The sequence below is a fragment of the Paraburkholderia mimosarum LMG 23256 = NBRC 106338 genome (genome assembly GCF_000739815.1).
In the GTDB taxonomy this organism is placed as follows: Bacteria; Pseudomonadota; Gammaproteobacteria; order Burkholderiales; family Burkholderiaceae; genus Paraburkholderia; species Paraburkholderia mimosarum.
In genome coordinates this window covers 1-57,671 of the sequence record NZ_BBJJ01000016.1, presented here as the reverse complement: position 1 = coordinate 57,671, position 57,671 = coordinate 1, and the positions used below count along the sequence as shown (strand labels likewise).

Genomic DNA, 57,671 nt, shown 5'->3' with positions numbered 1-57,671 from the left:
TGGAGCGATGGGGCCGAACTGCCTTTTCTCGGCAAGCCCATTGCGGTGAAGCTTGGCGCTTCTTTGCTTGCGTTTGATGAAGCAACTCGTGTGCTTGCGTTGCCATTGCCGCCGCATGCCGAGGCGCAGCAGATCAAGGACCGCGTGACTGGGTGGCTGCAGGGCGAAGCGACGCGGATCTTTGGCGAGCGGCTCGTGGTGTATGCAGAGAAGCTTGGCGTTTCGTTCCGGTCTTATGCGCTTTCTTCGGCAGCTACGCGGTGGGGCAGCTGTTCAAGCGAAGGCAGGATTCGCTTGAACTGGCGGTTGATTCATTTTCCGCTTTCGGTTGTGGACTATGTGGTGGCGCACGAGCTCGCGCATCTCAGGGAGATGAATCATAGTCCGCGGTTCTGGCGGACTGTGGAGTCGATCTTTCCGGAGTTTCGGGAGGCGCGGAAACAGCTTAAGCAGTGTCCGGTGGAGATGTAGGCGGAGGTGTGAGGGGGCAATAGGTAGTGTCACGACTCACCGAAAGCTGGCTGTTATTTCAACGCGGCACATCGACGGCTCCCTGGATTCCGGCTAGCGCGTCTGCGAAGGCGGCGTGCGTAGAACTGCCTTGAATACCAGGCCCGCGAATTGCAAGTTCGTAGTCAAGTATCTGCGCCACATGCGACCCGGCTCTTGAATGACACGATATAGCCATTCGAGGCCGCTACGCTGCATCCAAACTGGCGCCCGGCGTACTTTCCCAGCGACGACGTCAAAAGTGCCGCCCACGCCCATCACGAAATCCACGCCAAGCTGATCGCGCCAGCGATTGATGAAGTTCTCCTTCTTTGGCGATGTGATCGCGACAAACAAAAGCCGCGCCCCCGACGCCTGGATCTTCTCAACGATCGCATGTTCATCGTCCCAGAAGTAGCCGTGGTGATAGCCCGCTACGATCAGGCGGTGATAGCGCTGCGCAACGATCTCGGCGGTCGCCTGCACAACCTCGGGCGTGGCGCCGAGGAGGAAGACCGGAAGGCCGCGTTCTGCTGCCATGGCGAGCAGGTCGTCAAAAAGATCCACGCCGGCGACCCGTTCCGGTACTTCAACGCCGAGCAAGCGCGCGGCCCAGACTACACCCATGCCGTCAATATTGATGATGTCGCACGCACGAATCGACGCCGCAAGGACGACATCGTGTTGCATGTGTACAACCTTCGCTACGTTGACAACGACGTGTTGAGTGAACCGTCTGGCCTCGACGCGGTTCTTGACCAGCTCAACAGTCTCGCGTCCGGTCGCCACGTCCATCGGACAGGAAAAGAGCTCTATTCTTTTCATTGCGCGTCTCGCCCGCGCCGCGCAACGTCGGCGCTGTAAAGACTCAGTGCGTAGAAGGCCCACGCCTGAGTCCATCTCATGTAATCCACCGTATTGGAAAAATAGCGGCCCCTTTGATAGACGAAGCGTCCCTTGTTTCGCAGATAGAGACGTTCGATCGAACGATGGATGACCCGCCGCGCAAGCTCATGATCTTCGTCCGTTCCTCCGACGCGCAGTAGCGTAATAAGAGCTTGCGCAACCGAATGCATGTCGAGCGGATACATCCGGTTGGCGTAGTACTTCACGTCGCCGGTCGCCTCAAAAAATGCCTGCCGATAGAACCCAATGCCTCGATCCACGACCTGATCGAACTCGCGCGTGTTCAATGCACCCTGCAGAGCGGAAAGTGCCTCCAGGTTATAGCCCGTATGGAATCCGTCGACGAACGCGTGGTGACTGCGCTCCCCGTACCGCCACGCGCCGTCCGCGGCCTGCGCACGGGCCGAATGACGCGCTGCGAGCAACGCCTGCTCGCATGCGGCAACATCGCCCTCAAGACTGGCCGTCGATGCGACAATCGCAGCTGACCAAAGATTGGCGTTGTGAACCATCGCACCCTCACCGGGCACATAGCGGTAGAACGCCGTGTCTTGCTGAACCGTGTACAGCGTTTGCAGAAATTTTCCCGCGTCTACAGCACTGTCGATAAACCGGTGCTCGCCAGTGGCACGCCACAGCGCGAGAAGCGCTCGCACGACATAGCAAGTCGTAATAGCATTCGGCTTGCCGAGCGGTACGTCGAACGCTCGCGCGGCCCAGTGGAAGTGGTAGCCCCACGAGCTGTACGGCCATTCCTGTCGATCAGCCCGCCGGGACAACAACCAATCGCCCAACCTGACTGCCTCGTCGAGATCGCGACCGCTCGTAGTCTGCTGGAAGCGTTCGATCAATCCGAGAACCATCAATGCAATTCCCTTTGGATTCCGCTCTTTTCTGATTCCGCAGAGTGGCCTGAAATTGACCGGACTACGTCTATGCAACTGCTGCCAGGCAATCATCGCAAACCGAAAGCGCTTGCCTCCGAGTGACGCAAACACGGCGCTGTTTAGCGCGTCGTAGGGATCGTAACCGCGGTAGTCCTCACTTCTGATTCCATGCAGGAGCACGTCACAGATCGCCCTAACCTGATCCGCTTCCTCCTCATAGGTTATTTTGCTGCCCGCTACAATCGGTCGATCGCGGCAGATACTTCTTTCTTCTTTCGGTTCAAAACGATCACTCATGCTTTGCGTGTTCCAAAAATTCAACCTGGCGCTTGCGAATTGATACAGGACCATAGAACAAGGTTTGCACTTCCGCGTCGGATGGCTCTCTTTGCCAGCCGGCCTTATACAAACCTATTTTCAAATAGGCATTCTGGTCGCCTGGATAGGCATTGGCGATCTTCTCGGAACCAAAAACAAGCTCATCGTTCTTCCATAGCTGAGTTAGCGACTGTTTTCCGGAGTCGTCCGGGATATAACGAAGGGTCCAGTGGACCCACTTCCCCCTGTCATCATCGGCGCAGCATATTTTTTCTCTGGCGGTTATCTTCTGCACCTGCATTCCGCCACGCGTCGATACGTAATAGCTTGTCCCGAGCAAAGCCAGTGCAACCGTCGGCCCACCCTGCCTCGCCGATTGGTGAATCTGAGAAATGATCACCATTTGCTTCGCATCGAACTCGAAACCTCGCGGAATGTAGGTACTCCAGCGCACGAGATAATCGGAGCGCTGCGCGAACGTCGCTGGCTCGCGGAACAGCACTTCGGCCCGCGGCGTGCCATTAGCAACATTCGTGAAGCTTTCGTGACGCGCGATCGTCGCTCTCAAGACCTGCCGCGGCGCATCGTCCGGATCGGGCACGGTCTCGATGTCGCCGGGATTCGCTTGAGGCGACACCGCGCCGCTCAATCCGTCGCGCCAGTCGACTTCAGCCATTTGTCTCCATTTAGAGTCGTCTGTCGGCGGCGTGGCGCTCACGAAGCCCGGCATCGCCAGCGCGCACGCGAATAGCGTCCTTCCGCACAGACTAAAGCGCGATAAACAAAACGACGTAAAATTCATGTGTAGTTCAAACTAAATTCACCGATCATTCAAGGCGATCGCAGTTCTCGATAGCAAGAAATGTACTGCGCGCACACGCTTTTGAACGAGTAACGCGCGAGGCCGTACTGGCGCCCCGCCTCACCCATCCGCCAAGCCGCCCCTGGGTCGTCGTGAACCCGCTCCAGCGCTTCGGCAAGTTTCGCTGCATTACCCGTTTCAACCAGATATCCCGTCTCCCCTTCCTTGACAAGATCGAGGAATCCACCCGTCCTTGTTCCGACGACCGCAAGACCGCAAAGCATCGCTTCGAGCGTCGATAGGCCGAACGACTCGCCGTGGCTAGGCAGGCAGAACGCCCGCGCATTACGGTAGAAGTCCATCAGACCGTCGCCGGTCAGCCAGCCTGCAAACGAAACGCAGTCCACGATGTCAAGCTGCTGCGCCAGGTCTACCCACCGATCCTTTTCACCTGCCCCCGCGAGTTTCACATGGATGTGCCGCTGCTTCTTCTTGAGGATGGCGATAGCGGCAAACATGTCACGCAACCCCTTCTCCTCGACGAAACGACCAGAGAACGCAACGTATGGCTGTAAATGACGCGCGTCAATCGCTCTCGCCGGCCCTTGCAATGCAACCTGCTCCGCATTGCGCGCGCAATTGCCGATCACACGAACACTCGCTCCCTTTCTGAATTGGCGGATGTCCGTGGCCATTTCTGTCGATACACCAATGGCGTCATCGGACGACTCTATAAACTCCCGCAGAGCTGCCTTGAACCATCCGTTCGACCGCTCAATGCATTCGGTCAGGTTGTTCGAGTGCCAGTGAAATATCACCTTTCGTCGCAGCATGCGCGTGGCCCGAAATAGCATCAGGTTTCTCAGCGCCGAACCGCGCGCAGACACGTGAAAGTGGATGACGTCAACATCATTCCACACACGCAGAAAAAATCGCGGCAGATCCAACAGAAGGAACAACAGTCTGTCCTTTGTCGTCTTAAAGCCACGGGTCTCGAAGAATGCGACCCGAATCGAGTTCTCTTCGAACATCGTCTTCGCTGCCCGCAACTCCTCGAGCACGGAGGCGACACCGCCTCGCTGCCCGTATCCCGGACCAACATGCAGTACGCAAATTGCTTTGGTCATGACACGCGCTCCGTTTTCTTTCGTTCATCGCTTTCTGCAACCGACCCGCACTCCACGTCGGACCATCGCCGGACGAGGTCCGAGATCATGGCGAGAAAAGGTGCGACGATTGCGGAAGTCAGCACATGACCAGCGGAGCAGGCGATCAGAACCAGCAAGACGAAGAAATATCTTCCGTAATGCGCGATAGGTCCGTCGCCGGACCGTACGTACAACCCGAGAAGATCCCGCACGTACAAGCAGAAGACAGGAATTCCCATTATTAGCGCAAGATCTGGCCCGTCTATTTCAATGAGGTATCGAACAGCTGGGTAACCGCCCGTGAGCAGAGGCAGGAAGTCTCGACTGGCGAGCTCATCCCATACGTTCGAGAACTTCATGTTACGGCCAGACATAATCACCGTCGCAATTCTGCCGCTGCCCGCATGATCGTTTTGATAGCTGAAATACTGAATGCTGAGATCGACCGCTTGGCGCACGGACGGCACGATAAAATAGACTGAGACCGCCGCCACTAGCATCAGCGCGACAACGAGGGCGAGCCGGGCCGTTGCCTTGACGACACCGTATCGCGAGTAGGAATATGCCGCGATGACACTAAAACCAGCAGCCAGCGCGCCCTTCGTACCGAGCAGGAACGCCGCCGCGATCAGTGTCGCGACCAACCCGACCCGCCCTGAACTCCAGCCATGCCGGAGAACTTGTAGGTAGGCCATGGCCAGCCCTGAGAGCAGCAATGCCGACGCTTCGTTCTGCGCGTAGATGATGCCTTTGTAGCCCGCGCGGATGTGGGTCTCGCCCCGATAGCTGCGAAACATATCGATCGAGAACACAGCGCCTGCGAGTATCGCGACGCCGTACACCAACAGGGTCAGGCGCATCAGGGCTTCGACCTTTTCCAGCTGCGTGTCCTTAAGTTCAGAGAATGCCGCGACATAGACGAAGAGGGAAAAGACCTTGGCAATTGCAATAACTTGCTCAATGAATTCCCCACTGGTCATTCCGTCGAGCGCCAGCGAGGCGAACGACATGACGACCGTCACCAACGCGAGGAGGCAAATGCGCCAGCTGGAGAGCCGTATCCGACCGCTGAGCAACATCGCGGCAACCAGACCAGCGACCATCGCGCCTCGTACGTAGAGCGAATAGCGCGCGCCCATGTCACCACCGACCTGCCCTTTCAGCGTGTATGCCGAAAGGAAGTCAGCAAGCGGCGACAGCGCGATACCGACCACAAGGACGAGCCAGATCATCGATCTCGATGAACTGTCCCATGTACCCGTACGTGATTCGCGAATCTGGATTGCCGAGGCACTCATCGCGTGCAGTCCTGCTTCTTGCCACCACTGCCGATCGACTCGGCGGCGCGAATCGTGGCCGCGACACTCCAGCGCGCGATGAGCCGCCCAACGCGGATGGGCTCCAGCAAGCAATCGCGCCATCGTACTCTCGATGGGGTAAGTTGGCTGCGCTCGCCTTCGAGGTCGCTCGCTATGGATTCGAACGCCTCCCACACCACGTAAGGCCGCAGTTCCTTGATGCGCATGGCACCGTCGTCACGATGCCACGGCCAATCGTCGAGCAGCGCCCGCACTGGCCCCTCCGTATGAGCCAGTGCGAGCATGGCGCCATGCGGGGAAATCCAGTAGCCGACCGCACCCGATGTCCATTGCTTAAACGGAGTACCGATGCGCATGCCGTCGATTTGACGGGAGCGTTTCAGCGGCTCGTAGAGATACTCTCGTGCCTCGCGCGAGCGGCTAAGCTTCGATTGGCCCAACAGCACGACGTCAGCCATGTCTGCGAGCATGTCTTCGCGCCAATTCAGCACCTTCGTGAAGAACGCAGGATCCATCAGGGCGTCATCTTCGAGCACGATTGTGCTCCTGCCGCCACTCGCGATGTCCTGCCAAAGCCGTCGATGACTGAGGAAACATGCCACCTCGCCGCAGCTCAGCGATCTGCCATAGCGTGCGCGCGCCGCGGCGTCATCGTAGAGACGCGCGAGTTCGCCGTTCCCGAAACATCGTGCGTCGATCGCGTCAATAAAGGAAAAATGCGCGCCATGCGTCGACATCGCTTCCGCGATGCGCTCTCGTCGCCCCGAGCGCTTCAACGAAACAATCATGACCGGAAATCTCGCTGACATTCATGCCCTCAGCAATTGAGTGAAATGCGCCCGCATACGGGGCGACCCCACGATGACCATGACGAACACCGCGAGGATCACCGCCTCGGCGGTTAGAAACGCCCACCCGGCGCCGCGCGCACCGAAGCGAGGAATCAGCGCGAATGACAATCCGATGTTGAGCACGCCCGCGAGCAGCATGACGACCGACCTTAACTTACCGTTCGCGAATGGAACCAGCACCTGGAGGCCGAGCAGATAGGCGAGATTGCCGAAAATGGTCGCGATGCAAAGCAGCGTCAACACAGGCGCCGCCGCGCCGAAGTCGGGCCCGAGAAGCACGCTAGTCACGTAATGAGAGAGCGCAGTGACAGCAAGCACGCCCACGCCCGTGATGGCGAGTGTCGCGACAGCACCAAGCGCCGTGAGCCTGGCCGCCGACATAGGCCTGTCGAGCATTAGCGCCGACACACGCGGATACAGCACCGAATTGATCTGGGCAGGCACCATGTTTCCCACCGTTTTGAGGCGATCAGCGGCCGCGTAGAGTCCCACCTGGTAAGGATCGCCTAGCGCACCGAGAAGCACGGTATTGGTCACTCCGAACAGACTGACCGAAATCGTCGACAAGAACATATCGACACCCTCTCTCAGGCGACGCGCCGCCGAGCGCCAGGCTCGTCCCGGACGACCCAGAAGCCCGAGCCTTTGTACCATCAGCAGCGAGAAGAGCCCCGTCATGCACGGGGCAAATGCCTGGATCGCTGCAGCGAGCGCGATGTCATCAGCTGATTTGACAAACGCGAAGATCAGCGGCAGCGTCGCGAAGCGGCCCGCCAGCGATACGACCGCAAACAGGGAGAAGCGCTCCAGTCCCTGCAAAACCCAATTGAGCGTGAACACATTGCTGACGACGGCAATCCACGACACCAGTACGACAGGTATTGCCGTGGCGGCGTGTCTATCGAAGCGCATCGCGACACCCAAAGCGAGCAGGGAAACAAGACAAAGCAGCGCCTTCGCAAAAATGACTGACCAGATCAGATCGTTGACGGCATCCTTATCGCCGCGACGTTCGACGATCGCGCGCGGCCCGCTGAGGTTGAAGCCCCAATCCGTCCAGAGCACGCCATAGACGGCGATAGCAGACGCATAACCCAGGATGCCGAAATTCGACGGCCCAAGAATGCGCGTGAGATACGGGAACGTCGCCAGCGGCACGAGGTAATTGCCGACCTGCCAAGCGATCATCGCGAACAGGTTACGGCCAAGCCGCGGCGCTCGCGCCGCACTCCCCGTTTCACCAGGAACTCGTCGCGAGCATACGAATTTATCCACTTGCGGCTCGACTGAGCGATGGAGTAACAAATGCTTCGCTCACGCGAGCACCCCGCGCGTATCAATCACCACCTTCGTCTGCAACCGAATCGGATCGACTTGCTTGAATTGCGCGTGATCAACAAGAATAACGATCACATCGGCTTCAGCCATCGCGGTACGTAGATCGCAAAGCCCGATACGTCCTTCCAGGTCTGGCGGAAGTTTTTGAATATTCGGCTCAACAGCAACAACTTGCGCCGGGAACCGGTCGGCCAGTTCGTTCGCAATCTCAACCGCAGGGCTCTCACGCAAATCATCGATGTTCGCCTTGAATGCGAGACCGAGACACGCAATCAACGGCTCCCTGAAGCGCTTCGCTGCTCGCTCCACACGCTCGACAACCCAATTTGGTTTGTCATCGTTCACCGTACGCGCCGCACGAATGAGTCGAGCCTGCTCTGGCGCCGAGTCCACGATGAACCACGGGTCAACGGCGATGCAATGCCCGCCCACGCCCGGCCCCGGCTGGAGGATATCCACGCGTGGATGCCGGTTTGCCAGCTTGATCAATTCCCACACGTTGATCTCCAGCCGGTCACAAATCAGCGAAAGCTCATTGGCAAATGCAATATTCACGTCGCGGAACGAGTTCTCGGTCAGCTTGCACATCTCAGCCGTTCGAGCGTCCGTGATGATGCACTCGCCACGCACAAATACCTGGTAGAGTTCGCGCGCCGCCTCGCTGCAGCGCGCTGTCATGCCGCCAATCACACGATCGTTTTCGACCAGTTCGCGAATCACGTGCCCGGGCAATACGCGCTCGGGACAATGGGCAACGCGCACGTCGGACGCATCTCCCATTTGCTGCGGAAAAGTGAGGTCCGGTCGCATCTCCGCCATCCACTCGGACATTCTCGCAGTAGCACCAACGGGTGAAGTCGATTCGAGCACCACCAGGTCGCCCTTTTTCAATACCGGCGCCACGGCGCGGCTCGCCGCTTCGATGTATGAAAGGTCCGGTTTGTGGCCATCCGCAAATGGCGTCGGAACTGCGATAAGAAATGCATCGGCAGGTTCCGGGTTCGTCGTTGCACGCAGATAACCCTGCGATACCGCTGCGTGAACGAGCATGTCGAGTTCCGGCTCGACAATATGAATGGCGCCGCGGTTGATCGTATCGACGGCGTGCTGGTTCACGTCAACGCCAATGACCTTCTTGCGGCGCGCGGCGAACGCGGCCGCCGTGGGAAGTCCGATATAGCCCAGTCCAACAACCGAAATCGTTTCGAAGTTCATAGTAGCCAAGCCCTTATTCTCCTTGTCCCCGACCCGCGCGAACTGCGGTGCCCCACCAGTCATTCAGCGCAGCCGTAATGCGCTCGCACGCGTGTCCATCCCCATACGGGTTTTTGCCGCGGCTCATCGCCCCGTAAGCCTTGTCGTCCTCCAGCAAGCGCGCCACGCCCTGCACGATCGCGCTGACTTCCGTCCCAACGAGCCGCACCACCCCCGCATCAACGGCTTCCTGCCGCTCGGTCGTATCGCGCATGACGAGCACGGGCTTTTGAAGCGAGGGCGCCTCTTCCTGAATGCCGCCCGAGTCCGTCAGGATCAAATGAGCGCGATCCATGAGGCTTACGAACGGCAGATAGTCGAGTGGCTCGATCAAATGCACGTTCGCAATGCCGGTGAGCAGGCGATTGACAGGTTCACGCACGCTCGGGTTGAGATGAACGGGATAGACGATGTCCACCTCCGGCCATGCCCCTGCAACTTGCGCGAGCGCCGTGCAGATGCGTTCGAAGCCGTCACCGAAACTCTCTCTGCGGTGGCCCGTGACCAGAACGAGCCGGCGCTTCGGGTCGAGCCTCGGAAGCACGCGTTGTGCTTGCTCACGCAGCGTTGCCTCCGCGGCCAGTCGGCCTCGCACGTGCAGCAGCGCATCGACAACGGTGTTGCCTGTGACAGCAATCGACTTGGCGGAAACACCTTCACGCAGGAGGTTTTCCCTGGCGACTTCGGTGGGTGCCAGATGCAGCGAAGCCAGGACGCCGGTCAGCCTCCGGTTCGCTTCTTCTGGCCAAGGCGAGAGCAGGTTGCCAGTCCGCAATCCGGCTTCAATATGAGCGATCGGCGTGCGGTTGTAGTACGCGGCCAGGGTTGCCGCCATCGTCGTGGTCGTATCGCCATGCACGAGCACCAGATCGGGTTGCTCTTGTGAAAGCACGCCGCGCATACCCGCCAGGATGGTCGATGTGACGTCGTAGAGATCCTGACCGCGCTTCATGATGTTCAGGTCGAAGTCAGGTCGAATCGAGAACAGGCTGAGCACCTGGTCCAACATCTCGCGATGCTGCCCGGTGACGCATACCCGACACCGTACGCCCGGCTCGCGTTGCAGGCGCTTGACCAGAGGCGCCATCTTGATCGCTTCCGGCCGGGTTCCAAACGTTAGTAGTACAGTTTTTTCCATCGACACAACCTTAGGCAGTTCGCGCCCGCGTGGGACTTCGGACCTCAATCGGGCTTCTTGCTGTAGTTCGAATACGCGCCGTAGGAAGCGCCACGCTCCGGTACATCCGTGAGCAGCAGGCCATCGATCTCGACACCGGCGCTCGTGAGTTGGCGCGTACATTCGCGCAATTCGGCGGCGGAATGGCGTCCATGGCGCACGACCATCAGAGTGGCGCCTGCGTGCTTACCGATCAGAACGGCGTCCGTGACCGCGAGCACGGGCGGTGAGTCGATAATCACCACGTCGTAACTCAACGCCAACGCCTTCAGCACTTCTCCAAGCCGCTCCCGCGTGAGGAGTTCGGCCGGGCGGTCAGGTATGGAGCCCGACGTAATGACATCGAGATTCGGTAGCACTTCGCGGTGGATAGCATCTCTCTGTTCACAACCAGTCAAGAGATCCGAGAACCCCCGCTTGCGTGCAATCGAGAAGTAGAAGTGAACATCGCCGCGCCGCATATCGGCGTCGATCAGCAGAATGCGCTTGCCCGTAGCCGCCAGAACCGTTGCCAGATTCACGGACACAAACGACTTGCCGACGCCCGGCCGCGGCCCCGTGAGCATCACAATGTTGTTTTCAGGTTTCAGCACGCCAAACTGCATTGCCGTACGCAGACTGCGCATCCCCTCCACCGCTACATCATCGGGATACACAGCCGCAAGAACGGCAGGCCTAGTGGGGTTGCGGCGCACAGATTGACGCAGCGCCAATTCCTTGTCGCTGTGTGAAATGATTGCGTGTACCGGAAGATCGACTGCGCGCTCTATTTCCGATGGGGTCTCGAGCCCGCGGTTGAACATGCGGCGCGCGAGCGCAATCCCACATCCAATTAACAGCCCGGATACCAAGGCCAGCGGCAGTACCAGACTTTTCCGCGGCCTCACCGGCTCCTCCGGCACGACTGCATAGTCGACCGTGCGGACGTTGCCGAGCTGCCCCGCCTTCAACACGCGCAACTGCTGGGTACTATCGAGCAATTTCATATAAAGGTCGGTGTTGACCTTCACGTCGCGCATGAGCCGCAGTGCCTGCTGCTGCGTCTCGGGCAACGCTGCTACCTGCTTCTCGTATTGATCTTGTTGATCTTCTAGCTCGGCAATGCGCGCATCTACCGCCGCAACACTGGAATGCGACGCCGTGAAGCGCTGCACGAGATCTGCACGTTGTTGCTGGAGTTCGGTGAGGCGAGTCTTTGAATCGACAACCGATTGCAGCAGCAGCTTGCCCTGGGCATCGAGATCGATCGCCCCAGACTTCGCGCGAAATGCGTTATAGCGGGCTTCAGCCTGGTCGAGGGCGGCGCGCAGCTGGGGCAACTGCTCGCCGAGAAAATCGAGCATCTGTTGCGCTTGCGCCGACTTGCGATCGACGTTGCGCTGTACATAAAGGCTCGCGACCATATTGACAATAGCCGTCACGCGCTCCGCGTCCGGGCCATCCAGCTTCATGCCGATGATTCCCGACTGTTTCGTCTTCTCCGCGATATCAAGCTTCTTCTGCAACTCGGCAACGGTCAGTTGAGTCGACAAACGCTTCAGGTCGAAGCGCGTTCCGGCATGTGCCAGCAAAGACGTCACCTCGAGCGTGACGGGTCCGTATTGCGTCCTTGCGCTCGCGACCGCACCGACACGCCCGTGGAGGACAACGTCGCCGGATGGGTCTTTCAGTTCATATCGCTCTGCGTCAATTGCCGTCAGTTCAAACTTCTTCTGATACAGCTCTCGCGGGACGTCGAACCGGGTCACGCCAATACGCTCTCCGCCCCACGCGTAGCGCTTCATTCCGAGCAATGGCGAAAGCAGTTTGTCGCTGTCTTGAGCACGATAGCGCGCAACAGGCGCACCGATCAGCGGGAAATAGTGGGGCCGCGCGTCGATATCGACATGAAGCCGGTCGACCGTTTCGGCCATCGCGGTGCGCGAGCGAATCAGTTCGATCTCCGCGTCGGCGGTGGCCTTCGATTGGAACAGCGACGCAAGATCGCCCAGTTTGTCGTTGATCGAACCCGCGCCCGAGTCGTCGTCCACCTGGATCATCGCGTCAGCGCGATAAACAGGTGCTCCGAGAAAGGCATAAGCCGCTCCGAGGGCGAACACGATCGCCATGACGATGCCAATCAGGGTGAGGTTCTCGCGAAGCACCGCAATGAGCTCCGAGAGGTCGATTTCATCATCATCCGCGGCGTTGGCATGCGGATCGTTCTTAAGAAGAGTCATGATTCAATGGATCTTGCTGTCCTGCAGGACGCGGCGCCAATGCGCGACGCCGTGTTCGATCTGTGCCACGGCCAGATCGAACGTTGCGCGATGTCGACCGTACGGATCGACGACGTCCACGCCCTCTACTTCGATCAGACGGAACACCTTGCCGCGCGCGAATGGCCAGTTGCGTTCGATCTGTTCGCGTTGCCCCTTCGTCATCGTGAGGATCAGATCGGCGCCACGAACCTGCGCATCGGTGAGTTGCGATGCCATGTGTGCTTCCAGAGGCACGCCACGTTCGCGTGCCAATTCCACGATGGTGGGATCGGCGCTTTCACCCACCAGCGCGCGCGTTCCCGCCGAACTGAAGGCGATGCCGGGCAACGAACGCGCGAGCATCGCGCACGCCAACGGACTGCGACAGATGTTGCCCTCGCAAACGACCAGAACGCTCTCGATCATTTCGCCACCAGCCCGGCGGTCAAACCGGCATTGATTGCGGGAATCAGCAACGTCAGCACGCGGTTGAAGCGGACAAGGCCGTTGCCATCGACGTACACGACGTCCTTCGGCTGCAGGTCGAACTCCTTTGCCACGAGCATGGCCACGGGCGAACGTCCGTCGAGGTGGAAGACTTCCGGCTTGCCGTTCAGCGCACCGCGGATCACGAACATTTGCGCAGCGTCCGCTGTCGACGAATTCACACTGCCCGCCTGCGCGATGGCGTCCGCGAGCGTGATACGACCTGTGCGGCGTGGAATCGCAGCAATCGGCTTGCTGACTTCGCCCATTACGTAGACGTCGTTTTCGTCGCGGGCGACGACGCGCAGCATGTCCCCGGGCTTGAGGTACAGCCGCGACGGACTCAAGCCGCTCGCCACCATTTGCGTCAGGTTGATACGGTGAGATGTGTTCCCACGCACGAGTACGAGGTCGCTTTGATCGGCTGTCTCAGCGAATCCGCCAGCGCGCGAAATCGCTTCGTACAGCGACATAGGTACGTCATTCACCGCGACCACACCGGGGCTGCGCACCTCGCCGTCTACGTACACCTCGTGGGCGCGGTACGAGGCCATACGCACGGTGACCTGCGGCTTGACGAAATAGCGCGCAAGCGACGCCGTCAGCAAACGTTGAATTTCCTCTGTGCGAAGTCCCGCAACGTGCATCGTGCCGGCGTAGGGAAACGTGAGATTGCCGGACTGGTCGACGACGAAGCCGGAAAACGGATCGCCGGGGCGCGTGGACGCCTGCGACTGCGTCGGGCCCATGGCCGCCGCCAGTTCCGGGTGATCCCAAACGACGATCTGCAACACGTCGCCAGCGCCGACCGCATACGGTTGCGGAGCCGCCGAAAGCAGTTCGGCCTGCTGCTGCTGCTGTCTCAGGCGCGCCTCCTGGAAGCGCTTCACCGTCTCGACATTGAGTTCGGTAACAGGCACTTCGGGTGTAGCGGAGGTCGCATTGGCGACTAGCGCACCGCTCCCCACCCCGGCGACACCTCCGCCGCCGCCCATCGACTCATCGGCCTCGGTCCTGGTATCGGGCCCGCTCGGCGCCTCCGTCAGGGTGGCAGCGTTCGACAGAGACATGCGCATGCCAGGCGCGATCGCGCAACCACCGAGCGCGGCACAAAGCGCAATAGCCGCACTTGCACCCGCAATGCGCCCGGCGACGTCGCGCGGCGTCCGGCGCCCGGCATGAGCAAACGGTTTCATCGATCGTTTCACCACTTCTACGTTCCAGCAAATCAATAGGCGTTTCGGTGCACTAGTCCCTTGAAGACCGTTGCGAAGACAATTCGCATATCGAGCCAGAAGGACCAGTTGCTGAGGTAATACAAGTCGTGTTCGACGCGTCCCCGCATCTTCTCGATGCGATCGGTCTCGCCGCGGAAGCCGTTAACCTGTGCCCAGCCGGTGATGCCCGGCTTGATGCGATAGCGGTGGATATAGCCATCCACGATGTTTTGATAGAGCGCGTCATGCTCGATCGCGTGCGGCCGCGGCCCGACGACCGACATTTCGCCGCGCAGCACATTGAAAAACTGTGGCAACTCGTCGAGGCTCGTGCGGCGCAGGAAAGCTCCCACGCGTGTGATGCGCGGGTCGTTACGCGTTGCCTGCTCGACGACGCCACGCGCCGCGGCGTGCAAGCGCATGCTGCGAAACTTGTAGATGTTGAAGACCTTGCCGTTCGCGCCCTTGCGTCGCTGCGTGAAGAGCGCTGGTCCTGGCGATGAGAGCTTCACGGCAATCGCGATGATCAGGAGCAGCGGCATGAGCACCGTCACGGCGGCCAGCGCAAACACGCGATCGAAAATGTCCTTCGCGACAAGGGCATCCGACGACAGCGGCGAACCGACGAGGTTGATAGCAGACGTGCCGTCGAGATCGATCACTTCGCCTTCGAACAGCGCGAGCCCGCTCACGTCAGGAATGAAGCGGATGTTCAGGAGGTCGTTGCGAAAAAGCTCGATGAAGTCGAGAATCGTCTTCTCTTCCGAGACTGGCAAAGCCAGCCAGATTTCTTCCACGTGATGCCGCCGCACGAAGCCGGCGAACCCTTCGCGATCGCGAAATGCCGGCACGATGCCCGGCGCCACGCCGGTCGCAGGACCGGTGTCGAAGATCGTCGCGACGAGATACGTCGAGTCCTTTGCCGCTTCAACCTTGCGCAGCAGGTGACGGCAGTGCGCCCCGCTGCCGACGATTGCCACGGCGCGCGTGCGTGCGGCTCGCTCCACGCGTCGCACGCTGCGGGCGCGCTCGACAAAACGGCAAACTACGAGGCCGAGTCCGGAGAAGAGCGCCCATCGCGCAACCCAATCGCCGGACGGCCGGTAAGGCTCGAGGGAAGCGATAGCGAACAGTAGCGCCGCTGCGAGCGCAATGATCCACGCGAGCGTGGGAACACAAACGCAATGCCAGAATGAATGCCGGTGCGCGACCCGATACAGACCGAACGCCGGAAAAAGAAACACGGACCCGAGCAGCGCAAACGCCACGAGTGCACTGTCATAACCGGGTTGACTGCCGCTCGCCTCGAAGCGCGAGGCGAAAGAAGCGCCAAACGCGATCACGGCGATATCGAGCAAACGAGAGGACAGGTTGCCGCGACGTCGCGACGTTCCTTCACAGGCTTGACAAGGCAGGCGCATGAAATCTTCCACGAATGAATAGTTGGCCGCGTCGCCACCGACACGGCTCTTCAAGACAGCCGCAGACCAGCCATCACTGCTTACCGCAAGTTCATCCGGGAACGTTCCAGCCACGCCCTGAATCCACAATCAGAAAGAGATGAATCAAGAGAGAATCGATACGTTGTCTGCACGTCACGCCATTTCCCAGTGAAGTCGAAGACGTTCGCACGTACGACGAGGATGCGAATCCGGGAGAATCGCGATGAATACCCCGGATACTGAATTGCACGCGCGGGGCTGAATCGCCAGGTCGCGGCCTGGCTAATGACCAGGAATGGAAGTCTCAACTGACAGACGCGTCGCGTATATAGGAAGAGTCTGAAACGCTCTCCTGCGATGCGGGCAATGCATCTCGATATCAGGTCTGCAGTCAATCGGACCCAGACAATCCCGGGATCACCCATCCATAAATCAGTAATGCGAAATAAATAAATCCTGGCGGATCAGCAGCCTCGCACAAGCTATAGATGCTCAGATTTGAGCTTGAACAGGATATGTGAATTCACTGCCGCCCGTTATTCTTCTTTTCATTTTTGGGCGGAGTGTCAATTCAATTTAAAGTTTTATCCAGTTCTCGAAACGGGCGTATGAATACGCCGAGGCCGTCGCGAGAAGAAATCTCACTTCTTCTTCTGAATAAACTCGATCTTGTACCCATCCGGATCGGTCACGAACGCGATCACCGTGGTCCCATGCTTCATCGGGCCGGCTTCGCGCACCACCGTGCCGCCTTGCTCCTTGATCTTCGCGCAGGCCGCATACGCATCTTCCACCTCGACGGCCAGATGCCCGAACCCGGTGCCGAGATCATAAGAAGCCGTGTCCCAGTTGTGCGTCAACTCGATCACGGTGCCGTCGCGCTCGTCCGTGTACCCGACGAAGGCCAGCGTGAACTTGCCATCGGGATAGTCTTCGCGGCGCAGCAGTTTCATGCCGAGCAGTTCGGTGTAGAACTTGATCGAGCGATCGAGGTCGCCGACCCGGATCATCGTGTGTAGCAGGCGCATCGTGAACTCCGTTTTGCCGTCGTCAAAAGCCGGACTGTACCAAAAACCCACCGCCCCTGCCGGCGCCGGCAAGATGTGCCGATTTGCTCTAGCATGAACGCCATTCCCGAATTTGCCAGGGCAAGTTCGCTGACGGGATGTAAGCAAAGAACGTAAGGAACGAGGGGTGAACATGCGGATTCTGGTAGTCGGTGCGGGTGCGACGGGCGGCTATTTCGGTGGCCGGCTCGCTGCCGCAGGGCGCGACGTGACGTTTCTGGTGCGCGAGGCGCGCGCCGCGCAATTGCGCGAATCCGGCCTCGTGATCCGCAGTCCGGCTGGCGATCTCACCCTGCGCGACATCAAGACGGTCACCCGCAAAGCGCTAGAGGCGCAAGGCGGCCAACCGTTCGATCTCGTCCTGCTGAGCTGCAAGGCTTACGACCTCGACAACGCAATCGATTCGTTCGCCGCAGCCGTCGGTCCGAACACGCTGATCCTGCCGCTGCTCAACGGCATGCGCCATCTGGAGGCGCTGCAGGCGCGCTTCGGCACGCAGGCGGTGCTGGGCGGCGTCTGCCTGATTGCGTCCACGCTCAATGACAAGCGCGAAATCGTGCATCTCAACGACGTGCAGGCCATCACCTTCGGCGAGCTCGGTGGCGGTGTCTCAGCGCGCGTGCAAGCCGTGGCGGACGAGTTCGGCAACGCCGGTTTCCACGCGAAGGCGAGCGACAAGATTCTTCAGGAGATGTGGGAGAAGTGGGTGTTCCTCGCGTCGCTTGCGGGCAGCACCTGTCTTTTCCGGGCGCCCGTTGGCGTCATTCTGGCCACACCCGACGGCGCCGCAACCGTCGAGCGTCTGTTCGCCGAATGCCGCGCGATTGCCGCCGGGCACGGCCACGCCGTGCGCGACAGCTTCCTCGAGCGCTCGCGCGCCATGCTGTTCGCCGAGGGTTCGCCGCTCACCGCTTCGATGTTGCGCGACGTGCAGAACGGTTCGCGCATCGAGGCCGATCATGTGCTCGGCGACCTGATCCGGCGCGGCGGCACGGCGCGGCAAACGTCGAACGACCTTTCGGTGCTGCGCATCGTCTATAGCCAGCTCAAGGCCTATGAAGCACAACGCAGCGAGGCAGCCTGAGCGAGCGGCAACGCACCGGCAACGCGGCGCGGCACGTCAGGCGCCGCTTGCCTCGTCCAGCGCCTGAGCGAGGCGCACGTACTCGTCCACCGGCACTTCCTCCGCGCGGCGGGCGAGATCGAAACCGAGCGCGTCGAAATCGAGGCGATCGCGATAGTCGCCGAGCGTATTGCGCAGCATCTTGCGCCGCTGCGAGAAGGCGGCCGTCACGAGTTCGCCGAGCAGGGCTTCGTTGAGCTTCGGCAGTTCGTGCGGCGCGTACGGAATCATGCGCACGATCGCCGAATCCACCTTCGGCGGCGGCTGGAACGATTCGGGCGGCACGTCCAGCATCTTGTCCATCACGTAGCGATACTGAAGCATCACCGAAAGGCGGCCGAACGCCTTGCTGCCCGGCTCTGCCACCATCCGCTCGACCACCTCGTTCTGCAGCATGAAGTGCTGGTCGATCACGCGATCGGCGAACGTGGCGAGATGAAACAGCAGCGGGCTCGAAATGTTGTACGGCAAGTTGCCGACGATGCGCAGCGATGGCTTCTCGCCAGGCGCCGCGAGCGAGCCGAAGTCGAACGCGAGCGCGTCGCCCGCGTGCAACTCGAGGAGCGGGCCGAACTTTTTAGTGAGGCGCGCGATCAGGTCGCGGTCCAGTTCGACCGCGTGCAACGGCGACTCTGGCGTGGCGAGGCGTTCGATGAGCGGCTCGGTGAGGGCGCCGAGGCCCGGCCCGATCTCGACCATGCGCTCACCGCGCTGCGGGCGAATGACGTCGACGATCGAGTCGATCACGCCCGTGTCGACGAGGAAGTTCTGGCCGAAGCGCTTGCGCGCAAAGTGGCCCTGGTGCTGTCTGCTGCTGTTGGACATCTTCTCTGGAATCAATCAGATGGCGCGCCGGTGGCGGGCCATCGAAACGGCTGTGTCGAGGGCGGCGATCAGGCTGCCGGCGTCCGCGCGGCCCGTGCCGGCGAGGTCGAGCGCGGTGCCGTGATCGACCGAGGTGCGCACGATCGGCAAGCCGAGCGTGACGTTGATGCCCTCGCCGAACGTCGCGTATTTCAGGACCGGCAGGCCCTGGTCGTGGTACATCGCCAGCACGCAGTCTGCGTCCTTGAGGTAGCGCGGCTGGAACAGCGTGTCGGCGGGATACGGGCCGCGAGCGTCAATGCCCTCGGCGGCGGCGGCCGTCAGCGCCGGCGAAATCGTGTCGATTTCCTCGCGCCCCAGGTAGCCGTTCTCGCCCGCGTGCGGGTTCAGGCCGGTCACGAGGATGCGCGGCAGCGGCACACCGAAATGGTGCCGCAGATCATGGTCGATGATGCGCAGCGTTTCGACGAGCCCGTCGACGGTCAGCGCCGCCGATACGTCCTTGAGCGGCAAATGCGTGGTGGCGAGCGCCACGCGCAACGGCCGGGCTCCCGTGCCCGCCAGCATCATGACCACTCGCGGCGTGTGGGTGCGTTCGGCCAGGTATTCGGTGTGGCCGGTGAACGGCACGCCGGCGTCGTTGATGGTGCTCTTTTGCAGCGGCGCGGTGACGATCGCGTCGAACTCGCCGGACACCGCGCCGTCAATGGCGCGGTCGAGCAGTGCGAGCACATAACGGCCGTTAGCGGCGTCGAGCTTGCCCGGCTTCGCGGGCGCCGCCAGCCCGACATGCTCGACCTGCACGGGCTGACTGGCCAGCACGGCGGCCCAGTCGACGTTAGCGGCTTGCGCGCGGGTCTCGATGAGCGCGCTGTCGCCGAGCACGACGAACTGCGCATCGGGCCAGTGCACCGAGGCGCCCGCCAGCGCGGCGGCGGTCAGCTCGGGGCCGACGCCCGCCGGTTCGCCGGTGGTGATGGCAATGCGGATCGGGCCCGCCCTCCGCGGAGCCGGCGACGACGTTGCGGAGGTGTTCATGGCTCGAATCCTTTCCAAAGCGATCAGTTGTGCGGCGGCGTCATGCCCGCGATCTTGTAATCGACGTAGGCACTGTCACGCAACTGGCGCAGCCAGTCGGCGTAGGCCTGCTCGGCCTTGCGCTGGCCGATGGCCTGGCGTGCGAGATCCATCTGCTGGGCGATCGAGCCTTCGGCGTCGCGGCGGCCCAGCACCTGGATCAGGTGGTAGCCATACTCGGTGCGCACGGGCTCGCTGAGCTGATTGTCCTGCAGCGTGTTCATCGCGCGCTCGAATTCGGGCACGGTTTCGCCCGGGCTGATCCAGCCAAGGTCGCCGCCCTGCGAGGCGGAGCCGTCCTGAGAATAGGTGCGCGCGAACTTGGCGAAGTCGCCGCCCGCCCCGATCTCCTGGCGGATTTCGAGCAGCTTCTGACGCGCCTGCGGCTCGGACATGCCGTCGCCCACGCGCAGCAGAATGTGGCGCACGTGTGTTTGCACGAGCTTGGGTGCGTCGGCGGCCGTGCCTTGGCCCTGGCGGCGCTCGACGAGCCGCACGATTTCGAAGCCGTCGTTGGTGCGAATCACCGAGGGATTCACTTCGCCCGGTCGCAGCGTGGAAGCTGCGGTCACGAACTCGGGCGGCAGCTTCGATTGCGGCTGGAAGCCCATGTCACCGCCCTTGCCTGCGTCGCTCGCCTGCGAGTTCGACTTGGCAAGGCTCTCGAACTTGCTGCCCGACTGCGCCTCCTTGAGCAGCGCGTTGGCCTTCGCCTGCGCGGCTTCGATGTCGGTCTCAGAAGCGTTCAGCGGCGCCTTGATGAAGATGTGCTGGAAATGCAGGTCGCTCGTCTGGCCTGCGTTCGGCCCGCGCTGGCTCGCGATGTAGTTCGCGACTTCGGCGTCGGAAACCGTGATCCGGCTGTCCACTTCCTTCTCGCGCAGCTTCGAGAGCGTGAGTTCCGTGCGCGCGTCGCGCATGAACGTGCTCCACGGCACCCCGGCCGCCTCGATGCGCGTGCGGTAGGTGGCGAGGTCCATGCCGTTCGCCTGGGCGAGGCGCTCGAGCGTGCGTTGCACGGCGGCGTCGTCGACGATGATGCCGTCTTCCTTCGCCTTCTGGAGCTGGATGCGCTCCAGCACCATCTGGTTGAGCACCTGCGAGCGCAACTGGTCGATGGGCGGGATCGGCGCGTTTTGCTGCTGCAAACGGTGCGAGATGAGTTCGACGCGGCCGTCGAGTTCGCGCTGCGTGATCACGCCGTCATTGACCACTGCGGCGATCGTGTCCACTGCCTGGCCATTGCCGGCCGGGAGACCTTGAGCTTGCGCCGACACGGCAGGCAACACGCCTGCGACGGCGAAGAGACTCGCAGCGTACGCTGCCAGGCGAAGCTTTTTCATGATTCCCACAGATACTCCAATGTTGGCGGGCCCGCTCAGCCCGTCTCTATGCAACCGACACCGCGTTGCCCCGAGGCGCCTCGCGCAAGCCATGCGCTCCGGGTCACGCGTTATTGATAATCAGTGAAGCGCGACGGCGACGGCGCCACACCCGGCAGTTGCGTGTACCCCGGCACTGCGGACCGGAACGCCGCCACGAGTCCGTTGTCGACGTTCGACAGCCCCTTGAGCGTGAGCTGCGCGAGAAAGCGCGTTGACGAACTCGGGCTGCCCGACGTATTGACCCCGTTCGCGTAACGCTGCAGGCCGACACCGAGAACCCAGCAGTCGGCGTCGTACTGCATGCCGACCAGGCCGTCGACGATCCGATGACCGTCCAGATCGTAGTTGAAGCGGCCCACGGCGTACACCCGATGCGAGAACGGCCATTGAGCCGAGATCAGGATCTGGTTGATCGGCGTGTTTTCGAGCGTCGTGTTGGCGCGCGTGTAGCGATACGCCACGTTCAGCACGCGGCTCGGTCCCGGGCTGTACCCGAACCCGATGCTCGCCTTGGTGAACGCGTTGTTGTCGGCATTATATTGGAACGCCGTTTCCGAAGCGAAACCGCCCCCGATTTTCAGCGATGCGCCCGCGATCAGATCCGAATGCGTCGCCTGCGCGTTAGTCTCGCCGGGAATGAGCGTGACGCGCTGGTCCTGGAAGAAATACTGCTGCGCCAGCACGAAGCGCGCGCGCTCGTCGCCCGAGGCCGGGTCGATGAAGCGCGTGGTGATCGCGGCCGTGATGCGGTTCGCGTCGGCGATGCGGTCGTTACCGACGAAGGTGTTCGGCGTGAAAATTTCCGCGAGCCCGAAGTCCGACTCGGCGGTATCGAAAAGGGGCGCGAACTGCTGGTTGTGGTACGGCGTGTACACGTAGTACAGGCGGGGTTCCAGCGTCTGGATGTAATCCTGGCCGAACAGGTGCACCGAGCGGTCGAACACGAGCCCCGTGTCGAAGCTGAACGTGGGGATCGATTCGGTGAAGCTCTTCGGCGTGCCGACGGGCGAACCGAAGGTCGTGCCCGGCGCGCCGATGTTGCTCAGGTTGTACGACGCGAAGTGCCATTGCACCTTCGGCGTGACGAAATAACCCGGCCCCATCAAGGAGTACGACAGGTACGGATTGAAGACGACGCGGTCGCCTTCGGTCGCGTTGGCTTCCGTGATGCGGAAGCGCGAATAGTCGGCTTCCATGCCGTAGTCGAAGCCGCCGACGTTGTACTTCGCGTACTTCACGTTCAACTGCGGCTCTCGGCCGTATGGCGGCGTCGACGACTCGACCGTCTGCCAGTGCTGCCAGCGACCCAGCACCGACCACGGCCCGTTGTTGTACGTGAGGCCGGCTTCCTGCTGATAGAGCGTCTGCGTGCCGTTCAGGAACTGGTTGGCCGGAGACGACAGGTCGGACGAGTAGGTATTGTCCGAGACCTTGTTGTAGTAGACGTAACCGCCGAACCCGTTGCCGAAGTTCTGGTTGTGCTGGATGAACAGCGCGTAGCGGTTCGTCTTCGTGATCGCGTCGTCCGGCAGGAACGTTCCCGTGATCGAGCCCGAGTAGTTCGTCGAGAGATACCGGTAATTGCCCTGCAGGAACACGCCCCGCTTCGAGATGATCTCGGGCGTGAACGTCAAGTCGCGGTTCGGCGCGATGTTGAAATAGTACGGCAACGAAATTTCGTAGCCGTTCGTCGAGCTGATCGAGAACGTCGGCGGCAACAGGCCGCTGCGCCGCTCGCCCGAAAGCGGGAACGACAGCCACGGGCTCGCGAAGATCGGCACGTTCTGGAAGAACAGCACGCCGTTGTGCGCCACGCCTTCGTCGCTGCCCGTGTCGAAGTCGAATTCGCTGCCCTTGATGTACCAGGCCGGATTGGTCGAACACTGGCACGCGGTGTAGGTGCCGTTCGTGAGCACCGAGCGTTCGCTGTCCAGCAGATCGGCGCGCGCGGCGCTGCCCGAGCCGCCCGTGAGCGTGAAATGGTATTTCGGCGCGGGCATGAAGCCCTCGTTCGCCTCGACCTTCAGATGCGCCTCGGGCCCCACGAACGTCGTGCCCTTTTGCGACACCACGACATTGCCATACGCGTTGGCCATGTCGGTGTCCTGGTCGTAGTGAAGAGCGTCGCCTTTCACCACGTTCGAGCCCTGGCGCAGCTCCGCGGCGCCTCGCACGGCGAGGTCGGTGTCCACGGTGCCGGTGGTCGAATCGCCGAGCACGAAAGTCGCCGGGCGCTGACCCGGCGCGTTGATGTGGTCCTCGAGTTGCGGCGCGAGCCGCAGGCTCCACGGGCCGTCCAGCTGCTGCGGCTGAGCGGCGTCGCCCGTGAGCTGGGCGTGCGCGAGCGCAGGCACCAGACCCGGTACGGCCATGAGTGCCGCGATGAGCCGCCGCTTGCCCGGCACGCCGTCGTCACTGAGGGAGATCGTCTGGAAAAACTGTCTGGGCGGCATGTATGGTTTTGGCGAATCGGCCCGGCCGCCGCCCACTCCGTCATGGCGGCCCGCCTGCGCACCGCCCTTCCGATGAACCGGATCGAGGCCGGACTGCACACAATCAATTACATTTCATCGAACGATGGACCGGCGATGAATGCGGCGAACCTACCGTCATGCGGGCTTTGGCGCGAGTCGCGTCAAAAAAGTCGTGGGGTATTATATGGCAAGACGTTGATCCACTGATTTTGCCTCTGGCTTTCATGACCTTTTCTGCCGCGCATTCCCCCGCCGCTTCCCCAGCCGACAGCCGCCGCGATCTGCTCGCCGCCTGGCTCGGCAGCCACGCCGAACGCTACGCCCTCGACCTCGCGACGCTAGCGCCCGCCTCCGCCGACGCGAGCTTTCGCCGCTACTTCCGCCTCGCGAGCGCGGGTACGCATGGCGAGACGCTAATCGCGGTCGACGCCCCGCCCCCCGAAAAATGCCGCGAATTCGCCCAGATCGCGCAGTTGCTCGAAGCAGCGGGCGTGCATGTGCCGCGCGTGCTCGAAGCGGATTTCGACGCGGGCTTGATGCTCGTGACCGATCTCGGCACCGCGCCCTACCTGAAAACGCTGCAGGAAGCCGGCCCCGGCCCGCGCTCGCGCGAACTGATGCGCGACGCGATCGACGCGCTGATCCGCTGGCAGCTGAGTTCGCGCGCGGGCGTGCTGCCGGACTTCGACGAAGCCTTCATGCGCCGCGAGATGGAGCTGATGCCCGAGTGGTATCTCGAGCGCCATCTGGGCCGCAAGGTCGACGAGGCCACGCGCGGCGTGCTCGATCGCACCTTCGCGCTGCTCGTGACGAGCGCGCGCACCCAGCCGCAGACCTTCATGCTGCGCGACTTCATGCCCCGCAACCTGATGATCGCCACGCCCAACCCCGGCGTGCTCGACTTCCAGGACGCCGTGTACGGCCCGATCACTTACGACGTCGTCTCGCTGCTGCGTGACGCGTTCCTGAGCTGGGACGAGGAGTTCGAGCTTGATTGCTTCGCGCACTACTGGGAGCGCGCGAAGAAAGCGGGACTGCCCGTCGACCAGGACTTCGGCGAGTTCTACCGCCAGCTCGAATGGATGGGCCTGCAGCGCCACATCAAGGTGCTCGGCCTCTTTTGCCGCATCCACTATCGCGACGGCAAACCGCATTACATGAACGACCTGCCGCGCTTTCTCGCCTACGCGAGCAAGGTCGCGCACCGCTACCGCCCGCTGGCTCCATTCGCGCGCCTCATCGACGACCTGCAGGGCAGCGCCGTCGAAGTCGCTTACACCTTCTGAAACGGGCCGCCATGACCCAATCGAATCACGCGCCGGCGACGGCGGCCCGCGGTCGCACCGCGATGATCTTCGCCGCCGGGCGCGGCGAGCGCATGCGTCCGCTCACCGACACCTGCCCGAAGCCGCTCCTCGAAGTGGGCGGCAAGCCGCTCATCGTGTGGCAGATCGAGCGGCTCGCGGCGGCGGGCTACACGCGCATCGTCATCAATCATGCGTGGCTTGGCGCGCAGATCGAAGCCGCGCTCGGCGACGGCTCGCGCTTTGGCGTGGCGCTCTTCTACTCGCCTGAAAGCGACGCGCTCGAAACCGCGGGCGGCATTGCGCAGGCGCTCCCGCTCATCGCGCCAGACGGCGCGGCCGAGGTCTTCCTCGCGGTGAGCGGCGACGTCTATAGCGAGTACGATTTCGCGCGGCTCGCGGCGCGCACCGAGGCGCTCGCCGCGCGCGAAGCGCCAGGCATGCATCTCGTAATGGTGCCGAACCCGGCGTTCCATCCGAACGGCGACTTCGCGCTGGGCTCAGACGGCCACCTCGCGCTCGAAGGCGCGCCGCGCTATACGTTCGGCAATTTCGGCCTTTACGACACGCGCATGTTCCGCGATCTCGCGCCGGGCACGAAGCGCGCGCTCACACCGTACTATCGCGAGGCGATCGCCCAGGGTCGCGCGAGCGGCGAACTGTACGAGGGCGTATGGGAGAACGTCGGCACGCCCGCGCAACTCGAAGCGCTCGACACCGCGCTGCGCGCCAACGCCCGGCAGGGCTGAAGCACGCCGTGCGCAACGCAAAAGCGCCGGCGCGCGGCTCGCTTCAGTGCCCGCCCGCTGCCGGCGCTTCGATCTGTCCTTCCGGTGCCTGGGGCGCCTCGCTCGCCTTCTGCTGCTGCAGCGCCCACATCTGCGCATAATGCCCGCCCGCGGCGAGCAGTTGCGCATGCGTGCCGCGCTCCACGATGCGCCCATGATCCATCACGATGATCTGCTGCGCGTGCACCACGGTCGAGAGCCGGTGCGCGATGACGAGCGTCGTGCGCTCGCGCGCGATCAGATCGAGCTCGTGCTGGATGGCGCGCTCGGAGCGCGAGTCGAGCGCCGACGTCGCCTCGTCGAACAAAAGGATCGGCGGATTCTTGAGCAGCGTGCGCGCGATCGCCACGCGCTGTTTCTCGCCGCCCGAGAGCTTGAGGCCGCGCTCGCCCACGGGCGTGTCGTAGCCCCTGGGCAGGCTTTCGATGAACGCGTGAATGTGCGCCGCGCGCGCGGCCGCGATCACCTCTTCGCGGCTCGCCGTGGGGCGGCCATAAGCGATGTTGTAGTAGATCGAATCGTTGAACAGCACCGTGTCCTGCGGCACGATGCCGATCGAGGCGCGCAGCGAATCCTGCGTGACGTCGCGAATATCCTGACCATCGATCGTGATTGCGCCACCCGTCGTGCGATCGAGATCGTAGAAACGGAACATCAGCCGCGCGAGCGTGGACTTGCCCGAGCCGCTGTGCCCCACCACGGCCGTGGTCGTGCCCGCCGCAATCGTGAAGCTCAGGTCGTGCAGGATCTGGCGTGAAGGCTCGTACGCGAAGTTCACGCGCGAAAAGCGCACCTCGCCGCCGCGCACCGCGAGCGGCAGCGCGCCGGGCGCGTCGGGCACTTCGCGCTCGACGGTGAGCAGCGTGAACATGCGGTCCATGTCCGTGAGGCTCTGCTTCAGTTCACGATAGACGACGCCGAGAAAATTCAGCGGAATGTAAAGCTGAAGCATGAACGTGTTGATGAGCACGAGGTCGCCAAGAGTCAGCCGTCCCGCCATCACGCCCTGCGTGGCGCGCCAGAGTATGAACACGAGCCCCGTGCCGATGATCGCCTGCTGCCCGAAGTTGAGCGCCGAGAGCGACTGCTGCGACTTGATCGCGGCCTTCCTGTAGCGGCGCAGGTTCTCGTCGTAGCGCGTCGTTTCCCACTCTTCGTTGCCGAAATACTTCACGGTCTCGTAGTTGATGAGCGAATCGATCGCGCGCGAGTTGGCGCGCGAATCGAGCTCGTTCATCGTGCGGCGGAAATGCGTGCGCCACTCGGTCACCTTCACCGTGAAGACGATGTACGCAACCAGTGCGACGAGCGTGACGATCGCGTAATACGCCTCGTACTTGACCACGAAAAAGCCGAGCACGAGGCCCACTTCGACGAGCGTCGGCAGGATGCTGTAGAGCGAGTACGAAATGAGCTGCGTGATGCCGCGCGTGCCGCGCTCGATGTCGCGCGACATGCCGCCCGTCTGCCGTTCGAGATGAAAGCGCAGCGACAGCGAATGCAGATGGCGGAAGACCTTAAGCGCGAGCTGGCGCACGGCGCTCTCGGTCACCTTCGAAAAAAGGATTTCGCGCAGTTCGGTGAAGAGCGATGTCGAGAGGCGCACCACGGCGTATGCCACGACGAGCAGCCCGACGCCGCCCGCGAGCACGATGCCCGGGGCGTGCTCCGCGCGCCCGAGCGCTTCGAGATGACGCACCGAGGCGAGGCCATCGACGATGTGCTTCATCACGATCGGCACGCCGAGGTTGGCCACCTTCGCGCCGATCAGACAGCAGAGCGCGAACGCCACGCGCCATTTGTACGCGGTCAGGTAAGGCAGCAGGGAAACGATCGTCTGCCAGTCGTTGCGCGGCCCGGTGGCGGGCAGCGCGGGTTCGTTGGAAGCGGGAAAGCGGCGCATGGCGGGGCGGCGATATGAGTGTGCGAAATTCGGTGGGATTGCGGCGGGAAGCGCGGCGGAAAGTGCGGTGCGAAGTGTGGTGAGAAGTGTGGGTAGAAGCGCGGTGAGAATGCGCTGCGAACGCCGCGCGAATGCGTAGTGCGAAGGCCGGTTCGAAGACCGGAGCCGGGCGCGGCGCAAGCGGCACGACGAGTCCTGTGGGGCAATCGGCGACGGGTTTCGCGAGGGTGGAAGGTACTTATCGACCCGCCCGCCGCGCCTCATGCTTTCCCGTACAATTCCTGATCGACGTATTGTCGCAGAAGGCGGCGCGCCCCGCTGGACGCGCTCATGCCTGCCCAACAGCGCATGTCAGCACCAGGGCCAGCGCCGCTGCGCCGCCCGCCGTTCGATCCCTTTTCATGGAAGCCCGATGACCGATTCGTTCCCGCTCCCCCAAAAATCGCCCGCGCTGCGCGTCGTGCCGCAACCCTCGGATGCGAACGTCCACGGCGACGTCTTCGGCGGCTGGATCATGGCGCAGGTCGACATTGCCGGCTCGATTCCGGCGAGCCGCCGCGCCAACGGGCGCGTCGCGACCGTCGCGGTGAACTCGTTCGTGTTCAAGCAACCGGTGTTCGTGGGCGATCTGCTGAGCTTCTACGCCGAAATCGTCAAGACGGGCAACACCTCCGTGACCGTTGAGGTCGAGGTGTACGCCCAGCGCATGCGCCTCCAGGAGGAAGTCGTCAAGGTCACCGAAGCAACGCTCACTTACGTGGCGACCGGCGCGGACCGCCGTCCGCGCCCACTGCCCGCAATTGAATAACACAACTGCGAACGCAACCACGAACGCAACCGCGAACGCCCGGCGCGTGCGCCGGGCTCAAACCGTCCACGCAAGCCCGGGCGCTTCCTCGTAAGCGGCGCTCGCGCGCAGCAGCGCCGCCGCCTCGTCGCCGGGCAGCGGCGGCGCGAAGAAGTACCCTTGCAGTTCGTCGCACGCGCGCTCGCGCAGGAAGGCGAACTGCGCCGACGTCTCCACCCCTTCCGCGATCACCTGCAATTGCAACTCGTGCGCGAGCGCGATGATGGCCGCCGTGATCGTTTCGTCGTCGCTGCTCGTGCCGATGTCGGCGACGAACGAGCGGTCGATCTTGAGCCGGTCCACGGGCAGACGCTTCAGGTAGCTCAGGCTCGAATAACCGGTGCCGAAGTCGTCGATGGCGATGCCGATGCCAAGCGCGTGCAGCTCGTTGAGCATCGACACGGCTTCCTCGGCGTTGCGCATGAGCGTGCTCTCGGTCAGTTCGATTTCGAGCCAGCAGGCTTCGAGCCCGGTTTCCTGGAGCACATCCTTCACGAGTTGCGCAATGTCGCGCTGGTGGAAGGTCCTCGCCGAGAAGTTCACGGAAACGCGCACGGGCGGCAGCCCCGCGAGTTGCCACTCGCGATTCTGCCGGCACGCCTCGCGCAGCACCCAGTCGGAGAGCGGGCCGATGAGGCCGCTTTCCTCGGCCACCGGAATGAACTGCGCAGGCGAAACGAGCCCCACCTCGGGATCGCGCCAGCGCACGAGCGCCTCCATGCCGATAATGCGCCCGCCCTCGATCTCCACCTGGGGCTGGTAGTGCAGCAGGAACTCGCCGTCGCGCAGCGCGCGACGCAGTCGCCTTTCGAGATTCAGGCGCGCGCCCACGTTCGCATTCATCTCCGGCTGGAAGAACTGGAACGTATTGCGGCCCATGTCCTTCGCGCGGTACATCGCGACGTCGGCCTTCTTGAGCAGCGTCTCCGCGTCGCTGCCGTCCTGCGGGTACACGCTCGCGCCCATGCTGCAGCCCACGTAAAGCTCGGTGCCGTCGATCCATACCGGCTCCGAGATCAGCGCGCGCGCCCGCTCCATCCAGCCGATCAGCGCCTTCTCGTCGATGGCGTCGGTGAGCACGATCACGAACTCGTCGCCACCGTGGCGCGCGACCGTCTCGGTCGTGCGCGTGCAGCGCTGGAGCCGCTCGGCCACTACGCCCAGCAGCCGGTCGCCCACGCTGTGGCCCAGGCTGTCGTTGACGTTCTTGAAGCCGTCGAGATCGATGAACACCACGGCCACGCCGGTGTCGTGCCGCTGCGCCGCGAGCAGCGCATGCTGAAGCCGGTCGCGCAGCAGATTGCGGTTGGGCAGCAGCGTGAGGCTGTCGTAGTTCGCCTGGTATTCGAGTTGCTCCTGGTAGCGAATCAGCTCGGTCACGTCGTTGATGATGCCGATGTGGTGCGTGATGCGCCCATCGAGATCGGGCACCGGCGCGATCAGCAACTGGTTCCAGAAGAGCGCGCCGTCCTTGCGGTAATTGCGCAGCACGGCGCTCACCTCGCGGTTCGAGAGCAGCGCCTTGCGGATCGCGATGAGGCCGTCCTGCTCGCGGTCGTCGCGCTGCAGGAAGCGGCAGTCCTGGCCGATCACCTCGCTGGGATCGAAGCCCGTGATGCGGCCGAACGCCGGATTCGCGTACTCGATCAGGTTGCTGCCGCCCGGCCCCGGCGCGGTGATGAGAATCGCGTTGGTGCACGCGTCGAGCGCGCGGCTTTGCAGGCGCAGCGCGAGGTCGGCGCGCTTGCTTTCGGTCGTGTCCGTGTAGGAGCCGAGCACGCCGATCACGCGGCCGTCGCCGTCGAGCATCGGCAGCTTGCTCGTGAGCGTCGTGCGGTGCAGCCCGTCGATCGTGAGGTCGTCCTCGTAGTTGATGCGCGGCAGGCCGGAGTCGATCACCTCGCGGTCCTGTTCGCGCATCGCGTCGGCATAGGCGCGCCACGGCAGGTCGTCGTCGGACTTGCCGATGATCTGCTCGGGGTACGCGAGACCTGCGTCGCGCGCGAAAGTCATGTTGCAGCCGAGATAGCGCGACTCGGCATCCTTCCAGAAGATGCGCTGCGGAATGTTATCGATCACCGTCTCGAGCATCTGGTTCGAGCGCTGCGCTTCCGCTTCCGCCTTGATCTGCTCGGTCACGTCGTCGGCGAGCACGAACACGGCGTCGCGGCCGAGGAAAGTGAGCGAGTGATGCGAAATGTCCACACTGACGAGCGAGCCGTCGCGCCGGCGGTGGTGCCAGATGCCGGCCATCGTGCGCAGGTTCCGCGTGAGCGTGTCCGAGCGGGCAAGGTGCTGCTCGAGTCGCGCGACTTCCTCGGGCGGACGGATGTCGCGGATCGTCATCGCGAGGAACTCTTCCTCGCTGTAGCCGTACTGCTGGATCGCGGCCGTGTTCACGGCGAGAAAACGCATCGTCTCGCGGTCGAACACATACATGGGCACCGGGTGGGCGTCGAACAGCCCCTGGAAGCGCTCGCTGCGCAGGCGCATGCCGCTCACCGCGCGCAGCTTCTCGCGGGCGGCGCTCTCGCGCGCGCCGAACGTGTAGATGAGCAGCGTCGCCCCCGCGAGCATCGTCACGATCAGGAGCACGAGGGCGCGGCCACCCGAACGCGCCGAATCGGCGAGCGCGGCAGCAAGCGCCTGGTCCTGCGTGCGTTGCAGCGCCGCGAGGCGCATGTCGAGCCGGTCGACGAGGGAATCGAAGCGGAGGTATTCGCCGGAGAGCCAGGCGGCAGTGGCGGGCGACACGCCCTCCGCGGTGGGCGCGGCGGTTGCGGGCAGGAGCGTCTTGGCGTTTGGCGTCGCGGGCGTCTGGACGGTGCTTGCCGCGATGCCGGTCGTGACGTTCCCACCGGTGCTTGCCGCGGCATGCGCGGCAAGCGGCGCGGCTGCTGGCGAATCCGGCGTGACGGCGCTCGCCGCCTCCGGGGCCGCGGCGTGCAGCGGCAGTATCGCGCCGGTCACGATATGCCCGTCCGCGCGCGCATTCGGTACGCTCGGCGAGTGAGCCGCCGGTGCCGCGACGCCGTTGCGGGCAAGCGCCTCGCGCGCGGCAAGCTGCGCCGCGGGCGCGCGCGCCGCATTGGGTGGCGTTGCCGCGCCGGCCTGCTGGCCGGTCGCGCCGCCTGCCGCGGGATCATCCAATGGCGCCGCGCTCGCCCCCGCCACGGCCTGTCCGCGCTCGTCGGCCACGCGCTGCCCGGCGCGCGCGAGCGTCTCATCGATCTCCCTCGCAATGGCGGCGGCATCGGCCGCCGTCGCATCGAAGCGGGCTGCGAGGTTGGCATCGCCGGCCAGCTCAGCCCGCAGTACGCGGCCGGTTTCATCGAGCAGGGCGGCACGCGCCTCGCGTGCGCCGGCGGACTCGGCCTGCCCCTGCACCGCGAGACGGCTCAGCGCGCTCAAGCCGCTGCCGAACGCGTCGCGATAGCGGTCGAGGTCGTGGCGGATCGTCGCCGCCTGGCCGGCGCGCAGATCGATCTCGCGCTGACCGTCGATCTGCGTCCACGCGACAAAGGCGTTTGCGCCGACGGCCGCCGCAACGACGGCGAGATTGATAAGTTGGCGCTTCGAAAAGAGAAAGTTCATGAATGCCGAGCGTCGTTCGCGCCCGCGCCGTGGACGCGGGATGATGGGTCACGACTGCGCGCGACCGGTCGGCGCCTGACGCGCCAACCCGAAATAACGGCACGCCTCGGCTTGTCTTGAGGGAAAAATCGCTGAAAGCGGCGAAAAAAAAGCCCGGCGGCGCGCGCGAGGCGGCCTCCGCCAGCGGAATCAGGATAACGATCGAGCGGGAAAAATCAGCAGGTAAGCATCAACGCGGCACCGCCAGCCCGAACTCTCGCATGGCCGGCAGGAAGTCGTGGTTGCCCTCCGGTTTGCGCGCGAGCTTGGCAAGCACATAACGCTGGAACGGGGCGAGTTGCGCCCAGTCTTCGAGGCCGGGTGGCCGCAGATTGGCGAGCTCCGCCTGCAGCGCAATGCCGGCCGGCACCGCACTCACGTCGCGCCAGGCCGGCGCTTCGTCGGGCGCGAACCATTCGGGTTCGACGTTGGCATGCGTGCGGATCATCTCGAACAGCGCGTGATCGAAATTGGGCTCGATCTGCGTGTCCTCGTCCACGGGAAAACACGCCAGCAGCCGGCGGTCCTCGTAGGGCAGCAACTGCCATTGCGCGAGGGAAATGCGCAGACCAAAACGATCCAGGTTGAAGCGCACGCACATCGGAATAAAGGTGAGATTTTCCGACGAGTCGACCTCGAACCGGAAGAGCAGCGGAGCTTCGTTCAATGCCATGACGGTATCCTCGCGAGGCGGGCGTGGGCGCGACAAGCGCGGGCGGCCCGCTTGAGGTATTTTAGAACCTTCCGCGCGCGGCGCAGGGCCGCCATCCACCGGCAGCGCTGCGGTACCGCGCCGCCGCTGCATAAGGACTGATGGAGTTCCCGCTTGGCCACACCGCCCCGTTCCCCCGCTCTCACGCCGACCCTGGCGGCGCCACCCCTCGAATCCGAAGGCCAGCCCGGCGCCATCGAGCTGCGTGTGCACCGTCACCGCAGCGGCACGGTAGAAACGCATGTCGACCACGTGGGCCAGGAATGGCCCGTCGCGCTCGTCTTCAACGGCATTTCGCATGCGGTCATGATGTGCACGCCGCGCGACCTCGAAGCGTTCGCAGTGGGCTTTGCGATCTCGGAAGGCATCGTCGGGCGCAATGCCGACATCCAGGACATCGAGGTCTACTGGCACGCAGAGCCTTCGGTCGACCTGCCGCATGCCGAAGTCCATCTCACGGTGGTCCAGCAGGCGTTCGTCGCGCTGAAGGAAAAGCGCCGCGCGCTCGCCGGTCGTAGCGGCTGCGGCGTATGCGGCATCGAGAGCATCGATCTGCTCGATCTCGAACCGGAGCAGGTGCCCGACACCGGCTTCGTTGCGCGGCTCGCGCCCGACGCCATCGCGCGCGCCGCCCGGGAGCTGCCGCAGCACCAGGCGCTCACGAAGCTCACGGGCGGCCTGCACGCGGCCGCGTGGTGCGACGAAAACGGCACGATCCTGCGCGCCTTCGAGGACGTGGGCCGCCACAACGCGCTCGACAAGCTCATCGGTCAGCTCGTGATCGAGCGCGCCGACACGCAGCAGGGCTTCGTCTTCCTCTCCAGCCGCGCAAGCTACGAGCTCGTGCGTAAGGCCGCGCGCGTGGGCATTCCGATGGTCGCGACGATCTCGGCGCCCTCCTCGCTCGCCATCGCCATCGCCAAGCGCGCCGGCCTGCGGCTCGTGAGCTTTTGCCGCGAGTCGGGCTACGTCGATTACGAAACGGCGTGAAGCACACTCCGTAATTCGTGACGCCCGGCCCGGCGCCTCAATCGAACTGCCGGAAATCCGGCTTGCGCTTTTCGAGGAACGCAGTGAACGCCTCGCGCGCCTCGGGCGAGAGCAGCATCTTGCCGAAGTGCACGCACTCCTCGCTGATACGCGTCTTGATCTCGTGCTCGCTCGCGTGCTTCATGAGCGACTTCGTCATGCGCAGCGACGAAGCAGGCAGCGCGACGAGCTTCGCCAGTTGCGCGGCAACGAACGCATCGAGCTCGGCGGCTGGCAGCACTCGGTTCACGAAGCCCATGCGATGCGCCTGCTCCGCGTCGACGATCTCGCCGAGCATCAGCATCTCCGCCGCGCCCTGATACCCCGCAATGCGAGGCAGCAGCAGCGACGAAGCCGCCTCCGGGCACAGCCCGAGCTGCGCGAACGGCACGGCGAAGCGCGCGTTGTCGGCGGCGTAGACCATATCGCAATGCAGCAGCAGCGTCGTGCCCACGCCGATGGCCGGTCCTTTCACCGCCGCGACGAGCGGCTTCTCGAACGTCGAGATGGCGTCGAGAAAGCGGACCACGGGCGAATCGGCGCCAGTGGGCGGCGACTTCAGGAAGTCTTCGATGTCGTTGCCCGCCGTGAAGATTTCGGCGCCGCCGCGCACCAGCACCGCGCGCACCGACGCATCCTCGCGCGCGGCCGCGAACGCGTCGATCATCGCCAGATACATTGCGGGCGTGAGCGCGTTCTTGCGCGCGGGCCGGTCGATGGTGATCGTGAGCACGCCGTTTTCGCGTGCGGTCAGGATTTCGTTGCTCATGCGGGAGTCTCCTCGCAAAGTCCACACATCCGATAACAAAAAACGGCCCGCAAACCGCGAAGTCTGCGAACCGTGTCGATCAACGCCTGGGCGTTTCGGCCGGAGCGCTTACAGCCGCTCGATGATGCCGGCCGCACCCATGCCGGTGCCGACGCACATCGTCACCATGCCGTACTTGTAGTTGCGGCGGCGCAGGCCGTGCACGACCGTCGAGGCGCGGATCGCGCCCGTCGCGCCGAGCGGGTGGCCCAATGCGATGGCGCCGCCGAGCGGGTTGATCTTCGAAGGATCGAGGCCGAGGTCCTGGATCACCGCCAGCGACTGCGCGGCAAACGCCTCGTTCAGCTCGATCCAGTCGAGATCGTCCTGCTTGAGGCCCGCGGCCTTGAGCGCGGCCGGAATTGCTTCCTTCGGGCCGATGCCCATGATCTCCGGCGGCACGCCGCGCACCGCGAAGCTCACGAAGCGCGCGAGCGGCGTGAGGTTGAACTGCTTGAGGACCTTCTCGGAGACGACGATCAGCGCGCCAGCGCCGTCGGACGTCTGCGAGCTGTTGCCCGCCGTGACCGAGCCCTTGTTCGCGAACACGGCGCGCAGCTTCGCGAGACCTTCGAGCGTGGTGTCGGCACGCGGGCCTTCGTCGAGCTCGATCAGGCGTTCCTTCACTTTCACCTCGCCCGAGGCGAGATCAGGATAGCGCTCGACGATCGTGTATGGCGCGATCTCGTCCTTGAACTCGCCCGCCTGTTGCGCGACGAGCGCGCGGCGGTGCGATTCCACCGAGAACGCGTCCTGCGCCTCGCGGCTCACCTTCCAGCGCTCCGCCACTTTCTCTGCGGTCAAGCCCATGCCGTAAGCAATGCCGACGTCTTCGCTGCGATCGAAGATGTGCGGCGAGAGCGACGGCTTGTTGCCCATCATCGGCACCATGCTCATCGACTCGCAGCCGCCCGCGATGATCGCGTCGGACTCGCCCACGCGGACGCGGTCCGCCGCCATGGCGAGCGCCGTGAGACCCGACGCGCAGAAGCGGTTGACGGTCACGCCGCCCACGCTCTGCGGCAGCCCCGCGAGCAGCGCGCCCATGCGCGCCACGTTCAGTCCCTGCTCGGCCTCGGGAATCGCGCAGCCGACGATGGCGTCTTCGATCACGCTCGTGTCGAGGCCGGGGACCTGCGCCACGGCCGACCTGATCGCGTGAACGAGCAGCTCGTCGGGGCGGGTGTTCCTGAACACACCGCGCGGCGCCTTGCCGATGGGCGTGCGGCTCGCGGCGACGATGTATGCGTCCTGCAACTGTTTGCTCATCTCTTACTCCAGTCCGTTGTCTCGTGCCGCTTTAGTTGCGCACCGGCTTGCCGGTTTGCAGCATGCCCATGATGCGTTCCTGTGTCTTTTGCGTGCCGAGCAGCTCGACGAACGCGCGGCGCTCGAGCTTGAGCAGCCACTCTTCGTCGACGAGGCTGCCCGCCTCGACGTCGCCGCCGCAGATCGCTTCGGCGATGCGGCTCGCAATCAGGAAGTCGTGATCGCTGATGAAGCGGCCGTCGCGCATGTTCACGAGCGACGCCTTGATCGTCGAGATCGCCGAGCGGCCCGCCACCGGAATCTGCGTTGCGCGCAGCGGCGGACGATAGCCCGCCGCCGAGAGTGCGCGCGCTTCCTTCTTCGCCGTGTCGAGCAGCTCGAAGACGTTGAAGACGATCGTGTCCGACGGCTTCAGATAGCCCATGGCGCGCGCTTCGTGCGCCGAGCCCGAGACCTTGGCCATCGCCGCGTTTTCGAACGACTTCTGCAGGAACCTGAGCAAATCGCTCGGCGCCGCACCGATCGCCTGCGCGCCTTCGGCCGCACGAATGGCCGCTTCCTTCAGGCCTCCGCCAGCCGGCACGAGACCCACGCCAACTTCGACGAGGCCGACGTAGCTCTCGATATGCGCGACGCGCTTCGCGCTTTGCAGCATGATTTCGCAGCCGCCGCCGAGCGCGATGCCGGACACCGCCGTGATGACGGGCACGTTGGCGTACTTCACGCGCAACATCGTGTCCTGGAACTTCTTCACGAAGGGCTCGATGCCCTTCGCGCCGCCCATCATGAACGCGGGCATCGCCTCTTCGAGGTTCGCACCCGCCGAGAACGGGCCGCCCGGCGTACCGAGCTTGAGCGAAGTCGGCTGCCAGATCACGACGCCCTTGTAGCCGTCTTCGGCGATGTCGATAGCCTTCACGAGCGAGTCGAGCAGGCCCGGGCCCATCGTGTTCATCTTGCTCTTGTACGAGACGATGACGACATCGTCCTCGCCCGCACGGTCGTCCACCCATGCGCGCAGGTGCTCGTTTTCGAACAGCGTCTTGCCGTAGGTCTTCGGATCGCGCGCCCCGGTTTCACCGAAGAGCGCCGCGCGGAACACCTGGCGCTCGTACACGGGCAGATTCGAGCGCGGCTCGAAGCGTTGCGCGGCCGGCGACCACGAGCCGTCAGCAGCGTGCACGCCGCCGTTCGCGGCCACCGGGCCGTCGAACACCCAGGCGGGGAGCGGCGCATTCGAGAGCGCCTTGCCCGCTTCGATGTCTTCCTTCACCCACTCGGCGACCTGCTTCCAGCCCGCGGCCTGCCAGCCCTCGAACGGGCCTTCGTTCCAGCCGAAGCCCCAGCGGATCGCGAGATCCACGTCGCGCGCGTTGTCCGCGATCGACTGCAGATGCACGCCGATGTAATGGAACACGTCGCGGAAGATCGCCCACAGGAACTGCGCCTGCGGATGCTGGGTTTCGCGCAGGAGCTTCAGGCGCTCGGCAGGCGGGCGCTTGAGGATGCGGCCCACCAGCTCGTCGGCCTTGCCGCCGCCGTCGACGTACTCGCCCGTGCTGGGGTCGAGCACCTTGATCGCACGGCCTTCCTTGCGATAGAAACCTGCGCCCGTCTTCTGGCCGAGCGCGCCCTTCGCCACGAGACCCGCGAGCACGGCCGGCGTCTCGTAGACGGGGAAGAACGGATCGTCCTTCAGGTTGTCCTGCATCGTCTTGATGACATGCGCCATTGTGTCGAGACCGACGACATCGGCGGTACGGAACGTCGCCGATTTGGCGCGGCCAAGGCGCGCGCCCGTGAGGTCGTCGACTTCGTCGAAGCGCAAACCGAACTTCTTCGCCTCGGCGATCACCGCGAGAATCGAGAACACGCCCACGCGGTTCGCGATGAAGTTCGGCGTGTCCTTCGCGCGCACCACACCCTTGCCGACGACGCTCGTGAGGAACGATTCGAGCTGGTCGAGGATTTCGGGCTTCGTGTGCGTCGTCGGGATCAGCTCGACGAGGTGCATGTAGCGCGGCGGATTGAAGAAGTGCACGCCGCAAAAACGCGCCTTCAAGGCGTCGTCGAACCCATGCGAAAGTTCGGTGATCGACAGGCCCGAAGTGTTGCTCGCGAAAATCGCGTTCGGAGCGAGGTGCGGCGCGACCTTCTTGTAGAGGTCGTGCTTCCAGTCCATGCGCTCGGCGATCGCCTCGATCACCACGTCGCATTCCGCGAGCTTCGCGATGTCGTCCTCGTAGTTCGCGGGCGTGATGTATTGCGCGTCGTCCTTCACGCCGAACGGCGCGGGCGAGAGCTTCTTGAGCGTGTCGATCGCCTTGAGCGCGATCGCGTTCTTCGGGCCTTCCTTCGCGGGCAGATCGAACAGCAGCACGGGCACGCGGGCGTTGATGAGGTGCGCGGCGATCTGCGCGCCCATCACGCCGGCGCCGAGCACGGCTACCTTGCGAATATTGAGATTGCTCACGTTGTTCCTCCAGCGGATATGCAATGTCGAGCGGATTTGGGATGGTTTGCGGCGCGGACCGGCCTGTTGTTATTCTTGCCGAGGCGCCGCTTCCGGGCATTCGGTGTTTCAGCGCCGCGCGCGCTCGCGAGCAAAGCAAGCAGCGCGCAGCTTGAGCGCTTAGAACAGCGCTTCGTCGACTTCCATCAGCGTCTTCGAACCCGCGCGCGCCTGGCGGATCGACGTGGCCGTTTCAGGCAGCAGCTTCGCAAAATAGAAGCGCGCCGTTGCCAGCTTCGACTTGTAGAACGGATCGCCCGAGCTTTCCTTGTCGAGCGCGATGCGCGCCATGCGCGCCCAGAAGTACGCGAATACGAGGTGGCCTGCCGTGCGCAGGTACGGCACCGCGGCCGCGCCCACTTCGTCGGGGTTCTGCATGGCCTTCATGCCGATTTCCATCGTGAGCTTCTGCATCTTGTCGCCGATGTCGGCGAGCGGATTCACAAACTCCTGCATCTCCGGCTTGATGCCTTCGGCTTCGACGAAATCCGTCACGAGCTTGCCGAACTTCTTGAGCTTCGCGCCCATGTCGCCCAGCACCTTGCGGCCCAGCAGGTCGAGCGACTGGATCGTGTTCGTGCCTTCGTAGATCTGGTTGATACGCGCGTCGCGCACGTACTGCTCCATGCCCCACTCGGAGATGAAGCCGTGCCCGCCGTACACCTGCATGCCGAGGTTGGTGCTCTCGAAGGCGTTGTCGGTGAGAAAGGCCTTGATGATCGGCGTGAGCAGCGCGACGAGATCGGCGGCTTCCTTGCGCTCGGCTTCGTCGCCGTGCGAGAGCTCCTTGTCGATCTGCAGCGCGGACCAGTACGTGAACGCGCGCGCGCCCTCGGCCCATGCCTTCTGCGTGAGCAGCATGCGGCGCACGTCGGGATGCACGATGATCGGGTCGGCGGCCTTTTCGGGCGCCTTCGGGCCGGTCAGCGCGCGCATCTGCAGACGCTCCTTCGCGTACGCGAGCGAGTTCTGATAAGCGACTTCGGTGAGGCCGAGGCCCTGCATGCCGACGCCGAGGCGTGCGGCGTTCATCATCACGAACATGGCGTTCAAGCCCTTGTTCGGCTCGCCGACGAGCCAGCCCTTCGCGCCGTCGAGGTTCATCACGCAGGTGGCGTTGCCGTGAATGCCCATCTTGTGCTCGATCGAGCCGCACTTGATGCCGTTGCGCTCGCCGATCGCGCCCGCCGCCGTGGGAATGAACTTCGGCACCACGAAGAGCGAGATGCCCTTCGTTCCCGGCGGCGCGTCCGGCAGCCGTGCGAGCACGAGGTGGATGATGTTCTCGGCCATGTCGTGCTCACCGCTCGAGATGAAGATCTTCGTGCCGGTGATCGCATACGAGCCGTCGCCGTTGGGCTCGGCCTTCGTGCGCAGGATGCCGAGGTCGGTGCCGCAATGCGGCTCGGTCAGGCACATCGTGCCGGTCCACACGCCTTCGACCAGCTTCGGCAGGTAGGTTTTCTGGAGTTCGGGCGTACCGTGCGCGTGCAGACACTCGTAGGCGCCATGCGAGAGACCCGGATACATGGTCCACGCCTGGTTCGCCGAGTTCAGCATTTCGTAGAGGGCGTTGTTGACGAACGCGGGCAGGCCCTGGCCACCGTATTCGGGATCGCAGCCGAGCGCCGGCCAGCCCGCTTCGACATACTGCCTGTACGCTTCCTTGAAACCCGTCGGCGTGGTGACGACGCCGTCACCGGCGTAGGTGCAGCCCTCGCGGTCGCCGACCTGATTCAGCGGAAACAGCACCTCGGAGCAGAACTTGCCGGCTTCTTCGAGCACCTGATTGATGGTGTCGGCATCGAGGTCGGCGTGCTTCGGCATCTGCTTCACTTCGCCTTCCACGTTCAGCAGCTCGTGCAGCACGAACTGCATGTCGCGCAGCGGCGCGGTGTACTGTCCCATGTCTTCTCTCCAGAATGTGAGCTTCGGGTCCCTCGCGCCGCCGCAACTTCGATGGTGCGGCAAGACGCTACTGGGTTCCGCTCTGATACGAAACGATCAACCTCTCGAACGCGGCCCACGTATGCTCGACCGCGTCCGGCAGATGCAGGAAGCGGCCGTCATGATGCAGGCCGAGCGTCACGCTATACAGTTCGAAGAGCATCAGCGCGGGATCGGTGTCCTTACGCAAATGCCCTTCCTCGATTGCCTGCGAAATGGCCCTCATGAGCGCCGCGCGCCACATCGACACGCTCGCCACGAGCGTCTCGCGCACCTGGCTGTCCGCGCGGTCGTCGTACTCGACCGCGCCGCTGATGTAGATGCAGCCGGTCGTGACTTCGTGAATGCGCTTCTCGATCCATCGCGACAGCATCGCACGCAGGCGCGGCAAACCACGCGGCTCGCGCAAACTCGGAAAGAAGACTTCTTCCTCGAATCGACGGTGGTACTCGCGCACCACCTCGACCTGCAGGTCTTCCCGCGAACCGAAGTGGGCGAAGACGCCACTCTTGCTCATCTGCATGCGCTCGGCGAGCAGGCCGATGGTCAGTCCTTCCAGTCCGTCGCGTCCTGCGAGATCGAGTGCTGCATCCAGAATGGCGGCTCGTGTCTGTTCGCCTTTTCGCATAGCTTTCTTTACCGTAACGATGCGGCCGCGATGTCGCTGTCGACGGCTAGTCAACCGCTTGCATCGGGGCCTGAATTAAATCGAACGGCCGTACTATTGTTGAGGACGGCCGTCCGCGAAACAAGGACTTTATTAGAAACCGATTTCTAACCGGTACGCTAATTTTCGGGGTTCGTACACCGGGCGCAAGCCGACATTCTCTCGATTGCACGTGCAGGGACTCGTATGGCAGGCGCATCGTTCGGACGACGCTTTCCGGCGACTTTCTCGCGTCTCGCCGTTCTAGTCGTAGCTGCCCACGGTGATGAGCTTCATGAGCGCTCGATAAAACGCCCACGCGAGCCAGTTCACGGCGCGCACTTGCCAGGGCCGCGCCTCGTAACTCGCGCGGTCGATTTCCACGGAGTCGCCGAAGGCGGCGAGAATCTCGCCGCGCAGTTGCTCGATCTGGGGATGCTCGACCAGCAGCACGTTCGCCTCGTTGTTGAGCACGAGGCTGAGCGCGTCGAGGTTGGACGACCCCACGGTGGCCCAACTCGAATCGACGACGGCCACCTTGCCGTGCAGCATCGTTTTCTCGTATTCGGCGATCTGCACGCCCGCACTGAGCAGCGAGTGGTAGAGGAACGGCACCCCGTAGTCGAGCACCTTGAATTCCTTTCGTCCGACGAGAAGCCTGATCGCCACGCCGCGCTCGGCGGCCGAAACGAGCGCGCGCCGCAGCCGCCGTCCCGGCATGAAGTACGGATTGGCGAGCAGCACTTCCTTGCGCGCCTCGCCGATGGCGTCGAGATAGGCCTTCTCGATGGCGCGCCGGTTCACCACGTTGTCGCGCGCGACGAAGGCCACGCACGGCACCTGCGCCGAGCGCGGGTCGCGCACGCTCGCGCGCAGCCGTTCGCGCAGGCGCGTGAACAAGTGTCTCGTGCGAGGCGAGCGCACGGTGGGCGTTAGCGCGCGCAGCGCGTCGTCCACGATCTGTGTTGGGCGACCCACCGTGTGACCGGTCGGATGCGGCGCCATGAAGCCCGCGCTCGCGGGCACGCCGGGCGAGAGCGCCTGCGGCAGCGGCGGGCGGTAGCCGAGCCGGATGCGCCGCCACTGCTGTTCGATCGCGAGTCGGACATCGACGACCACGGGGCCGTGCAGTTCGACGGCGAAATCCCAGCGTGGATACGGCAGCTTGCGGCCATCCTGCTCGATATCGTCGATCACGTTGATGCCGCCACAATACGCAAACTGGTCGTCGATCACGGCGAGCTTGCGGTGCGTGCGCGAAAAGCCGAACCGCCCGAAGATATGCGGGTTGTAGACGCGATGCTCGACGCCCGCACCGAGCCACACCTCGAACAGCCCGATGCGCGGCGAGCCGATGCCGTCGGTGATGACGCGCACGCGCACCCCACGCGCCGCCGCGCGCAGGAGCGCGTCGGAGAGCGAGCGGCCGATGGCGTCGTCGCAGAAGATATAAGTTTCGAGGGCGACGTCGCGCGTGGCTGCGTCGATGCGCGCGATCATCGCGCCGAAGAGATCCGCGCTGGAGCCGAACAGCCGCACGTCATTGCCGCTGGTGAAGCGGTAACGCGAACGATAGCGCCGACCGAGGAGCGCCTCGCGCAGCCTCACGACGCGCTGCGATTCGATGCCCGGATCGGTGCTCGTCTCGCTCATGTTCCGCTCACTTGAGTCGCTTCATCTCCGTCGCGCCGCTTGCGCCCCTCGCGCCCCTCGCGCAGCCGGGACGGTAGCTGAAGGATGGCCTCGCGGTTCGACCACGAGAAGCACTTCGCCGCCGCTTCCTCGTAAGGCAGCCACAGATACGCCGTATGCTCGCGCGGCGCGAGCGTGACGACTGTGCCCGTGGGCACTTCCAGGCTGAACCAGTGCTCGGTGTTGCGCGTGACGCCGGGCGCATAGCGATGCCGCCAGACGGGATAGATTTCGTACTCGATCTCGTGACGCCAGTCGAGCAGCGCCGCCTGCGGCACACCATCGGTGCCGACGGCAATCCCCGTCTCCTCGGCCACTTCGCGCACGGCGGTTTCGGCGAATGGCTCGTCGAGGCGATCCTTCGAGCCGGTGACGGACTGCCAGAAGCCGGGCCGGTCGGCGCGTTCGATGATCAGGACCTCCAACTGCGGCGTGTGGATGACGACGAGTACGGATTCCGGAATCTTCGGCGGCTTCTGCATGGCGATGGAGCGTGGGGAGGAACGCGCGCTGCGCGCTTGCGGCGCGTCTAAAGGTAATTTAACGCAAAAAGCAAAAAAGGCGCACGATGCGCCTTTTTTGTCGTTGCGATGCAAAAGCTCGCGGGGGGCACCGGGGCGGAGCGCCCGGCGCTGCGCTGCTTACTGCGCCGTCTTCTGCTCGGGCTGACGCAGACGGATGTGCAGTTCGCGAAGCTGCTTCTCGTCCACCGCGCTCGGCGCCTGCGTGAGCAGACACTGCGCGCGTTGCGTCTTCGGGAACGCGATCACGTCGCGGATCGAGTCGGCGCCGGCCATCATCGTGACGATGCGGTCGAGACCGAAAGCGATACCGCCGTGCGGCGGCGCGCCGTACTGCAGCGCGTCGAGCAGGAAGCCGAACTTCGCGCGCGCCTCATCGGGACCGATCTTGAGTGCGCGGAACACCTTGCTCTGCACGTCTTCCTGATAGATACGCACCGAGCCGCCGCCGATTTCCCAGCCGTTCAGCACCATGTCGTAGGCCTTGGCGAGGCAGCGGCCCGGATCCGTTTCGAGGTATTCGAGGTGCTCGTCCTTCGGGCTCGTGAACGGGTGATGCGCGGCCACGTAGCGGTTCTCTTCCTCGTCGTACTCGAACATCGGGAAGTCGATGACCCACAGCGGCTTCCAGCCCTTCTCGACGAGACCGTTGGCCTTGCCGAACTCCGAGTGGCCGATCTTCAGGCGCAGTGCGCCGAGGCTGTCGTTCACGACCTTCGCGCGGTCCGCCGCGAAGAAGATGATGTCGCCATCCTGCGCGCCGGTGCGCTCGAGGATCGCGGCGATCGCGGCGTCGTGCAGGTTCTTGACGATCGGGCTTTGCAGACCGTCACGGCCCTTGGCGGCTTCGTTGACCTTGATCCACGCGAGACCCTTCGCGCCGTAGATCCGCACGAACTCGGTGTAGCCGTCGATGTCGCCGCGCGAAAGCTCGCCGCCCTTCGGCACGCGCAGCGCCGCGACGCGGCCGTCCTTCGTGTTGGCCGGCGTGCTGAACACCTTGAAATCGACGTCCCTCATGGCGTCGGTCAGCTCGGTGAATTCGAGCTTCACGCGCAGGTCCGGCTTGTCCGAGCCGAAGCGGCTCATGGCTTCCGAGTACGGCATGATCGGGAACTTCGCATCGAGCTCGACGCCGATCGTTTCCTTGAACACGTGACGCGCCATGTCTTCGAACAGGTCGCGGATTTCCTGCTCGCCGAGGAACGACGTTTCGCAGTCGATCTGCGTGAATTCGGGCTGACGATCGGCGCGCAGGTCTTCGTCGCGGAAGCACTTGACGATCTGATAGTAGCGATCGAAGTTGGCGACCATCAGCAGCTGCTTGAAGAGCTGCGGCGACTGCGGCAGTGCGAAGAACTGCCCCGCGTTCACGCGCGACGGCACGAGGTAGTCGCGCGCGCCTTCCGGCGTGCTCTTCGTGAGCATCGGCGTTTCGATGTCGATGAAGCCGAGCGCGTCGAGATACTTGCGCACGGCCATCGTCACGCGATAGCGCAGGCGCAGGTTGTGCTGCATCTGCGGACGGCGCAGGTCGAGCACGCGGTGCGTGAGACGCGTGGTTTCCGAGAGGTTGTCGTCGTCGAGCTGGAACGGCGGCGTGACCGATGCGTTGAGCACCACGAGCTCGTGGCACAGCACTTCGATCTTGCCGCTCGTGAGGTTCGCGTTGACCGTGCCTTCCGGACGATTGCGAACGACGCCCTTCACTTGCACGCAGAATTCGTTGCGCACGCCTTCGGCGATCTTGAACATCTCCGCGCGATCGGGATCGCAGACGACCTGAACGAGGCCCTCGCGGTCGCGCAGGTCGATGAAGATGACGCCGCCATGGTCACGGCGGCGATGCACCCATCCGCACAGCGAAACAGTTTGGCCCAGCAGCTGTTCGGTCACCAGACCGCAGTATTCAGATCTCATCGACATGATGTTCGTCTTTCGTTATGCATGAATGAACGGGAGCGGCGCGCGGCGCGCGTCGTCCGGTATTAAAGCGGAGGATCGATATGGCGGCGTGGAGAGGTAGCCGGCGCGACCACGCCCATCGAAACAATATACTTGAGCGCGGCGTCGACGGTCATGTCCAGCTCGACGACCTCGCTCTTCGGCACCATCAGGAAAAAGCCCGACGTGGGATTCGGCGTAGTCGGCACATACACGCTCACGTGATCTTCCTGCAGGTGGTTGACCACGTCGCCGCCCGGAATGCCGGTGAGAAACGCGATCGTCCACGAACCCTTGCGCGGGTATTCGATCAGGAGTGCCTTGCGAAATGCGTTGCCGTTGCTCGAAAGCAGTGTATCGGAAACCTGCTGGATACTGCCGTACAGCGGCCCGACGATGGGAATGCGCCGCACCAGCACGTTCCACCACTCCACCAGCTTCTGCCCGATGAAGTTGTGCGTGAGCAGACCCACGCCGAAGATGAACGCGAGCGTGAGCACCGCGCCGAGGCCCGGCAGGCGCATGTGGAACATGCGCTCCGGCCGCCACGACTCGGGCAGCAGCAGCAGCGTCTGATCCATCGTGCCGATGACGAGGTTCAGCACCCACAGCGTGATGGCCAACGGCACCAGCACGAGAAGGCCAGTCAGAAATACCGATTTGAACGTCGCTTTCTTGATCGTCATGTACACCGCCAAGCGGGCCGCGCACGGCATCGGTTATGCCGGCGTGGCAATGGCGCGGCGCGATCCGCAGGAATCGCGCCGCGGGTTTTCAGGTCGAGGCCGCCGGGCTCGGCGCGCTCGGCGCACTGCTGGCCGTGCCGCTCGCCGCCGCGGGAGCCGCTGCGCCTGATCCGTTGGCAGCGCTCTCGCCCGCCGGCTTGCCGCTCTCGGACGACGCCGCGCTCTCGCCCGCCGCATTGTCCTTTGCACCCGTCGCCGCAGCGCTCTTGCCGCCGCTGTTGCCGCCACGGAAATCGGTGACGTACCAGCCCGAACCTTTCAGCTGAAAGCCGGCGGCCGTGACCTGTTTGCGAAAGGTGTCCGCGCCGCAGCTCGGGCACTGCGTCAGGGGCGCATCGCTAATCTTTTGCAGCACGTCCTTGTCGAAGCCGCACGACTCGCAGCGATAAGCGTAGATCGGCATGATCTCTATCCTGATGAAAATCTGATAATTGCTTGCAAAGCCTTGAATTATAGCCGCAAACCAGGATCGCCCCTGGCATTTACCGGGGGTTGGCTGTCCAGCGGGAAGCGTCGGAGGTTGCGGCCGCCCGGGTTCAGATGAGGGCGGGTCGCGCGCGCATCAAGAGCACGCGCGGCTCTGCCGGGAGGCTAATGCCCCGCGCGCCTGCCGGGCAAGGCGCTCGCCAGCGCCTCTCAGCGCTCAAGCGCGTGGCGGCGCGTCGTCGTGACGGCGCCACACGAGCCAGCGCTCGCGCCCTGCGAAGATGGGCAGCGAGTCGGCCACGGGTCGATCGTCCACCAGTGTGAAGAACGGCGTGAGCAAGGCGTCGAGCTCGTCACGCGCGATGGCGAACGGCGGCCCGTTGGGTGTCTCGCCAATGAAGAAGTAGCCCGCGAGCAGCGCGCCCGGTTGCAGCAGATCGGCCATGCGCCTCGCGTACGCTGCGCGCTGCGCTTTGGGCAATGCGCACAGGAAGGCACGCTCGAACACCCAGGCTGGTGTGAATGGCGGCTGGTAGGTGTAAAAGTCCGCCTCTTCGACCACGTCTGCGTACTGGCCCAGCGCCGCGCGCGCGCTCGCGACCGCGGCCGGCGCGAAGTCGATGGCGCGCACCGCGCGGCCGCGCTCGGCGAGCCAGCGCGCCTCCCAGGCGTTGCCGCAGCCCGGAATCAGCACGGCGGCCTCGGGGTGCGCGGCGGCGAAGGCCTCGAACTCGCGCTGCACGCCCGCCTGGTCCCACGGCGTGAAGCCGCGTGCGAAGCGCTCGTCCCAGAACGAGGGCGACGCCGGATCGCGGGTTTCGAACTCGGGCGCGTCGCCCGGTTGCGGCGGCAGGGTCGGGTCGCTCATCGTCTCACTCCTCGTCTCGTACGCTGTCCTGGCGGCGCATTTCAGCCACCGTAGGCAAAGGCCAGCCACACGCGCGCCGCCACCATGCCCACGCCCACCGCTGCGCCGAACACCAGCAAGCCCTGCAGCAGCCGATTTGTGCGCCGTTGCTCGGCGAGCATCTGGCGGATTGTCTCGTCATTGGCGAGTCCGCCCGGTTCCTGGCGATGCAGCAGCATCTGATGCACGAGGCGTGGCAGTTGCGGCAGCGTCTTGCTCCACTGGGGCGCCTCGATCTTGAAGCGCTCGTACCAGCCGCGCAGGCCGATCTGCTCGGTCATCCAGCGTTCGAGGTAAGGCTTCGCCGTTTTCCACAGATCCAGCTCCGGATCGAGCGAGCGCCCGAGGCCCTCGACGTTGAGCATGGTCTTTTGCAGCAGCACGAGCTGCGGCTGGATTTCCACGTTGAAGCGTCGCGAAGTCTGGAACAGTCGCAGCAGCACCTGGCCGAGCGAAATGTCCTTCAGTGCGCGGTCGAAATACGGCTCGCACACGGCGCGAATCGCGCTTTCCAGCTCTTCCACGCGCGTATGGGGCGGCACCCAGCCCGACTCGATGTGGAGGGTCGCCACGCGGTGATAGTCGCGCTTGAAGAAGGCGAGGAAGTTCTGCGCGAGGTAGTTCTTGTCGAAGTCCGACAACGCGCCGACGATGCCGAAGTCGAGCGCGATATAGCGGCCGAAATGCGCGGGATCGAGGCTCACCTGGATGTTGCCGGGGTGCATGTCCGCGTGGAAGAAGCCGTCGCGAAACACCTGCGTGAAGAAGATCTCGACGCCCTCGCGCGCGAGCTTCGGAATGTCCACCCCGGCCGCGCGCAGCTTGTCCACCTGGCTGATCGGCACGCCGACCATGCGCTCCATCACGAGGACGTTGGGTGTGCTGTACTCCCAGTACATCTCCGGCACGAGCAGCAGATCGAGGCCCGCGAAGTTGCGGCGCAACTGGCTGCCGTTGGCGGCCTCGCGCATCAGATCGAGCTCGTCGTGCAGGTACTTGTCGAACTCCGCGACCACCTCGCGCGGCTTCAGGCGCTTGCCGTCTGCCCACAGACGCTCGGCCCACACGGCGAGGTCGCGCAGGAGCGCGAGGTCGGAATCGATCACCGGGCGCATGTTGGGGCGCAGCACCTTGACCGCCACGGGCTTGCCCGCGTGCTGGCCCGACTTCACCTTCGCGAAGTGCACCTGCGCGATCGAGGCGCTCGCCACCGGCACCCGCTCGAACTCGTCGAAAATCTTATCGACATGCGCGCCCAGCGATTTCTCGATCAGGCCGATCGCCACGTTCGAATCGAACGGCGGCACCTGGTCCTGCAGCTTGGCGAGTTCGTTGGCGATGTCGGGCGGCAGCAGGTCGCGGCGCGTAGACAGCACCTGGCCGAACTTGACGAAGATCGGGCCGAGGCTTTCCAGTGCAAGACGCAGACGCACGCCGGGCGGATCGTCGAAGCGCCGACCGATCGTCGTGATGCGCAGGAGCAGCGCGACGCGCCGGTCGTTGATCCGGCTCAACATCATCTCGTCGAGGCCGAAGCGGATGACGGTGAAGAAAATCTTGAGAAAACGCAGAAAACGCATGTCTGGGAAGCCTGTTGACTAGCGCGAGCCGCGCGGCGCAGCGCTCTGGCTCGCGCCCCTGGCCTGTGATTTTTGTTCGATCCGCTCGATGCGCTTTTCGACGCGCGCCAACGCATCGCGTGCGCGCGACAGCTCCTCGTTGAAGCCTTCCAGCTCGACGCGCCGCACCAGTTGCGGATTCTCGTCGAGCAGATATTCCGTGACCGAGCCGAGCACGTTGCGCCCCGTGCGCCAGGCCTGCTCGCCCGCGGCGCGCGCAAGCGCGGCGATGCGGGAAGCCGGGGCGTCGCCAATCAGGTTCGCGAGATCCTCTTCGGGTTCCCAGCGCAAATGCTCGGCAAGCTTGCCGATGACTTGCGCGAACTCGGCATCGCCCTCGATCTTCACGTGCTTCATGACGGCCGCCTGGCCGCCTTGCACGAACGAGGAGAGCGCGCCCGCGGGCACCGATAGCGTGACATCGACACCGCCGGCATCGTGGTCCTCGACCGCGCCCAGATACCCGTCCGGCAGCACCAGCAGCGTGAGCACGACGGGCTCACACGTGAGGCGCGCGGTCTTGCCGGCATAGGGAGCGAGGCGCTCACGCGCCCACGTTTCGCGCGCGAGCAGGTGATTGACGGCAGCAGCGAAGGGCTTGGCGGCGAGAGTCATCGGCATGAAATAAGAAAACCCGCACGGGCACCAGCCCGGGCGGGTTCCTATTGTAACGTTCGAGCGTAACGTTCGAGCCGCAGGATCGCGCCGCCGCCCTGCCCGATACGACGTGGCGCGGCGGCGGCGTGACGGGTAGACAACGGGCGGACAACGTGCAGACGCCGCACTCCATGATCCGAATCAATTCACGAAGCGCGCGGCCGCCCTGCGGACTCAGTGCGACTCGACCTGCTGAATGCCCGCGAGGAGCCAGCCTTCGCCCGACGTGCGCGACTTCGAGAGATTCCAGATTTCGACGAACGGATCGGCCGGCGCGCCCGCGCTTTCGCGGATCAGGCCGGAGAAGCGCACGCTTGCGAGATATTCGCTGCCGCGATCTTCCACACCGAGAAGGTCCGCGTTGAGCTGCACGACGTCGGTCTGGTTGGGCTGCGCGCCGCGGCCCGCGAGATCGACGCGGATTTCGGCGAACATCTCGGGCGTCGTGAACTCGCGGATGTCGTCCATGTTGCCCGCGTCCCACGCGGCCTGCAGACGCACGAAGTAGACCTTCGCGTTGCGCAGGAAGGCTTCGGTGTCGAAGCCCGCGGGAATCGACGCACCTGCAGCCGGCGGCGTATCGATATGCGGCGTGCTGAGCGGATTGGCTTCAGGCGCGAGGTACTGCCCCGTAGGCGGCGCGGTATAGCGCGGCTCCTGCGGTTGATACCCACCGGACGACTGGCTCAGGTTGCTCGACGAGGCATATCCGCCACCGGTCTGGTACGCGGGTTCCGCGGCGCGGCGGCGGCTCATGAACTTGCGGATCAGCCAGATCGCGATGAAGGCGATCAGCGCGATGACGATCATGTTGGCCATCATGCCCGCGAACGCTTCGCCAAGACCGAAGTGCGAGAGCAGCGCCGCGATGCCGAGACCGGCCGCGAGGCCCGCGATGGGCCCGAGCCAGCGATTGCGCGCCGGTGCGGGTGCGGGCGTGGGAGCCGGCGTGCCCGGCGCGCGCTGGGCGCCCGCTTGCTGCGCGGGATTCGTCGAGCTGGGCTGCGCGGGCGGCGGCGTCGTGCTGCGCTGCGTGGCCGTTGACGACTGCTTGCCGAAGCTGCGGCCGCCACCCATGCGGCGAGCCTCGGCGTCGAACGACGCGAGGCTGCCGGCGACTATCACGCCGACGATGGCCAGAACGCCGATTCGTCTGGCCCACGAGACTGAAAGCTTTTTGGAAGCAATGATGCGGGGCTCAGACATAGCGGAAATTCCTTTAAAGACAGAGAGTTGGGAACACTAATACTTTGTACCGACGTGTAAGGCTACCACGCCAGCTGACAAATTGTAATATTTGACGGCATCGAGGCCGACTTGTTCCATCATCGTCTTGAGTGTTTCCTGATCGGGATGCATGCGGATCGACTCCGCGAGGTACTGGTAACTCTCCGCGTCCTGGGCGAAACGCTGGCCCAGCCACGGCAGCACCTTGAACGAATAAACGTCGTACGCCTTCTTGAGCGGCTCCCAGACCTTCGAGAATTCGAGCACGAGCACGCGCCCGCCCGGCTTGAGCACGCGGCGCATTTCGGCGAGCGCGACGTCCTTGTGCGTCATGTTGCGCAGGCCGAAGGCCACGGTCACCACGTCGAAGTAGTTGTCGGGGAAGGGAATTTTCTCGGCGTCGCACAACAGCGCCGGCGTGATCACGCCGCGGTCGATGAGACGGTCGCGGCCCACGCGCAGCATCGACTCGTTGATGTCGGTATGCCAGACCTCGCCGGTCGGGCCCGCCTTCTTCGCGAACGCCATCGACAGATCGCCGGTGCCGCCCGCGATATCGAGCACCTTCGCGCCCGGCCGGATGTTCGCCTGCGCGATCGTGAAGGCCTTCCACGCGCGGTGCAGTCCGCCCGACATCAGGTCGTTCATCAGGTCGTAGTTCGAGGCGACCGAGTGAAACACGCCGGCCACCTTCTTCGCCTTGTCCTGTTCGTCGACTGTCTGATAGCCGAAGTGGGTTTTGCTCATCGCGCTCGTCCTTTCGCGGAAGGGTGTTCTATTGTGATGGGTGCGCCGTGTCTGTCAGACGAGCGGCGGGGCAGGATCGTAACAGGAAGCGTCAGTGGCAGTGGCCATGCGCTGCAGGCGGCGGCGCCATGGGGGCGTCGCGCTCGACGCCCGCCGCCTTCAACCTGGCGAAATAATCGGCCCAGAGTTCGTCCTGCCGCGTGGCGAGCTCGTAGAGCTGGTCCCACGAATAGATGCCGGTGTTGTGGCCGTCCGAAAACGTCGGCTGCAGCGCGTAGTTGCCGACACCCTCGAGCGCCGTGATGGTCACCTCGCGCTTGCCGGTCTGCAGCGTTTCCTGGCCGGGCCCATGGCCGCGCACCTCCGCCGAAGGCGAATAGACCCGCATCAGCTCGAACGGCACGCGATAGCTCTCGCCATTCGCATACTGGAGTTCGAGCACGTGCGAGACGGCGTGCACCACGACGCCGGTCGGCACCGGCGTATCGGATTTCAGTCCACTCATGTTCGTTCCTGCGTTTGACCGCGTGTTGACCGCACCATCAGCGCATGTTGGCCGTCCACCGCCGGCCGCCTGCTCAGGCCTGGTCCATCTCCTGGCGCACCGCGTCGCGCAGCAGCGTAGCCTGCGCGCGGCGCTGGCCCAGCATCGCTTCCGAAACCGTGCGTTGGCGCGGCGCCCACACGGGCAGCGGGAAATGCGCGTCGTTCGTGAAGCGCGGAATCACATGCCAGTGCATATGCGGCACCTGATTGCCAAGGCTCGCGAGATTCACCTTCGAAGGCTGCATGACGCGGCGCAGCGCGCGCTCGACCGCATACACCACGCGCATCAGATGCTCCCGGTCTTCCGCGCCCAGGTCCGAGAACTCGGCGACATGCTCATTCCAGATGACCCGGCAGAAGCCGGGATAGTCGGCTTCGGCGGTCGCGAGCACGACGCGCATGCGTTCGTCCTGCCACAGCACATCGCCGCCTTCCTCATTGCAGAATACGCATTTCATCGTCGTCCCCGAACCGGTTTCACGGAAAATTGAGCGCTGCCATTAGACCAGCACGCGCTCGATTCCGCCATTGTTCGCGCTCTGAACGTAGTCCGCCATCCAGTTTTCGCCAAGTACGTGTCGGGCGATTTCCACCACGATGTAATCGGCTTCGATGTTGGCGTCTTCGTTGTACCGCGACAGACCCTGGAGGCACGACGGGCAGCTCGTCAGAATCTTGACGTCCTGCGCCGTACCCTGCCCGCCCGCTTCCTGCTGCGTAGCCGGCTGCACCCCGTTCGCGCCGTTGCCTGTGACCGGAATGCCGCGCAGCTTCGCCGCGCCCTTGCGGATTTCCTCTTCCTTGCGGAAGCGCACCTGCGTCGAAATGTCCGGGCGCGTGACGGCCAGCGTGCCCGATTCGCCGCAGCAGCGATCGTTCTTCTCGATGCGGTAGCCGTCCTTCTCCGAGCCCATCAGTTCATTGACGAGCTTGACCGGGTCCATCGTCTTGATCGGCGTGTGGCACGGGTCGTGGTACATGTAGCGCGTGCCCGTCACGCCATCGAGCTTGATGCCCTTTTCCAGCAGGAACTCGTGGATGTCGATGATGCGGCATCCCGGGAAGATCTTGTCGAATTCATAACCGGCCAGCTGGTCGTAGCAGGTGCCGCACGACACGACCACCGTCTTGATGTCGAGGTAGTTGAGCGTGTTCGCGACCCGATGGAACAGCACGCGGTTGTCGGTCACGATCTTCTCGGCCTTGTCGTACTGGCCCGAGCCGCGCTGCGGATAGCCGCAGCACAGGTAGCCCGGCGGCAGCACGGTCTGCACGCCCGCCTCCCACAGCATGGCCTGGGTGGCGAGGCCCACCTGCGAGAACAGACGCTCCGAGCCGCAGCCCGGGAAGTAGAACACCGCTTCCGAATCGACGCTCGTCGTCTTCGGGTTGCGGATGATCGGCACGATCTTGTTGTCCTCGATGTCGAGCAGCGCGCGCGCCGTCTTCTTCGGCAGGTTGCCCGGCATCTTCTTGTTGACGAAGTGGATCACCTGCTCGACCACGGGCGGCTTGCCGGTCGTGGCGGGCGGATGCGCCGTCTGCTTCTTCACGACCTTCTTGAGCAGATCGTTGCCGAGGCGCTGCGCCTTGTAGCCCACGCCCATCATCACTTCGCGCGCGAGATTGATGGTCTGCGGATTAGTGGCGTTCAGGAAGAACATGCCCGCCGCGTTGCCCGCGTTGAACTTCTTCTTGCCCATCTTGCGCAGCAGGTTGCGCATGTTCATCGTCACGTCGCCGAAGTCGATCTTGACCGGGCACGGCGTCACGCACTTGTGGCAGACCGTGCAGTGATCGGCCACGTCGTTGAACTCGTCCCAGTGCTTGATCGACACGCCGCGGCGCGTCTGCTCTTCGTACAGGAACGCCTCGACCAGCAGCGAGGTCGCGAGAATCTTGTTGCGCGGGCTGTAGAGCAGGTTCGCGCGCGGCACGTGCGTGGCGCATACCGGCTTGCACTTGCCGCAGCGCAGGCAGTCCTTCACCGATTCGGCGATCGCGCCGATGTCGGACTGCTGCATGATGAGCGATTCATAGCCCATCAGCCCGAACGAAGGTGTGTAGGCGTTGCGCAGGTCGGCGCCTTCGAGCAGCTTGCCCGCATTGAAGCGGCCTTGCGGATCGACGCGCTGCTTGTAGGCGCGGAACTCGGCGATCTCGTCATCGGTGAGGAATTCGAGCTTCGTGATGCCGATGCCATGCTCGCCCGAAATCACGCCGTCGAGCGAGCGCGCGAGCTTCATGATGCGCGCGACCGCGTGGTGCGCGTCCTGCAGCATCTCGTAGTTGTCCGAGTTGACCGGCAGGTTCGTGTGCACGTTGCCGTCGCCGGCGTGCATGTGCAGCGCGACGAACACGCGGCCGCGCAGCACCTTCTTGTGGATCGCCTGGGCTTCGTCGAGGATCGGCTTGAACGCGCCGCCGTTGAAGATCTGGCGCAGTTCCGCGCGAATCTCCTCTTTCCACGAGACGCGCACCGTGCGGTCCTGGGTCACGTGGAAGACGCTGGCGTCCGGCTGCGCGTCGACGCGGTCGGCGAACTTCTCCGCCAGCGCCTCGTAGCCCAGTTGCACGAGATAGTGCTGCGCCTCGCGCAGCGACATGTCGAGCTTTTCGCCCACGAAGGTCCAGCGTTCGCGCACGCGCTTGAGCAGATCGAGCGCCTGCTGCACGCGGTCTTCGAGCAGCTCCGCCGAGGGAATCTCGTTCGCGTCGTCGGTCTTGCCGAGCGGCAGCTTCCCTTCCTTGAAGAACGCTTCGAGCGCGTCGACCAGTTGCAGCTTGTTCTTGATCGACAGCTCGATGTTGATGCGCTCGATGCCGTCCGTGTACTCGCCCATGCGATTGAGCGGGATCACGACGTCTTCGTTGATCTTGAACGCGTTGGTGTGCTTCGCGATGGCGGCCGTGCGGCTGCGGTCGAGCCAGAAGCGCTTGCGCGCCTCGGCGGACACCGCGACGAACCCCTCGCCGCTCTTGCCGTTGGCCATGCGGATGACTTCGGAGGTCGCGGTGGCCACGGCATCGGCGTCGTCGCCGACGATGTCGCCGATCAGCACCATCTTCGGGAACGCGTTGCGCTTGCTCTTGGTCGCGTACCCCACGGCACGCAGATAGCGTTCGTCGAGGTGCTCGAGACCCGCGAGAATCGCGCCGCCCTGCTTCGACGTTTCGAACAGATAGTCCTTGATTTCGACGATGCTCGGGATCGCCTCGCGCGCCTGGCCGAAGAATTCGAGGCACACCGTGCGCGTGTGGGCGGGCATCTTGTGCAGCACCCAGCGCGCGGACGTGATGAGCCCGTCGCAGCCTTCCTTCTGCACGCCCGGCAGACCCGCGAGGAATTTATCGGTGACGTCCTTGCCGAGGCCTTCCTTGCGAAAACGCTTGCCCTCGATATCGAGCCATTCGGTGCGCAGCAGCTTTTCGCCCGGCGCGTGCTCGCCGTCGAACCACTTCAGCTCGAAGCGCGCGACAGGAATGTCATGGATCTTGCCGAGATTGTGGTCGAGGCGCGTGACTTCGAGCCAGTTGCCCTGCGGATCGACCATGCGCCACCAGGCGAGATTGTCGAGCGCCGTGCCCCACAGCACGGCCTTCTTGCCGCCCGCGTTCATCGCGACGTTGCCGCCGATGCACGACGCATCGAGCGAGGTCGGGTCGACGGCGAACACGAAGCCCGCGGCGTCGGCGGCCTCGGTCACGCGGCGGGTGACGACGCCCGCGCCCGAGAAAATGGTCGCCACCTTGCGGTTCACGCCCGGCAGGTCGGTCATTTCGACGGGGCCGAGCTCTTCGAGCTTTTCGGTGTTGATGACGGCCGAGAACGGCGTGAGCGGCACCGCGCCACCCGTGTAGCCCGTGCCGCCTCCGCGCGGAATCACGGTGAGGCCGAGCTCGAAGCAGGCCTTGATCAGGCCCGCGATTTCGGCTTCGGTGTCGGGCGTGAGGACGACGAACGGGTACTCGACGCGCCAGTCGGTCGCGTCGGTCACGTGCGAGACGCGCGCGAGACCGTCGAAGCGGATGTTGTCTTTGGCCGTGCGCTTGCCGAGCACCCTCGTCGCGCGCCGGCGCAGGTCCGCCATCTTGTCGAACTCGCCCGCGAAGGCGTCGATGGCGCGGCGCGTGGCGGCAACCAGCGTTTCGACGCGCGCGGCGCGGCTCACGCCTTCCTCGTCGGCATGCTCGACCAGGTCGGCGCGGCGGCGCTTTTCGATTTCGGCAAGGCGGTGGTTGAGCGCCTCGATCAGCAGCGCGCGGCGCTTCGGGTTGTCGAGCAGGTCGTCCTGCAGATAGGGATTGCGGCGCACGACCCAGATGTCGCCCAGCACCTCGTAAAGCATGCGCGCCGAGCGGCCGGTGCGGCGCTCCGCGCGCAGCTCGGCGAGCGCGTTCCAGGCCTCTTCGCCAAGCAGGCGGATGACGATCTCGCGATCCGAAAAGGACGTGTAGTTATAGGGAATCTCGCGCAAGCGCGGTTCGATGTCGGCGGCCACGGCGGCGGCGCCGCCGCGAGGATCGAAAACTTGAGGTGCGTTCATGGTTGGACGACTCTTTGAGCCAGCTCCACGCACGGCGTTCTGCCGGTGCGACGAATGCCGACGGGGCGCGTGGGGCGCTATTCTGAAATCGTATCCGCCTGTGGCAGGCAGCGGACGAAAGGGGTGGGGAGGCACATGGCGGCAACACTCACGCCGATGGTTCCCCGGCGCTCGGACTTAGCGACACGATCGTGCGTGGCGGGCGTGCCGCTGCGCCGCGGGGCGGGTCTCGCGCCGCGCGTGCATCAAATGGGCTGTCCGGGGTTGCCAGTGCATCTTCCGATCCTTGTTTCGAAAATGGATTTTACCGCATGATCCGCACCCGCGCTGACGCAGCGCGGGAAGCCCTACGGACACTAAAAATTCACTTGTGCCGACCGGCGGCCGGCATGGCTGGGGGGCCCGATGTCCATCAAACGCCCAACCCCGCTCGCCTGCCCCGCCGCCAGCGCGCGAGCCGTTGGCGATATCATTGACGTTTTCCCGCACTGAACCCGCGCACGGCGCGCCCTCGCATGGCCTCCCACGACGATTACCTGAAGAAAATCCTCACCGCCCGCGTCTACGACGTCGCCCGGGAGACAGAACTCGAACGCGCCCCGAACCTCTCGGCGCGCCTGCGCAACGCGGTGTTCCTCAAGCGCGAGGACAATCAGCCGGTGTTCTCCTTCAAGCTGCGCGGCGCCTACAACAAGATGGCGCATCTCACGCCCGCGCAGCTCGAGCGCGGCGTGATCACCGCCTCGGCGGGCAATCACGCGCAGGGCGTGGCGCTTTCGGCGGCCAGGCTCGGCGTGAAGGCCGTGATCTGCGTGCCCGTCACCACGCCGCAAGTGAAGGTCGATGCGGTGCGCGCCCATGGCGGCGCC

At 64.1% G+C, this 57,671-nt stretch carries 46 protein-coding genes (1 of these 46 running past the window's edge); 7 read left to right on the top strand and 39 right to left on the bottom strand.

Annotated elements, in window-relative coordinates; translation table 11 throughout:
* On the top strand, positions 1 to 471 hold the 3' portion of the coding sequence (locus tag BMI01S_RS13975; protein ID WP_028211802.1) for a M48 family metallopeptidase. Its footprint begins 411 nt before the window's first position; the window shows 471 of its 882 coding nt (coding positions 412–882); its start codon lies beyond the left edge, outside the window; its stop codon occupies positions 469 to 471.
* A gap of 93 nt (positions 472 to 564) precedes the next feature.
* On the opposite strand, the gene BMI01S_RS13970 is transcribed toward BMI01S_RS13975, so the two are convergent.
* The 14 genes from BMI01S_RS13970 to gloA all read right to left on the bottom strand — a co-directional run bounded on the left by BMI01S_RS13970 (position 565) and on the right by gloA (position 16,902).
* Positions 565 to 1,314 carry a WecB/TagA/CpsF family glycosyltransferase gene (locus BMI01S_RS13970; protein ID WP_036044946.1) on the bottom strand — a complete coding sequence of 250 codons (750 nt, stop codon included), beginning with the start codon at positions 1,312 to 1,314 and terminating at the stop codon, positions 565 to 567.
* Positions 1,311 to 2,579 carry an aspartate-semialdehyde dehydrogenase gene (locus tag BMI01S_RS13965; RefSeq protein ID WP_238327793.1) on the bottom strand — a complete coding sequence of 423 codons (1,269 nt, stop codon included), beginning with the start codon at positions 2,577 to 2,579 and terminating at the stop codon, positions 1,311 to 1,313. Before BMI01S_RS13965 ends, BMI01S_RS13970 begins: the two co-directional genes overlap by 4 nt.
* A complete protein-coding gene (locus BMI01S_RS13960; protein ID WP_255217800.1) occupies positions 2,572 to 3,330 on the bottom strand; it encodes a heparin lyase I family protein in 759 nt (252 codons plus the stop codon). The genes BMI01S_RS13965 and BMI01S_RS13960 overlap by 8 nt, the downstream gene beginning before the upstream one ends.
* A gap of 101 nt (positions 3,331 to 3,431) precedes the next feature.
* The gene (locus BMI01S_RS13955) at positions 3,432 to 4,529 is read right to left on the bottom strand and encodes a glycosyltransferase family 4 protein (protein ID WP_028211803.1); all 1,098 of its coding nucleotides are present in this window, start codon (positions 4,527 to 4,529) and stop codon (positions 3,432 to 3,434) included.
* Positions 4,526 to 5,782: an O-antigen ligase family protein gene (locus BMI01S_RS13950; protein ID WP_063619596.1), complete on the bottom strand. Its 1,257-nt coding sequence runs from the start codon at positions 5,780 to 5,782 to the stop codon at positions 4,526 to 4,528. Before BMI01S_RS13950 ends, BMI01S_RS13955 begins: the two co-directional genes overlap by 4 nt.
* 62 nt (positions 5,783 to 5,844) lie before the next feature.
* Positions 5,845 to 6,657: a glycosyltransferase family 25 protein gene (locus BMI01S_RS13945; RefSeq protein WP_238327794.1), complete on the bottom strand. Its 813-nt coding sequence runs from the start codon at positions 6,655 to 6,657 to the stop codon at positions 5,845 to 5,847.
* A gap of 21 nt (positions 6,658 to 6,678) precedes the next feature.
* Positions 6,679 to 7,995: a flippase gene (locus BMI01S_RS13940; protein WP_042289536.1), complete on the bottom strand. Its 1,317-nt coding sequence runs from the start codon at positions 7,993 to 7,995 to the stop codon at positions 6,679 to 6,681.
* Positions 7,996 to 8,034: 39 nt separating this feature from the next.
* A complete protein-coding gene (gene wecC / locus BMI01S_RS13935; protein WP_028230967.1) occupies positions 8,035 to 9,273 on the bottom strand; it encodes a UDP-N-acetyl-D-mannosamine dehydrogenase in 1,239 nt (412 codons plus the stop codon).
* Positions 9,274 to 9,286: 13 nt separating this feature from the next.
* Complete coding sequence (gene wecB, locus BMI01S_RS13930; RefSeq protein WP_042289533.1) at positions 9,287 to 10,399, bottom strand: non-hydrolyzing UDP-N-acetylglucosamine 2-epimerase; 1,113 nt, start codon at positions 10,397 to 10,399, stop codon at positions 9,287 to 9,289.
* Positions 10,400 to 10,494: 95 nt separating this feature from the next.
* Positions 10,495 to 12,708 carry a polysaccharide biosynthesis tyrosine autokinase gene (locus BMI01S_RS13925; protein WP_028211806.1) on the bottom strand — a complete coding sequence of 738 codons (2,214 nt, stop codon included), beginning with the start codon at positions 12,706 to 12,708 and terminating at the stop codon, positions 10,495 to 10,497.
* Positions 12,709 to 12,711: 3 nt separating this feature from the next.
* Positions 12,712 to 13,155, bottom strand: a complete 444-nt coding sequence (locus tag BMI01S_RS13920) for a low molecular weight protein-tyrosine-phosphatase (RefSeq protein WP_028211807.1) — start codon at positions 13,153 to 13,155, stop codon at positions 12,712 to 12,714.
* Positions 13,152 to 14,411: a polysaccharide biosynthesis/export family protein gene (locus tag BMI01S_RS13915; RefSeq protein ID WP_409372315.1), complete on the bottom strand. Its 1,260-nt coding sequence runs from the start codon at positions 14,409 to 14,411 to the stop codon at positions 13,152 to 13,154. The genes BMI01S_RS13920 and BMI01S_RS13915 overlap by 4 nt, the downstream gene beginning before the upstream one ends.
* A gap of 32 nt (positions 14,412 to 14,443) precedes the next feature.
* Positions 14,444 to 15,853: an undecaprenyl-phosphate glucose phosphotransferase gene (locus tag BMI01S_RS13910; protein ID WP_042289592.1), complete on the bottom strand. Its 1,410-nt coding sequence runs from the start codon at positions 15,851 to 15,853 to the stop codon at positions 14,444 to 14,446.
* Between the two features lie 662 nt (positions 15,854 to 16,515).
* Positions 16,516 to 16,902 (bottom strand): lactoylglutathione lyase, encoded by a 387-nt coding sequence (gene gloA / locus BMI01S_RS13905; RefSeq protein ID WP_028211810.1) that lies wholly within the window; start codon positions 16,900 to 16,902, stop codon positions 16,516 to 16,518.
* A 172-nt stretch (positions 16,903 to 17,074) separates the two neighbouring features.
* On the opposite strand from gloA, the gene panE reads away from it, so the two are divergent.
* On the top strand, positions 17,075 to 18,025 hold the full coding sequence (panE, locus tag BMI01S_RS13900) for a 2-dehydropantoate 2-reductase (RefSeq protein WP_028230968.1): 951 nt from the start codon (positions 17,075 to 17,077) through the stop codon (positions 18,023 to 18,025).
* A gap of 36 nt (positions 18,026 to 18,061) precedes the next feature.
* Here the strand turns inward: panE and rsmA are convergent, their stop codons facing one another.
* The 4 genes from rsmA to BMI01S_RS13880 form a co-directional block, all read right to left on the bottom strand.
* On the bottom strand, positions 18,062 to 18,889 hold the full coding sequence (gene rsmA / locus BMI01S_RS13895; RefSeq protein ID WP_028211812.1) for a 16S rRNA (adenine(1518)-N(6)/adenine(1519)-N(6))-dimethyltransferase RsmA: 828 nt from the start codon (positions 18,887 to 18,889) through the stop codon (positions 18,062 to 18,064).
* Between the two features lie 15 nt (positions 18,890 to 18,904).
* The gene (gene pdxA / locus BMI01S_RS13890; RefSeq protein ID WP_028211813.1) at positions 18,905 to 19,927 is read right to left on the bottom strand and encodes a 4-hydroxythreonine-4-phosphate dehydrogenase PdxA; all 1,023 of its coding nucleotides are present in this window, start codon (positions 19,925 to 19,927) and stop codon (positions 18,905 to 18,907) included.
* Between the two features lie 23 nt (positions 19,928 to 19,950).
* A complete protein-coding gene (locus BMI01S_RS13885) occupies positions 19,951 to 21,318 on the bottom strand; it encodes a peptidylprolyl isomerase (RefSeq protein ID WP_028211814.1) in 1,368 nt (455 codons plus the stop codon).
* Positions 21,319 to 21,419: 101 nt separating this feature from the next.
* The gene (locus BMI01S_RS13880) at positions 21,420 to 23,804 is read right to left on the bottom strand and encodes an LPS-assembly protein LptD (protein ID WP_028211815.1); all 2,385 of its coding nucleotides are present in this window, start codon (positions 23,802 to 23,804) and stop codon (positions 21,420 to 21,422) included.
* Between the two features lie 245 nt (positions 23,805 to 24,049).
* Here BMI01S_RS13880 and BMI01S_RS13875 point away from each other — a divergent pair, with 245 nt between their 5' ends.
* Positions 24,050 to 25,111, top strand: a complete 1,062-nt coding sequence (locus BMI01S_RS13875) for an aminoglycoside phosphotransferase family protein (protein ID WP_028211816.1) — start codon at positions 24,050 to 24,052, stop codon at positions 25,109 to 25,111.
* A gap of 62 nt (positions 25,112 to 25,173) precedes the next feature.
* Positions 25,174 to 25,878 carry an N-acetylmuramate alpha-1-phosphate uridylyltransferase MurU gene (gene murU, locus BMI01S_RS13870; RefSeq protein WP_028211817.1) on the top strand — a complete coding sequence of 235 codons (705 nt, stop codon included), beginning with the start codon at positions 25,174 to 25,176 and terminating at the stop codon, positions 25,876 to 25,878.
* Positions 25,879 to 25,921: 43 nt separating this feature from the next.
* On the opposite strand, the gene BMI01S_RS13865 is transcribed toward murU, so the two are convergent.
* Complete coding sequence (locus tag BMI01S_RS13865) at positions 25,922 to 27,820, bottom strand: ABCB family ABC transporter ATP-binding protein/permease (RefSeq protein ID WP_028211818.1); 1,899 nt, start codon at positions 27,818 to 27,820, stop codon at positions 25,922 to 25,924.
* A 412-nt stretch (positions 27,821 to 28,232) separates the two neighbouring features.
* Here BMI01S_RS13865 and BMI01S_RS13860 point away from each other — a divergent pair, with 412 nt between their 5' ends.
* Positions 28,233 to 28,628, top strand: a complete 396-nt coding sequence (locus tag BMI01S_RS13860) for an acyl-CoA thioesterase (protein WP_028211819.1) — start codon at positions 28,233 to 28,235, stop codon at positions 28,626 to 28,628.
* A 57-nt stretch (positions 28,629 to 28,685) separates the two neighbouring features.
* On the opposite strand, the gene BMI01S_RS13855 is transcribed toward BMI01S_RS13860, so the two are convergent.
* Both BMI01S_RS13855 and BMI01S_RS13850 read right to left on the bottom strand, forming a co-directional pair.
* Positions 28,686 to 32,261 (bottom strand): EAL domain-containing protein, encoded by a 3,576-nt coding sequence (locus BMI01S_RS13855; protein WP_081715985.1) that lies wholly within the window; start codon positions 32,259 to 32,261, stop codon positions 28,686 to 28,688.
* A gap of 229 nt (positions 32,262 to 32,490) precedes the next feature.
* Positions 32,491 to 32,973 carry a nitrate reductase associated protein gene (locus BMI01S_RS13850; protein WP_028211820.1) on the bottom strand — a complete coding sequence of 161 codons (483 nt, stop codon included), beginning with the start codon at positions 32,971 to 32,973 and terminating at the stop codon, positions 32,491 to 32,493.
* Positions 32,974 to 33,165: 192 nt separating this feature from the next.
* Here BMI01S_RS13850 and fdhD point away from each other — a divergent pair, with 192 nt between their 5' ends.
* Complete coding sequence (gene fdhD / locus BMI01S_RS13845; RefSeq protein WP_028211821.1) at positions 33,166 to 34,002, top strand: formate dehydrogenase accessory sulfurtransferase FdhD; 837 nt, start codon at positions 33,166 to 33,168, stop codon at positions 34,000 to 34,002.
* Between the two features lie 37 nt (positions 34,003 to 34,039).
* Here fdhD and BMI01S_RS13840 read toward each other — a convergent pair whose 3' ends face one another.
* From BMI01S_RS13840 to BMI01S_RS13755, 18 genes are all read right to left on the bottom strand, one after another.
* Entirely contained in the window at positions 34,040 to 34,810 is a 771-nt protein-coding gene (locus BMI01S_RS13840) for an enoyl-CoA hydratase (RefSeq protein WP_028211822.1), read from the bottom strand.
* A gap of 108 nt (positions 34,811 to 34,918) precedes the next feature.
* The gene (locus BMI01S_RS13835) at positions 34,919 to 36,118 is read right to left on the bottom strand and encodes an acetyl-CoA C-acyltransferase (RefSeq protein WP_028211823.1); all 1,200 of its coding nucleotides are present in this window, start codon (positions 36,116 to 36,118) and stop codon (positions 34,919 to 34,921) included.
* Between the two features lie 31 nt (positions 36,119 to 36,149).
* Entirely contained in the window at positions 36,150 to 38,591 is a 2,442-nt protein-coding gene (locus BMI01S_RS13830; protein ID WP_028211824.1) for a 3-hydroxyacyl-CoA dehydrogenase/enoyl-CoA hydratase family protein, read from the bottom strand.
* Between the two features lie 159 nt (positions 38,592 to 38,750).
* A complete protein-coding gene (locus tag BMI01S_RS13825; protein ID WP_028211825.1) occupies positions 38,751 to 40,538 on the bottom strand; it encodes an acyl-CoA dehydrogenase C-terminal domain-containing protein in 1,788 nt (595 codons plus the stop codon).
* A gap of 67 nt (positions 40,539 to 40,605) precedes the next feature.
* On the bottom strand, positions 40,606 to 41,205 hold the full coding sequence (locus tag BMI01S_RS13820; protein ID WP_028211826.1) for a TetR/AcrR family transcriptional regulator: 600 nt from the start codon (positions 41,203 to 41,205) through the stop codon (positions 40,606 to 40,608).
* A 282-nt stretch (positions 41,206 to 41,487) separates the two neighbouring features.
* Entirely contained in the window at positions 41,488 to 42,876 is a 1,389-nt protein-coding gene (locus BMI01S_RS13815; protein ID WP_036018873.1) for a phospholipase D-like domain-containing protein, read from the bottom strand.
* Positions 42,873 to 43,397: a dihydroneopterin triphosphate diphosphatase gene (gene nudB / locus BMI01S_RS13810; RefSeq protein ID WP_042289527.1), complete on the bottom strand. Its 525-nt coding sequence runs from the start codon at positions 43,395 to 43,397 to the stop codon at positions 42,873 to 42,875. Before nudB ends, BMI01S_RS13815 begins: the two co-directional genes overlap by 4 nt.
* A 159-nt stretch (positions 43,398 to 43,556) precedes the next feature.
* Positions 43,557 to 45,362, bottom strand: coding sequence for an aspartate--tRNA ligase (gene aspS / locus BMI01S_RS13805; protein ID WP_028211828.1), 1,806 nt, complete (start codon positions 45,360 to 45,362; stop codon positions 43,557 to 43,559).
* 62 nt (positions 45,363 to 45,424) lie between these two features.
* Positions 45,425 to 46,066, bottom strand: coding sequence for a DUF502 domain-containing protein (locus tag BMI01S_RS13800; protein ID WP_028211829.1), 642 nt, complete (start codon positions 46,064 to 46,066; stop codon positions 45,425 to 45,427).
* Positions 46,067 to 46,154: 88 nt separating this feature from the next.
* Complete coding sequence (locus BMI01S_RS13795) at positions 46,155 to 46,529, bottom strand: FmdB family zinc ribbon protein (protein ID WP_028211830.1); 375 nt, start codon at positions 46,527 to 46,529, stop codon at positions 46,155 to 46,157.
* 240 nt (positions 46,530 to 46,769) lie between these two features.
* Positions 46,770 to 47,420, bottom strand: a complete 651-nt coding sequence (locus tag BMI01S_RS13790; RefSeq protein WP_028211831.1) for a methyltransferase domain-containing protein — start codon at positions 47,418 to 47,420, stop codon at positions 46,770 to 46,772.
* A 41-nt stretch (positions 47,421 to 47,461) separates the two neighbouring features.
* Positions 47,462 to 49,039, bottom strand: a complete 1,578-nt coding sequence (gene ubiB, locus BMI01S_RS13785) for a ubiquinone biosynthesis regulatory protein kinase UbiB (protein ID WP_028211832.1) — start codon at positions 49,037 to 49,039, stop codon at positions 47,462 to 47,464.
* A gap of 18 nt (positions 49,040 to 49,057) precedes the next feature.
* Entirely contained in the window at positions 49,058 to 49,693 is a 636-nt protein-coding gene (locus BMI01S_RS13780) for a ubiquinone biosynthesis accessory factor UbiJ (RefSeq protein ID WP_028211833.1), read from the bottom strand.
* A gap of 216 nt (positions 49,694 to 49,909) precedes the next feature.
* On the bottom strand, positions 49,910 to 50,941 hold the full coding sequence (locus BMI01S_RS13775; RefSeq protein ID WP_028230969.1) for a Tim44 domain-containing protein: 1,032 nt from the start codon (positions 50,939 to 50,941) through the stop codon (positions 49,910 to 49,912).
* 36 nt (positions 50,942 to 50,977) lie between these two features.
* Positions 50,978 to 51,709: a bifunctional demethylmenaquinone methyltransferase/2-methoxy-6-polyprenyl-1,4-benzoquinol methylase UbiE gene (ubiE, locus tag BMI01S_RS13770; protein WP_028211835.1), complete on the bottom strand. Its 732-nt coding sequence runs from the start codon at positions 51,707 to 51,709 to the stop codon at positions 50,978 to 50,980.
* A gap of 91 nt (positions 51,710 to 51,800) precedes the next feature.
* The gene (locus BMI01S_RS13765) at positions 51,801 to 52,214 is read right to left on the bottom strand and encodes a gamma-butyrobetaine hydroxylase family protein (protein WP_028211836.1); all 414 of its coding nucleotides are present in this window, start codon (positions 52,212 to 52,214) and stop codon (positions 51,801 to 51,803) included.
* A gap of 73 nt (positions 52,215 to 52,287) precedes the next feature.
* On the bottom strand, positions 52,288 to 52,713 hold the full coding sequence (locus BMI01S_RS13760; protein WP_028211837.1) for an HIT family protein: 426 nt from the start codon (positions 52,711 to 52,713) through the stop codon (positions 52,288 to 52,290).
* A 42-nt stretch (positions 52,714 to 52,755) separates the two neighbouring features.
* Complete coding sequence (locus BMI01S_RS13755) at positions 52,756 to 56,802, bottom strand: DUF3683 domain-containing protein (RefSeq protein ID WP_028211838.1); 4,047 nt, start codon at positions 56,800 to 56,802, stop codon at positions 52,756 to 52,758.
* 515 nt (positions 56,803 to 57,317) lie between these two features.
* Here BMI01S_RS13755 and BMI01S_RS13750 point away from each other — a divergent pair.
* On the top strand, positions 57,318 to 57,671 hold a 354-nt coding region (locus BMI01S_RS13750; protein ID WP_042289523.1), incomplete at its 3' end, for a pyridoxal-phosphate dependent enzyme.

Excerpts from the sequence above, each read along its gene's own strand:
- BMI01S_RS13910 (WP_042289592.1), bottom strand. The coding sequence starts at position 15,853 with ATGCGCCTGCCTTGTCAAGCCTGTGAAGGAACGTCGCGACGTCGCGGC.
- BMI01S_RS13775 (WP_028230969.1), bottom strand. The coding sequence starts at position 50,941 with ATGTCTGAGCCCCGCATCATTGCTTCCAAAAAGCTTTCAGTCTCGTGG.
- BMI01S_RS13915 (WP_409372315.1), bottom strand. The coding sequence starts at position 14,411 with ATGAAACCGTTTGCTCATGCCGGGCGCCGGACGCCGCGCGACGTCGCC.
- BMI01S_RS13955 (WP_028211803.1), bottom strand. The coding sequence starts at position 4,529 with ATGACCAAAGCAATTTGCGTACTGCATGTTGGTCCGGGATACGGGCAG.
- BMI01S_RS13815 (WP_036018873.1), bottom strand. The coding sequence starts at position 42,876 with ATGAGCGAGACGAGCACCGATCCGGGCATCGAATCGCAGCGCGTCGTG.
- nudB (WP_042289527.1), bottom strand. The coding sequence starts at position 43,397 with ATGCAGAAGCCGCCGAAGATTCCGGAATCCGTACTCGTCGTCATCCAC.
- panE (WP_028230968.1), top strand. The coding sequence starts at position 17,075 with ATGCGGATTCTGGTAGTCGGTGCGGGTGCGACGGGCGGCTATTTCGGT.
- BMI01S_RS13755 (WP_028211838.1), bottom strand. The coding sequence starts at position 56,802 with ATGAACGCACCTCAAGTTTTCGATCCTCGCGGCGGCGCCGCCGCCGTG.
- BMI01S_RS13800 (WP_028211829.1), bottom strand. The coding sequence starts at position 46,066 with ATGACGATCAAGAAAGCGACGTTCAAATCGGTATTTCTGACTGGCCTT.
- BMI01S_RS13840 (WP_028211822.1), bottom strand. The coding sequence starts at position 34,810 with ATGAGCAACGAAATCCTGACCGCACGCGAAAACGGCGTGCTCACGATC.
- BMI01S_RS13795 (WP_028211830.1), bottom strand. The coding sequence starts at position 46,529 with ATGCCGATCTACGCTTATCGCTGCGAGTCGTGCGGCTTCGACAAGGAC.
- BMI01S_RS13780 (WP_028211833.1), bottom strand. The coding sequence starts at position 49,693 with ATGACTCTCGCCGCCAAGCCCTTCGCTGCTGCCGTCAATCACCTGCTC.
- BMI01S_RS13860 (WP_028211819.1), top strand. The coding sequence starts at position 28,233 with ATGACCGATTCGTTCCCGCTCCCCCAAAAATCGCCCGCGCTGCGCGTC.
- BMI01S_RS13880 (WP_028211815.1), bottom strand. The coding sequence starts at position 23,804 with ATGCCGCCCAGACAGTTTTTCCAGACGATCTCCCTCAGTGACGACGGC.
- BMI01S_RS13960 (WP_255217800.1), bottom strand. The coding sequence starts at position 3,330 with ATGCCGGGCTTCGTGAGCGCCACGCCGCCGACAGACGACTCTAAATGG.
- pdxA (WP_028211813.1), bottom strand. The coding sequence starts at position 19,927 with ATGAACACCTCCGCAACGTCGTCGCCGGCTCCGCGGAGGGCGGGCCCG.
- BMI01S_RS13850 (WP_028211820.1), bottom strand. The coding sequence starts at position 32,973 with ATGGCATTGAACGAAGCTCCGCTGCTCTTCCGGTTCGAGGTCGACTCG.
- rsmA (WP_028211812.1), bottom strand. The coding sequence starts at position 18,889 with ATGTCCAACAGCAGCAGACAGCACCAGGGCCACTTTGCGCGCAAGCGC.
- BMI01S_RS13970 (WP_036044946.1), bottom strand. The coding sequence starts at position 1,314 with ATGAAAAGAATAGAGCTCTTTTCCTGTCCGATGGACGTGGCGACCGGA.
- BMI01S_RS13965 (WP_238327793.1), bottom strand. The coding sequence starts at position 2,579 with ATGAGTGATCGTTTTGAACCGAAAGAAGAAAGAAGTATCTGCCGCGAT.
- wecB (WP_042289533.1), bottom strand. The coding sequence starts at position 10,399 with ATGGCGCCTCTGGTCAAGCGCCTGCAACGCGAGCCGGGCGTACGGTGT.
- BMI01S_RS13790 (WP_028211831.1), bottom strand. The coding sequence starts at position 47,420 with ATGAGCGACCCGACCCTGCCGCCGCAACCGGGCGACGCGCCCGAGTTC.
- BMI01S_RS13865 (WP_028211818.1), bottom strand. The coding sequence starts at position 27,820 with ATGCGCCGCTTTCCCGCTTCCAACGAACCCGCGCTGCCCGCCACCGGG.
- BMI01S_RS13875 (WP_028211816.1), top strand. The coding sequence starts at position 24,050 with ATGACCTTTTCTGCCGCGCATTCCCCCGCCGCTTCCCCAGCCGACAGC.
- gloA (WP_028211810.1), bottom strand. The coding sequence starts at position 16,902 with ATGCGCCTGCTACACACGATGATCCGGGTCGGCGACCTCGATCGCTCG.
- murU (WP_028211817.1), top strand. The coding sequence starts at position 25,174 with ATGATCTTCGCCGCCGGGCGCGGCGAGCGCATGCGTCCGCTCACCGAC.
- BMI01S_RS13765 (WP_028211836.1), bottom strand. The coding sequence starts at position 52,214 with ATGAGTGGACTGAAATCCGATACGCCGGTGCCGACCGGCGTCGTGGTG.
- BMI01S_RS13945 (WP_238327794.1), bottom strand. The coding sequence starts at position 6,657 with ATGATTGTTTCGTTGAAGCGCTCGGGGCGACGAGAGCGCATCGCGGAA.
- ubiB (WP_028211832.1), bottom strand. The coding sequence starts at position 49,039 with ATGCGTTTTCTGCGTTTTCTCAAGATTTTCTTCACCGTCATCCGCTTC.
- BMI01S_RS13950 (WP_063619596.1), bottom strand. The coding sequence starts at position 5,782 with ATGATCTGGCTCGTCCTTGTGGTCGGTATCGCGCTGTCGCCGCTTGCT.
- wecC (WP_028230967.1), bottom strand. The coding sequence starts at position 9,273 with ATGAACTTCGAAACGATTTCGGTTGTTGGACTGGGCTATATCGGACTT.
- BMI01S_RS13760 (WP_028211837.1), bottom strand. The coding sequence starts at position 52,713 with ATGAAATGCGTATTCTGCAATGAGGAAGGCGGCGATGTGCTGTGGCAG.
- BMI01S_RS13820 (WP_028211826.1), bottom strand. The coding sequence starts at position 41,205 with ATGCGAAAAGGCGAACAGACACGAGCCGCCATTCTGGATGCAGCACTC.
- ubiE (WP_028211835.1), bottom strand. The coding sequence starts at position 51,709 with ATGAGCAAAACCCACTTCGGCTATCAGACAGTCGACGAACAGGACAAG.
- BMI01S_RS13925 (WP_028211806.1), bottom strand. The coding sequence starts at position 12,708 with ATGACTCTTCTTAAGAACGATCCGCATGCCAACGCCGCGGATGATGAT.
- BMI01S_RS13825 (WP_028211825.1), bottom strand. The coding sequence starts at position 40,538 with ATGGGACAGTACACCGCGCCGCTGCGCGACATGCAGTTCGTGCTGCAC.
- BMI01S_RS13835 (WP_028211823.1), bottom strand. The coding sequence starts at position 36,118 with ATGAGCAAACAGTTGCAGGACGCATACATCGTCGCCGCGAGCCGCACG.
- BMI01S_RS13855 (WP_081715985.1), bottom strand. The coding sequence starts at position 32,261 with ATGAACTTTCTCTTTTCGAAGCGCCAACTTATCAATCTCGCCGTCGTT.
- aspS (WP_028211828.1), bottom strand. The coding sequence starts at position 45,362 with ATGTCGATGAGATCTGAATACTGCGGTCTGGTGACCGAACAGCTGCTG.
- BMI01S_RS13920 (WP_028211807.1), bottom strand. The coding sequence starts at position 13,155 with ATGATCGAGAGCGTTCTGGTCGTTTGCGAGGGCAACATCTGTCGCAGT.